This is a genomic window from Acinetobacter sp., assembly GCF_045628685.1.
Taxonomy (GTDB): Bacteria; Pseudomonadota; Gammaproteobacteria; order Pseudomonadales; family Moraxellaceae; genus Acinetobacter.
Genome location: NZ_JAZQPV010000126.1, coordinates 1 through 57671, shown reverse-complemented (window position 1 = coordinate 57671; position 57671 = coordinate 1). Strand labels below are relative to the sequence as shown.

At 40.9% G+C, this 57671-nt stretch carries 53 protein-coding genes and 5 pseudogenes (1 of these 58 running past the window's edge); 36 read left to right on the top strand and 22 right to left on the bottom strand.

From position 1 onward, the window contains the following. Positions 1-135: pseudogene (locus ACKI4H_RS16135) on the bottom strand (IS5 family transposase) (its annotated part extends 621 nt beyond the left edge of the window); the annotation flags it as partial. A 79-nt stretch (positions 136-214) separates the two neighbouring features. On the opposite strand from ACKI4H_RS16135, the pseudogene ACKI4H_RS16130 reads away from it, so the two are divergent. The 16 genes and pseudogenes from ACKI4H_RS16130 to ACKI4H_RS16055 all read left to right on the top strand — a co-directional run bounded on the left by ACKI4H_RS16130 (position 215) and on the right by ACKI4H_RS16055 (position 17046). After that, a pseudogene (locus ACKI4H_RS16130) lies at positions 215-1435 on the top strand (glycosyltransferase). Positions 1436-1466: 31 nt separating this feature from the next. Continuing rightward, positions 1467-2018, top strand: coding sequence for a phosphatase PAP2 family protein (locus tag ACKI4H_RS16125; protein ID WP_407307506.1), 552 nt, complete (start codon positions 1467-1469; stop codon positions 2016-2018). An 85-nt stretch (positions 2019-2103) separates the two neighbouring features. Further along, on the top strand, positions 2104-2304 hold the full coding sequence (gene iscX / locus ACKI4H_RS16120; protein WP_086192927.1) for a Fe-S cluster assembly protein IscX: 201 nt from the start codon (positions 2104-2106) through the stop codon (positions 2302-2304). A gap of 110 nt (positions 2305-2414) precedes the next feature. Further along, a complete protein-coding gene (gene ndk, locus ACKI4H_RS16115; protein WP_407307503.1) occupies positions 2415-2846 on the top strand; it encodes a nucleoside-diphosphate kinase in 432 nt (143 codons plus the stop codon). 123 nt (positions 2847-2969) lie between these two features. Continuing rightward, positions 2970-4205 (top strand): 23S rRNA (adenine(2503)-C(2))-methyltransferase RlmN, encoded by a 1236-nt coding sequence (gene rlmN / locus ACKI4H_RS16110; RefSeq protein WP_407307501.1) that lies wholly within the window; start codon positions 2970-2972, stop codon positions 4203-4205. Between the two features lie 16 nt (positions 4206-4221). Beyond that, on the top strand, positions 4222-5028 hold the full coding sequence (pilW, locus tag ACKI4H_RS16105) for a type IV pilus biogenesis/stability protein PilW (RefSeq protein ID WP_407307499.1): 807 nt from the start codon (positions 4222-4224) through the stop codon (positions 5026-5028). Beyond that, on the top strand, positions 5019-5807 hold the full coding sequence (locus tag ACKI4H_RS16100; RefSeq protein WP_407307497.1) for a helix-turn-helix domain-containing protein: 789 nt from the start codon (positions 5019-5021) through the stop codon (positions 5805-5807). Before pilW ends, ACKI4H_RS16100 begins: the two co-directional genes overlap by 10 nt. A 24-nt stretch (positions 5808-5831) precedes the next feature. Next, the gene (ispG, locus tag ACKI4H_RS16095; protein ID WP_407307495.1) at positions 5832-6950 is read left to right on the top strand and encodes a flavodoxin-dependent (E)-4-hydroxy-3-methylbut-2-enyl-diphosphate synthase; all 1119 of its coding nucleotides are present in this window, start codon (positions 5832-5834) and stop codon (positions 6948-6950) included. A gap of 3 nt (positions 6951-6953) precedes the next feature. After that, positions 6954-8249, top strand: coding sequence for a histidine--tRNA ligase (gene hisS, locus ACKI4H_RS16090; protein ID WP_407307493.1), 1296 nt, complete (start codon positions 6954-6956; stop codon positions 8247-8249). Between the two features lie 30 nt (positions 8250-8279). Further along, positions 8280-8981, top strand: coding sequence for a YfgM family protein (locus ACKI4H_RS16085; RefSeq protein WP_407307491.1), 702 nt, complete (start codon positions 8280-8282; stop codon positions 8979-8981). Then, entirely contained in the window at positions 8981-10129 is a 1149-nt protein-coding gene (bamB, locus tag ACKI4H_RS16080; protein ID WP_407307528.1) for an outer membrane protein assembly factor BamB, read from the top strand. The genes ACKI4H_RS16085 and bamB overlap by 1 nt, the downstream gene beginning before the upstream one ends. 3 nt (positions 10130-10132) lie before the next feature. Further along, positions 10133-11542, top strand: coding sequence for a ribosome biogenesis GTPase Der (gene der, locus ACKI4H_RS16075; RefSeq protein ID WP_131267124.1), 1410 nt, complete (start codon positions 10133-10135; stop codon positions 11540-11542). Positions 11543-11632: 90 nt separating this feature from the next. Further along, complete coding sequence (locus ACKI4H_RS16070; protein ID WP_407307489.1) at positions 11633-12283, top strand: 4'-phosphopantetheinyl transferase family protein; 651 nt, start codon at positions 11633-11635, stop codon at positions 12281-12283. A gap of 501 nt (positions 12284-12784) precedes the next feature. Further along, positions 12785-14290: a hypothetical protein gene (locus tag ACKI4H_RS16065; RefSeq protein WP_407307487.1), complete on the top strand. Its 1506-nt coding sequence runs from the start codon at positions 12785-12787 to the stop codon at positions 14288-14290. Beyond that, on the top strand, positions 14281-16341 hold the full coding sequence (locus tag ACKI4H_RS16060) for a hypothetical protein (protein WP_407307485.1): 2061 nt from the start codon (positions 14281-14283) through the stop codon (positions 16339-16341). The genes ACKI4H_RS16065 and ACKI4H_RS16060 overlap by 10 nt, the downstream gene beginning before the upstream one ends. Before the next feature lie 12 nt (positions 16342-16353). Continuing rightward, on the top strand, positions 16354-17046 hold the full coding sequence (locus ACKI4H_RS16055; RefSeq protein WP_407307483.1) for a hypothetical protein: 693 nt from the start codon (positions 16354-16356) through the stop codon (positions 17044-17046). Positions 17047-17167: 121 nt separating this feature from the next. Here ACKI4H_RS16055 and ACKI4H_RS16050 read toward each other — a convergent pair whose 3' ends face one another. Continuing rightward, positions 17168-17941, bottom strand: a complete 774-nt coding sequence (locus ACKI4H_RS16050; protein WP_407307481.1) for an SDR family oxidoreductase — start codon at positions 17939-17941, stop codon at positions 17168-17170. A 120-nt stretch (positions 17942-18061) separates the two neighbouring features. Here ACKI4H_RS16050 and mazG point away from each other — a divergent pair, with 120 nt between their 5' ends. The 9 genes from mazG (at position 18062) to yjgA (ending at position 24692) form a co-directional block, all read left to right on the top strand. After that, entirely contained in the window at positions 18062-18823 is a 762-nt protein-coding gene (gene mazG / locus ACKI4H_RS16045; protein ID WP_407307479.1) for a nucleoside triphosphate pyrophosphohydrolase, read from the top strand. A gap of 10 nt (positions 18824-18833) precedes the next feature. Next, the gene (locus ACKI4H_RS16040; RefSeq protein WP_407307477.1) at positions 18834-19241 is read left to right on the top strand and encodes a ComEA family DNA-binding protein; all 408 of its coding nucleotides are present in this window, start codon (positions 18834-18836) and stop codon (positions 19239-19241) included. A gap of 136 nt (positions 19242-19377) precedes the next feature. Next, complete coding sequence (gene pcnB, locus ACKI4H_RS16035; RefSeq protein WP_407307475.1) at positions 19378-20829, top strand: polynucleotide adenylyltransferase PcnB; 1452 nt, start codon at positions 19378-19380, stop codon at positions 20827-20829. Continuing rightward, a complete protein-coding gene (folK, locus tag ACKI4H_RS16030; protein WP_407307473.1) occupies positions 20826-21314 on the top strand; it encodes a 2-amino-4-hydroxy-6-hydroxymethyldihydropteridine diphosphokinase in 489 nt (162 codons plus the stop codon). Before pcnB ends, folK begins: the two co-directional genes overlap by 4 nt. Positions 21315-21353: 39 nt before the next feature. Continuing rightward, the gene (gene panB / locus ACKI4H_RS16025) at positions 21354-22163 is read left to right on the top strand and encodes a 3-methyl-2-oxobutanoate hydroxymethyltransferase (protein WP_407307471.1); all 810 of its coding nucleotides are present in this window, start codon (positions 21354-21356) and stop codon (positions 22161-22163) included. Between the two features lie 2 nt (positions 22164-22165). After that, complete coding sequence (panC, locus tag ACKI4H_RS16020; RefSeq protein WP_407307469.1) at positions 22166-23011, top strand: pantoate--beta-alanine ligase; 846 nt, start codon at positions 22166-22168, stop codon at positions 23009-23011. A gap of 24 nt (positions 23012-23035) precedes the next feature. Then, positions 23036-23887 (top strand): RNase adapter RapZ, encoded by an 852-nt coding sequence (gene rapZ, locus ACKI4H_RS16015; protein WP_407307467.1) that lies wholly within the window; start codon positions 23036-23038, stop codon positions 23885-23887. After that, on the top strand, positions 23884-24153 hold the full coding sequence (locus tag ACKI4H_RS16010) for an HPr family phosphocarrier protein (RefSeq protein WP_407307465.1): 270 nt from the start codon (positions 23884-23886) through the stop codon (positions 24151-24153). Before rapZ ends, ACKI4H_RS16010 begins: the two co-directional genes overlap by 4 nt. A gap of 2 nt (positions 24154-24155) precedes the next feature. Then, positions 24156-24692 (top strand): ribosome biogenesis factor YjgA, encoded by a 537-nt coding sequence (gene yjgA, locus ACKI4H_RS16005; RefSeq protein WP_407307463.1) that lies wholly within the window; start codon positions 24156-24158, stop codon positions 24690-24692. Between the two features lie 243 nt (positions 24693-24935). Here the strand turns inward: yjgA and ACKI4H_RS16000 are convergent, their stop codons facing one another. Further along, entirely contained in the window at positions 24936-26576 is a 1641-nt protein-coding gene (locus tag ACKI4H_RS16000; RefSeq protein WP_407307461.1) for an acyl-CoA synthetase, read from the bottom strand. 240 nt (positions 26577-26816) lie between these two features. Between ACKI4H_RS16000 and ACKI4H_RS15995 the strand changes: the two genes are divergently transcribed. From ACKI4H_RS15995 to infC, 4 genes are all read left to right on the top strand, one after another. Beyond that, positions 26817-28100, top strand: coding sequence for a D-arabinono-1,4-lactone oxidase (locus ACKI4H_RS15995; RefSeq protein WP_407307459.1), 1284 nt, complete (start codon positions 26817-26819; stop codon positions 28098-28100). A 12-nt stretch (positions 28101-28112) separates the two neighbouring features. Next, entirely contained in the window at positions 28113-29282 is a 1170-nt protein-coding gene (locus ACKI4H_RS15990; protein ID WP_407307457.1) for an alanine racemase, read from the top strand. A gap of 228 nt (positions 29283-29510) precedes the next feature. Next, entirely contained in the window at positions 29511-31433 is a 1923-nt protein-coding gene (gene thrS / locus ACKI4H_RS15985; RefSeq protein ID WP_407307455.1) for a threonine--tRNA ligase, read from the top strand. A 71-nt stretch (positions 31434-31504) separates the two neighbouring features. Beyond that, positions 31505-31990, top strand: coding sequence for a translation initiation factor IF-3 (infC, locus tag ACKI4H_RS15980; RefSeq protein ID WP_407307526.1), 486 nt, complete (start codon positions 31505-31507; stop codon positions 31988-31990). Positions 31991-32703: 713 nt separating this feature from the next. On the opposite strand, the gene ACKI4H_RS15975 is transcribed toward infC, so the two are convergent. Next, positions 32704-33177 (bottom strand): Hsp20 family protein, encoded by a 474-nt coding sequence (locus tag ACKI4H_RS15975; protein WP_407307453.1) that lies wholly within the window; start codon positions 33175-33177, stop codon positions 32704-32706. Between the two features lie 316 nt (positions 33178-33493). Between ACKI4H_RS15975 and ACKI4H_RS15970 the strand changes: the two genes are divergently transcribed. From ACKI4H_RS15970 to ACKI4H_RS15960, 3 genes and pseudogenes are all read left to right on the top strand, one after another. Then, entirely contained in the window at positions 33494-34117 is a 624-nt protein-coding gene (locus ACKI4H_RS15970; RefSeq protein WP_407307451.1) for a glutathione S-transferase N-terminal domain-containing protein, read from the top strand. Positions 34118-34219: 102 nt separating this feature from the next. Further along, a complete protein-coding gene (locus ACKI4H_RS15965; RefSeq protein WP_407307449.1) occupies positions 34220-34510 on the top strand; it encodes a hypothetical protein in 291 nt (96 codons plus the stop codon). Positions 34511-34525: 15 nt separating this feature from the next. Continuing rightward, positions 34526-34950 (top strand): annotated as a pseudogene (locus tag ACKI4H_RS15960) (YqaA family protein). Between the two features lie 50 nt (positions 34951-35000). Here the strand turns inward: ACKI4H_RS15960 and ACKI4H_RS15955 are convergent. Both ACKI4H_RS15955 and ACKI4H_RS15950 read right to left on the bottom strand, forming a co-directional pair. Beyond that, positions 35001-35735 carry an energy transducer TonB gene (locus ACKI4H_RS15955; RefSeq protein ID WP_407307447.1) on the bottom strand — a complete coding sequence of 245 codons (735 nt, stop codon included), beginning with the start codon at positions 35733-35735 and terminating at the stop codon, positions 35001-35003. 103 nt (positions 35736-35838) lie between these two features. Beyond that, on the bottom strand, positions 35839-37095 hold the full coding sequence (locus ACKI4H_RS15950; protein ID WP_407307524.1) for an MFS transporter: 1257 nt from the start codon (positions 37093-37095) through the stop codon (positions 35839-35841). A 240-nt stretch (positions 37096-37335) separates the two neighbouring features. Here ACKI4H_RS15950 and rpmI point away from each other — a divergent pair, with 240 nt between their 5' ends. Both rpmI and rplT read left to right on the top strand, forming a co-directional pair. Next, the gene (rpmI, locus tag ACKI4H_RS15945; protein ID WP_004278281.1) at positions 37336-37530 is read left to right on the top strand and encodes a 50S ribosomal protein L35; all 195 of its coding nucleotides are present in this window, start codon (positions 37336-37338) and stop codon (positions 37528-37530) included. An 11-nt stretch (positions 37531-37541) separates the two neighbouring features. Then, complete coding sequence (rplT, locus tag ACKI4H_RS15940) at positions 37542-37901, top strand: 50S ribosomal protein L20 (RefSeq protein WP_153370762.1); 360 nt, start codon at positions 37542-37544, stop codon at positions 37899-37901. Positions 37902-37972: 71 nt separating this feature from the next. Here rplT and ACKI4H_RS15935 read toward each other — a convergent pair whose 3' ends face one another. The 3 genes from ACKI4H_RS15935 to lgt form a co-directional block, all read right to left on the bottom strand. After that, positions 37973-38344, bottom strand: a complete 372-nt coding sequence (locus ACKI4H_RS15935) for a hypothetical protein (protein WP_407307443.1) — start codon at positions 38342-38344, stop codon at positions 37973-37975. Next, positions 38344-38730, bottom strand: coding sequence for a hypothetical protein (locus tag ACKI4H_RS15930; RefSeq protein WP_407307441.1), 387 nt, complete (start codon positions 38728-38730; stop codon positions 38344-38346). The genes ACKI4H_RS15935 and ACKI4H_RS15930 overlap by 1 nt, the downstream gene beginning before the upstream one ends. A 226-nt stretch (positions 38731-38956) precedes the next feature. Next, the gene (gene lgt / locus ACKI4H_RS15925) at positions 38957-39769 is read right to left on the bottom strand and encodes a prolipoprotein diacylglyceryl transferase (protein ID WP_407307439.1); all 813 of its coding nucleotides are present in this window, start codon (positions 39767-39769) and stop codon (positions 38957-38959) included. 93 nt (positions 39770-39862) lie between these two features. On the opposite strand from lgt, the gene ACKI4H_RS15920 reads away from it, so the two are divergent. Further along, on the top strand, positions 39863-40642 hold the full coding sequence (locus ACKI4H_RS15920; RefSeq protein ID WP_407307437.1) for an NRDE family protein: 780 nt from the start codon (positions 39863-39865) through the stop codon (positions 40640-40642). Positions 40643-40703: 61 nt separating this feature from the next. Here ACKI4H_RS15920 and ACKI4H_RS15915 read toward each other — a convergent pair whose 3' ends face one another. From ACKI4H_RS15915 to tatA, 4 genes are all read right to left on the bottom strand, one after another. Then, positions 40704-42932: a PhoX family protein gene (locus tag ACKI4H_RS15915; protein WP_407307435.1), complete on the bottom strand. Its 2229-nt coding sequence runs from the start codon at positions 42930-42932 to the stop codon at positions 40704-40706. A gap of 187 nt (positions 42933-43119) precedes the next feature. Next, the gene (gene tatC / locus ACKI4H_RS15910; protein WP_407307433.1) at positions 43120-43899 is read right to left on the bottom strand and encodes a twin-arginine translocase subunit TatC; all 780 of its coding nucleotides are present in this window, start codon (positions 43897-43899) and stop codon (positions 43120-43122) included. Continuing rightward, positions 43896-44360, bottom strand: a complete 465-nt coding sequence (gene tatB / locus ACKI4H_RS15905) for a Sec-independent protein translocase protein TatB (RefSeq protein WP_407307431.1) — start codon at positions 44358-44360, stop codon at positions 43896-43898. The genes tatC and tatB overlap by 4 nt, the downstream gene beginning before the upstream one ends. A 6-nt stretch (positions 44361-44366) precedes the next feature. Next, positions 44367-44600 (bottom strand): Sec-independent protein translocase subunit TatA, encoded by a 234-nt coding sequence (tatA, locus tag ACKI4H_RS15900; protein ID WP_407307429.1) that lies wholly within the window; start codon positions 44598-44600, stop codon positions 44367-44369. Between the two features lie 154 nt (positions 44601-44754). On the opposite strand from tatA, the gene ACKI4H_RS15895 reads away from it, so the two are divergent. Then, a complete protein-coding gene (locus ACKI4H_RS15895) occupies positions 44755-45642 on the top strand; it encodes an AEC family transporter (RefSeq protein ID WP_407307427.1) in 888 nt (295 codons plus the stop codon). Between the two features lie 212 nt (positions 45643-45854). Here the strand turns inward: ACKI4H_RS15895 and rdgB are convergent, their stop codons facing one another. From rdgB to ACKI4H_RS15850, 9 genes and pseudogenes are all read right to left on the bottom strand, one after another. Continuing rightward, the gene (gene rdgB / locus ACKI4H_RS15890) at positions 45855-46481 is read right to left on the bottom strand and encodes an RdgB/HAM1 family non-canonical purine NTP pyrophosphatase (protein WP_407307426.1); all 627 of its coding nucleotides are present in this window, start codon (positions 46479-46481) and stop codon (positions 45855-45857) included. 106 nt (positions 46482-46587) lie between these two features. Further along, the gene (locus ACKI4H_RS15885) at positions 46588-47175 is read right to left on the bottom strand and encodes a tetratricopeptide repeat protein (RefSeq protein ID WP_284066127.1); all 588 of its coding nucleotides are present in this window, start codon (positions 47173-47175) and stop codon (positions 46588-46590) included. Then, a complete protein-coding gene (metW, locus tag ACKI4H_RS15880) occupies positions 47172-47765 on the bottom strand; it encodes a methionine biosynthesis protein MetW (RefSeq protein WP_407307423.1) in 594 nt (197 codons plus the stop codon). Before metW ends, ACKI4H_RS15885 begins: the two co-directional genes overlap by 4 nt. Further along, a complete protein-coding gene (locus tag ACKI4H_RS15875; protein WP_407307421.1) occupies positions 47765-48925 on the bottom strand; it encodes a homoserine O-acetyltransferase in 1161 nt (386 codons plus the stop codon). The genes metW and ACKI4H_RS15875 overlap by 1 nt, the downstream gene beginning before the upstream one ends. Before the next feature lie 101 nt (positions 48926-49026). Further along, positions 49027-50724: a 2-isopropylmalate synthase gene (gene leuA, locus ACKI4H_RS15870; RefSeq protein ID WP_407307419.1), complete on the bottom strand. Its 1698-nt coding sequence runs from the start codon at positions 50722-50724 to the stop codon at positions 49027-49029. Positions 50725-50983: 259 nt separating this feature from the next. After that, a pseudogene (locus tag ACKI4H_RS15865) lies at positions 50984-51274 on the bottom strand (alpha-hydroxy-acid oxidizing protein); the annotation flags it as partial. Next, a pseudogene (locus tag ACKI4H_RS15860) lies at positions 51264-53340 on the bottom strand (TonB-dependent receptor domain-containing protein); the annotation flags it as partial. The pseudogenes ACKI4H_RS15865 and ACKI4H_RS15860, both read right to left, overlap by 11 nt. A 367-nt stretch (positions 53341-53707) precedes the next feature. Further along, positions 53708-54391 (bottom strand): Fe2+-dependent dioxygenase, encoded by a 684-nt coding sequence (locus ACKI4H_RS15855; RefSeq protein ID WP_407307417.1) that lies wholly within the window; start codon positions 54389-54391, stop codon positions 53708-53710. Between the two features lie 107 nt (positions 54392-54498). Next, the gene (locus tag ACKI4H_RS15850; RefSeq protein ID WP_407307415.1) at positions 54499-56769 is read right to left on the bottom strand and encodes a TonB-dependent receptor; all 2271 of its coding nucleotides are present in this window, start codon (positions 56767-56769) and stop codon (positions 54499-54501) included. Between the last annotated feature and the right edge of the window lie 902 nt (positions 56770-57671).

The window sequence follows — 57671 nt, the reverse complement described above, 5'->3', positions numbered from 1 at the left end:
ACGATACCGATATAATACTGCTTCAACAAATAGCCTGTTGTCTTTGGCAGTTACTCCAACAGTACTTGCTCGTCCGGGCAACAGATCTTTAATCTGTTCCCACTGATCACCTCTTAATGCATAGCGTTTAGTCATGAAAAAATAATGAGGGCAGGTTAGATTTTCTCAAGCTAATTGATGACAGGACCTAGATTTTCCAGAAAGTTTTCATTTTATTTTAAATAGAGAAAGCTGGATGTTATATGGGATGAAATCCAGGTTTTAAACGACTTGGTTCGTCCACACCTAAAATAGCGATTGTTACTGAGACTTGTTCTCCAGAAAGTAACGGAGTGGTGCTATCTTTATTATTACTTTGTAAAGGTGTGTAAAAACAAGGTCATGAAATTTTGTTGATTCGACCCGAACTGCAACACGCATGTAGTGAATTTTTACCAAACAAACAAGGTCTGATCAAAGCGCAATCTATTCCTAAGTATTCCAAACCTTTAATTTGGTTGGCCATAATTTTTAAAAGTATCATATGCACTGGAGGAGTTTGTATCAGACCTTGTGCATATTGTTACCGAAGAACCTTTAGGGTTGAGTGTTTTACAAGCTGCAAAAACCAAAAAAATCCCTATTTCAAGTGACTTCCATTTACCTTTTTAAGAATTTAGTTGTTTTTTCGATTTGGCTTTTTTAGTTGAGCCTATCTAGCACTATTTACGTTGGTTTCATAACAACACACAACTGACATGTATTCCCAGTAAAGATACAGAATATATTTTAAGAAAGTTTTGTGTTTTGGTGTTCATTGTCCTTTGGCTATTGGGGGCGTGGTGTAGATGTTGCATGTTTTTCTTCACCGCCTCGTTTGGATGCTTTATGCCCACCATGGAAGGTAACTCCAGAAACCAAGGTAATGTTGTATGTAAGGACGACGATCTCCTGAAAAGGAAATAGAGGTTATGATGAATGCCTATATCGCTATGAAGCGAGTAAATCAGCAAGATGTAAAGCTTGTTATTGTGGGTGAGGGACCAGATCGGAGTTGTCTAGAGAAATTATGCCAAAGTCATGAGGTTATTTTTACTGGAAATTTAACTGGTTTAAATTTTGCTTAAGCCTATGCAAGTGCGAATATTTCTGTATTCGCCCGCCAAGTTGAAACCTTTGGTAATGTGGTGCTTGAGGCTATGACAAGTGGTTTGCCAGTGAGTACGTATGATTATGCCAGTGCGCATTTACATGAAAAAATGGTGAAACGGGCTGGTTAAGTCCTTTAGGTCAAATAAACTGATTCAGTTAATTTATCAATTACCGAATAATCGACAGTTAAAATATATAAGGTGAGAGCCGTGAAAAAGTACTGGATATTGGATGGCAGCATTCGGTACAGCAGTTTGAACAGGCACTATATGGAGTTGCCAGAGAGAGGCAAATGACATCCTGAATTTTAAGCAGTAGCTTAAAGGAGAATCATCATGAAATTAAAAAAAGCAATAATAACGATGCTAGATCTCGATTTGAAAGGGTGTTTGTATTTGAATCATTTTTCCCATTCCCAAACCGTTGCCTATTTTTTTAAAATTATTAGCCGTCTAGGCAATGGTTTGTTTTGGTGCTTGATGTTGGCCAGTCTTTGGGTATTGGAAGATACCTTTTATATTGAGCAATTACTGTATATTTTGATTAGTGGCTCAGTGGGTTCTGCAATTTATAAAATTTTAAAACAAAAAACCACCCGTCCTCGGCCTTATCAGGTGCATCAAGTGGTTCTGTTACAGGAGCCACCGCTTGATCATTTTAGTTTCCCATCTGGACATACCTTACATGCTGTTATGGTAAGTACGGTGTTGGGCTATATTCAACCGATGTTACTACTTTTAATGTTGCCCTTTACGCTTCTGGTGGCCATATCACGTATGGTTTTAGGATTGCATTATCCGACCGATGTGATTGTAGGTGCGTTGATTGGTGTGTTAGTCGCCACGGGTATTATTTTTACCGCGCCATTTTTAAATATCGTGTTATAAAAATGTCTTTTAAGAATCGAAAAACTATCTCTCAATTTTAGGAATTTGTTAAAGTAGGGCATTTATTTAGCGCTTAGGAATACCCATGGGTTTACGTTGGACTGATACCATTGATCTTGCCATTGAACTTTCTGAAGCACATCCAGATGTCGATCCACAATGGATTCGTTTTACAGACTTGCATGCATGGGTGTGTGCATTGCCGGACTTTAAGGATGACCCGGAAAAATCGACTGAAGGTTTGTTGGAAGGGATTCAAATGGCTTGGATTGACGAAGTTCGTTAATCAGTAAATCGAAAAAAGAAACTTTTTACATATCAAAAGCTGATACTTGCTGATTATCTCGGTATAATGCGGCAAAATTTTCTCGTCAAATTGACAATAAGGAGCCAATCATGGCTATCGAACGTACTTTATCTATCGTTAAACCAGACGCAGTTGCTAAAAACCACATTGGTGACATCTTTGCTCGTTTTGAGAAAGCTGGTCTTAAAATTGTTGCAACTAAAATGAAACATTTGACTCAAGCTGAAGCTGAAGGCTTTTACGCTGAACATAAAGAACGTGGTTTCTTCGGTGACTTAGTTGCATTCATGACTTCTGGTCCTGTTGTCGTATCTGTTCTTGAAGGCGAAAACGCTGTTCTTGCTCACCGTGATATTTTAGGCGCAACAAATCCTAAAGAAGCTGCTCCTGGTACTATCCGTGCAGATTTCGCTGTAAGCATCGACGAAAACGCTGCTCACGGCTCTGACTCAGTTGCATCTGCTGATCGTGAAGTTAACTACTTCTTCGCTCAAACTGAGATCTGCCCACGTACTCGTTAATTCGAAGTATTCAAGCCAGATAAGTGTTATTATACTTATCTGGTTTTTTTATTCTTTGAATAATTCTTTGCTCACATATTGAGCTTCTTCTTTCATCTTTAGGCATGGTTTAGGTAATTACACATGAGTACTGAAGTCGTCGCTGTCTCTGCAATTTCAGCTGAACAGCAACCATCTCCATCCACTCCGACACAGCAAAATGCTGTGGAAAAAGTGAACTTACTCGGCATGTCACGTCCGCAACTGGAAAAATTCTTCGAAGATATTGGCGAGAAGAAGTTCCGTGCCGGTCAGGTGATGAAATGGATTCATCAGTTCTTTGTGACTGATTTTGCTGAAATGACTAATATTTCAGGCAAACTTCGTGAAAAACTAGAACAGGTTTGTGAAGTTAAAGCCCCAGAAGTGGTACACCGCAATTATTCTAAAGATGGCACCCGTAAATGGGTGTTCCGTGTTGGTGAAGGTGAAGGTTCACTGGTAGAAACCGTGCTGATTCCCGCAGAAGACAAAACTGGTTTACGCAAAACCTTGTGTATTTCTTCACAAGTGGGTTGTGCGCTGGATTGCTCATTCTGTTCAACTGGTAAACAAGGTTTTCAGCGTGATTTAAGCCCTGCAGAAATCATCGGTCAGTTGTGGATGGCAAACTATTCTTATATGGAAGAAGTGCCAGTTGCAGAACGTGAGCGTTCAGTGACCAATGTGGTGATGATGGGTATGGGTGAACCCTTATTGAACTATGATGCTGTTCTTAGTTCAATGCGCATTATGCTTGATGATTTTGCTTACGGTATGTCTAAACGCCGTGTGACTTTATCGACATCAGGGGTAGTACCGAAGATTGACCAGTTGGCCAAAGACATAGATGTGGCACTTGCTATTTCTTTACATGCGCCAAATGACGAACTGCGTAATGAATTGGTTCCAATTAATAAAAAATATCCGTTAGAGCAGTTAATTGCTGCATGTCAGCGTTATATTGCTAAAGATGGCAATGAAAGTTCACGTAAACATGTGACCATTGAATATGTCATGCTGGATGGGGTGAATGATCATCCTGAACATGCACAGCAAATGATTAAGCTGTTGAAAAACTTGCCAAGTAAAATTAATTTAATTCCATTTAATCCATTCCCGCATGCACCTTACGGCCGTTCAAGCCGTAACCGCATTATTTCTTTCCAAAAAACTTTGTCTGATGCAGGTTTTGTGTGTACGATTCGTCAGACGCGTGGTGATGATATTGATGCCGCGTGTGGACAGCTTGTGGGTCAAGTGGCCGACCGTACACGTCGTGCGGAACAGTGGAAAAAGAAAATTGCGCAAAGTAATGAAATTATGCGCTCTCAAGGATAATAAAAGGGGACGCCAATTGAGAAAGCCCGCATATAAATTAGCTTTTATTACAATGATTTGTATGTCTGCTATTTTTATCACTGCTTGTCAGACACAGACAACAATGGTGAAAAAAGATCCAGAAAAAGCAGTTAAAGTCCGCACTCAATTGGCTGCAGAATATATTAAATCCGGTGATCTGGATTCTGCAAAGCGTACTTTAGACCAAGCGCTTGAAATGAATTCCCGAGATTCCGCTGCGAATATGATGATGGGAATTTTACTGCAACAAGAGGGCAGTAAAGTCAGCATGGATAAAGCAGACACATATTTTAAGCGTGCTATTTCTGCTGACCCCAAAAATGCGCAAGCGCGTAACAACTACGGTACTTATTTGTATCAAATTGAGCGTTATAATGACGCGATTGAGCAACTCAATGTGGCAGGAACGACATTGGGTTATGATCAACGTTATAAGGCAATGGAAAATGTTGGACGCATTTATTTAAAACTAGGTGATATGGCGAATGCTGAAAAATCATTCAAACAGGCCTTGCAAGTAAATCGTGATTCCTACATTTCAATGTTAGAGTTGTCCGAAATTTTTTATTTGAAACAGCAGACCCCTGCTGCGACACAGTTGTATGAACAGTTTGTGCGTGGTGTAGGTCAAAAGAATCAAGGTGCGCGTGCGCTCTGGATTGGTATCCGAAATGCACGGGCAAATAGTGACACGATGGGAATGCAGGCACTTGTTAACCAATTGCGTGCGCTTTTTCCGGAAAGTCCAGAATACCAACGTTATTTGCAATTACAGTACAGTACTGAGGCCGTATGGAAGTAAATCCTAATTCACAGCAATCAAATGGTTCAGGCGTAGCACCCAATGCATTAGGAAATGTTCAGCGTCCAGGTGAGTACTTACGTCAAATTCGAATTGCACAAAAGCGTGAATTAAATGACGCTGCCAAAGAATTAAACATGCAAGTGAAAACTTTGACAGCTTTAGAACAAGATGACTATAAAGCTTTGCCGGAAGCGACCTTTATTAAAGGTTACTATCGTATTTATGCGAAATATTTAAAGGTCGATGCAAGCGCAATTATTCAACGTTTTGATGAGATTTATCAAAATGATACAGGATTATTGCCCAATCATGCCCTGAATAATTCTCCCATCAAAATCATGGGTAAATTGCCAGGTTCAAATCGTGATCGCAACAAGAAGTGGTTAAAACGTATTGTCATTACTTTAGTGGTGCTGTTTGCTGTAGTGGCTGCGGTGATGGCTGTGCAAAATATGTCGTCGAATAAAGAAGATAACCCAGAAATTTCTCCAACAGAGTCCGATGTGGAGGTGTTGAATTTAGATAATTCAACTGCTATATCGGGTGATCAATTGGAGCTAGAGTTTAGCCGTCCCACTTCTGTGCATATTGTGGATTCAACCGGTAAAGTTCTGGCAACAGGTCGTCAGGCATCGACAGTGAAATTAAATGGTGAAACTCCATTCCAAATTCGTCTGGATGATGCATCAGCTGTAACCTTAACCTTGAATAATGAAAATATTGCATTGTCACCTTATACAGTGAATGGCAAAGCAGATTTCCGTTTGTCACGTTAATGGGTAAAGAGAAGAGCGATATTAATGATTGAAAATCCGATTAAGCGCCGTCCCACTCGTAAAATTCGTGTTGGCTCAGTCTATGTGGGTGGTGATGCACCTATCAGCATCCAAAGTATGACTAATACTGAAACGTGTGACGTGGCTGCAACTGTTGCGCAAATTCAACGTTGTGCCGATGCGGGTGCGGACATCATGCGTGTTTCTGTACCAAGTATGGAAGCAGCTGTCGCATTTGGTGAAATTCGTAAGCAAGTGAATGTACCCTTGGTTGCCGATATTCATTTTGACTATAAAATTGCTTTGGCTGTTGCTGATGCTGGTGCCGATTGCTTGCGTATCAATCCAGGTAATATTGGTTCGGAAGCAAAAATTCGTGAAGTGGTGGCTGCGGCACGTCACAACGATATTTCCATGCGTATTGGTGTAAATGCAGGTTCACTGGAAAAAGATATTCAGAAAAAATATGGCGAGCCGACAGGTCAGGCATTACTTGAATCTGCGATGCGCCATATCGATATTTTAGACCGTCTGGATTTCCAGGAATTCAAAATTTCGGTGAAAGCATCAAATGTGTTTTTGACCATGGATGCTTACCGTTTATTGTCAGCACAAATTGATAATCCACTGCATTTAGGTGTGACTGAAGCCGGTATTTACCGTACCGGTTCGGTAAAATCAGCGATTGCTCTTGGTGGTTTATTGATGGAAGGCATTGGCGATACTATGCGTATTTCCTTGGCAGCTGAACCTGAAGAAGAAGTGAAAATTGGTTTTGATATCTTGAAATCATTAGGGCTTCGTTCTAACGGCATTAACTTTATTGCCTGCCCAAGCTGTTCACGCCAAGAATTCAACGTAATTAAAGTGATGCAATCACTTGAAGAGCGTTTAGAAGATATCCGTACCCCCATGGATGTATCCGTGATTGGGTGTAAAGTGAATGGTCCGGGCGAAGCCAAGGAAGCCGATATTGGCGTGGTAGGTGCAAGTCCACGTTCACTGGTGTATCGTAATGGCGAGAAAAGCCATTTAATCGATACCAATCAATTGGTTGATGAAATCGAAACGATGGTTCGTCAACGTGTTCTAGAGCTTGAAAAAGCTAAATCTAAAGAAATTATTCGCACAAGTTTTGAGTAGGTCATGAGTTCAATTGTCGCAATCAAAGGTTTTAATGACATTCTTCCAACGCAAACTGCTGCGTGGAGACGTCTGGAGCAACATTTAGCCTCACTTATGGATGCTTATGGCTATCAGCAAATCCGTTTGCCGATTGTTGAACAGACCAATCTGTTCAAACGTTCAATTGGTGATGCAACCGATATTGTTGAAAAAGAAATGTACACGTTCTTGGATAAGGGTAATCCACCTGAGTCTTTGACTTTGCGTCCTGAAGGAACTGCAGGCTGTGTACGTGCCATGCTTGAACATAACTTGCTTCGCGGTGCGACACCTCGTGTTTGGTATGTCGGACCTATGTTCCGGTATGAAAAACCGCAGAAAGGCCGTTACCGTCAGTTCCATCAGTTTGGTGTGGAAACATTTGGTGTAGCTACACCAGATATGGAAGCAGAATTGATTTTAATGACTGCACGTTTGTGGAAACGCATGGGTGTTGCCGACAAGGTTCAGCTTGAACTGAATACTCTGGGTGAGTCTGATGAGCGTGCTGCATATCGTGCTTCATTGGTAGGTTTCTTAGAATCGCACAAAGGCGATTTAGACGAAGATTCACAGCGTCGTTTAGAAACCAATCCGCTGCGTATTCTCGATTCTAAAGATGCACGTACGCAACAAATTCTTGAAAATGCGCCAAAACTTCACGATTTTATGGGTGAAGATACGTTGGCTCACTTTGCACAATTGCAGCAGTATTTAACTGATGCAGGTGTAGACTTTGTAATTAACCAAAAGCTGGTTCGTGGTCTGGATTACTACAACAAAACTGTCTTTGAATGGACAACGACGCACTTGGGTTCACAAGGAACGGTTTGTGCTGGTGGTCGTTACGACGGTCTTGTAGGTCAATTGAAAGGTAAGGCTGATCAGTCTGTACCTGCAGTTGGTTTTGCGATGGGTATGGAGCGTTTACTGCTTCTACTTGAACAGGTTGAAGACAATACACCTGTACGTGATTGTGAAGTATTCTTGTTATCGGATCCTGCATCACAAGGGAAAGCCTTGGTACTTGCAGAACAAATTCGTAACCAACTGGAAGCGGCAAATAGCAATCTTCGCCTGAAAGTCGGTTCACAAGGTTCGATGAAATCCCAGATGAAAAAAGCCGATCAATCAGGCGCTATTTTTGCCGTGATTGCCGGTGAACGTGAGTGGGAAGCACAGCAATTGGCGGTGAAAGAATTGGCGACTGCCGAGCAAAATGATGTTGCTGTGGCGAATATTGTGCCATTTTTCATTGAAAAATTTTCTTCAAAATAAGCTTAAAAAACATAAGGAAAAGGTAATTACATGAACGCATTGAGTGATGATGAACAACTTGATAGCTTAAAGTCCTTCACTAAAAAATATGGCTCTGCCATGATTAGTGGGATTTTAATTGCGTTGATTGCTTTTTTCGGATGGGAATATTGGCAGAAGAAAAACCTGGCTGAATCTCAGATGGAAACAGCCAAGGTTCAACAGTTGATGGATGATGCTAAAAATGCACAAGGCAATGCCAATGCATTTAATGCCTTATCTGCAACTGCGGACAAAATTGTAAAAGAAGCACCAAATTCTGCCCAAGCTATTCAAACGCAATTGCTGATGGCTAAACTGGCATATGACCAAGCAGATTATGCGCATGCAGAAAGAGCATTAAAAAAAGTTGAAAATTCTAAGCTTGATGATGCAGGTTTGGTTCAGTTGGTTAAACTGCGCCTGGCTTATGCTCAACTTGCACAAAAGAAATATGATGATGCATTAAAGACATTATCTGCAGTGACAGATCCGGCGTTTAAAGCAACCGCTGATGAAGCGCTTGGTGATGTATATCTTGCTAAGAATGATGTAGAAAATGCTAAAAAATCGTACAAAAGTGCATGGGATGCACTGGTTGAACGTCAGCAGGAACGCCAAATTTTACAAATTAAACTCGAAAGTGTTGGCGTTTTAGTTGATGATCCTGACGTGGAACGACCAATTTTAGAAACACAAGTGGATGAGTCATGATGGATAGAAAATTCAAAATACCGTTTGCGCTGACAATTTTAACATTCGCGCTTGTTGGCTGTTCAACGAATAAAATTAAAGTGGAAGAGGTCAAACCGAATCCATTGCCTAAATTGGCTCAAGCCAAAAGTCTTGTTCCGGTATTTTCTCAAAGTGTTTCATCAACATCGAAAGCGGATCCATTACGTCTGCGTTTAGATGTCGATAATGGTGTAATCTTCGCCGTAGATCCAAAAGGCGAAGTCGCAGCTTATCAAGGCAAGCAACGCATCTGGGAGAAAAAAGTTTCTAAACAAGGATTAAGCTCAGGTGTAGAAGCAGGTGAAGGTCTAGTTATTGTTGGTAACAAGAAAGGTCAACTGTTTGCTTTAGATCAGGCGACAGGTGAGCAGAAGTGGACTGCACAATTAACAGGATCCATTTTGTCGCCTTCATTGATTCAATCTGGTCGTGTGATTACTGTGAGTAATGATGGCACTGTTTATGGACATGATCTTGCCACCGGTCAGCAAGTTTGGACATATAACCTTCCTAATGTACAATTTAGCTTACGTGGAATGGCATCGCCGGTCGCACTTGATCCGCGTACGGTATTGATTGCTTCATCTAATGCCTATGTTTATGCCCTTGATATACTCAGTGGTGTACCGCGTATGCAGCGCCGTGTTGCAGTAAGTGATGGCCGTTCAGATATTCAACGCCTCAATGATATTGATGGCGATCCAGTTGTTGCAGGTCAGTTTCTTGTAACAACCAGTTTCCAAGGACAAGTCACTGTTACAGATTTGGCTTCACAACAAGTGGTGTGGAGTGAAGATGCGAGCAGTATTCAACGTCCAGAAGTAATGAATAATACCGTTTTTGTTGCACAGGCAGATGGAAAAATCACTGCTTATGCACTCACAACAGGTGAGCAATTATGGCAAAACGATAGTTTGCTCAATCGTCAGCTCAGTAATCCTGTTGTGCTCGGACAAGACCTTGTGGTTGGTGATCTAGATGGTGTATTACACCTAATCGATCCAGCTTCGGGGCAACTCATTGGTCGATCAAAAACAAGTGGTGAAGTACGTTCACTACGCGAAATTGATGGACAACTATATGTCTCCACCAGAAAGGGCGCGTTAAGCGTTTGGCAGAACCGTTAATTTATGAAACCCGTAATTGCGCTAATTGGACGTCCGAACGTCGGTAAATCAACGTTATTTAACCAGATTACCAAGAGTCGCGATGCACTCGTTGCTGACTTTGCTGGTCTTACTCGTGACCGCAAATATGGCGATGCAGTATTCCAAAATAAATCCTTCATTGTAGTCGATACAGGCGGTATCGGTGAAAGTGAAGCCGGTATTGATTCATATATGGCTGAGCAATCAAAAACAGCCATCAATGAAGCCGATATTATTGTTTTTGTTGTTGATGCGCGTGCGGGATTACTAGCGTCAGATGAGCAGATTGCACGAGAACTTCGTACCCTCGGGAAAAAAGTTTACTTGGTTGCAAACAAAGTTGATGGTGTACATGCCGAAGCTGCAGTAGTTGAGTTTTATCAACTTGGCTTTGGTGAACCCATGCATGTTGCAGCAAGCCACGGTCGTGGTGTCGCTCAAATGCTGGAAGATGTGCTTGAAGATGTTCCTGAGGATGAAGATCCTGAGTTACATGACCAGAACACCGGTTTACGCTTAGCCGTAATTGGTCGTCCGAATGTCGGCAAATCGACTTTGGTTAACCGTTTACTGGGTGAAGAGCGTGTTGTAGTTTATGACATGCCAGGTACCACGCGTGATTCTATCTATATTCCGTATGAACGGAATGAGCAGAAATATACGCTGATTGATACTGCAGGTGTACGTCGTAAAGGTAAGGTAGATGAAATGGTTGAGAAATTCTCAATCGTGAAAACTTTGCAAGCCATTAAAGACGCTCACGTTGTGGTTGTGGTATTGGATGCACGTGAAGGCGTAGTTGAACAAGATCTACACTTGATTGGCTATGCTTTAGAAGCGGGCCGAGCAATGGTGATTGCAATCAACAAATGGGACAACATGACAGAATATGACCGCAAGCAATGTAAGCTTGATGTCGATCGTCGTTTTGACTTTATCCCATGGGCTAAAGTGCATTTGATTTCAGCATTGCATGGTACAGGGGTAGGGGAGTTATATCCTTCAATTCACCGTGCGTTTGATTCTTCACATTTGAAAGTTTCGCCTGCGAAATTAACCCAAATTTTGAATGATGCGACTGAAGCACATCAACCGCCAATGATTAGTGGTAAACGTATTAAAATGCGTTATGCTCACATGGGTGGCCAGAATCCGCCAACGATTATTGTGCATGGTAACAAGGTAGATAAAACCCCTGCGGATTATCGTCGTTATTTGGAAAACGTATTCCGTCGTGTCTATAAACTTGAAGGCACACCAGTTCGCATTGACTTCAAAACATCTGAAAATCCATTTGAAGGTCGTAAAACGCAAATGGATGAACGTATTGCAGCACGTAAACGTCGTTATGTTCAGAAATTCAAAAAAGCTGAAAAGAAATTTAGAAGCTAATTAACCATCTATTGATCATAAAAGCCTGAAGTTTACTTTGGGCTTTTTTGTTTTAAGATGTCATTATATTTTGGGGATCAAGGGGTACACGTGAGCAGATTGATACGCATAGATGTCGATACAATTGAGCGTATAGCACCTCTATCTACGGAATTGGATCGCAAGACCAAAATTCAGCAGCAAAAACAGGCCATTTATCGTTATCGAAATCAATTGCTCTCCCAGCAATTAAACACCAGCATTCAGCAAGAAGATTTTGCTAGCACAGAACATGGCAAACCGTATTTGATTAAATTGCCTAAATTTTATTTTAATCATAGTCATAGTCAAAAAAATTATGCATTAGCCACCAGTATTCATATGCAAGATTTAGGGGTAGATATAGAAGATTTAGATCGAAAGGTACGCTTTGAAGCATTGGCAGCGCACGCTTTTCACCCCAATGAATTGCAATATTGGAACGAACTGGAACAGGATCGTGCTTACTGGTTTAAAGTGTGGACCACTAAAGAAGCGGTATTAAAAGCATCGGGTCTGGGGATTCATCTAAATTTAAATGAGTTAGAGACTCGAGTACATCCTGTTTATGATGGAGGATTATGTAGTCATCCTTTAATCGGAACATTTGCGTATCAAAATTTCAATTTAGCTCATGTTATGTTAACGGTCGCATGGCGTTCAGAGGCATCCTGTAAAGGTTTTACCTTTCCAGAAATTAAAATACATTTTCCATCTTCATAAAGTTTATTAAAGAACCTGTGAATCAGGTTCTCTTTTATTTCAATTTTATTTATTTTCTTTTGGCTAAAAACATCGTGCTCATCCGGTTAATAAACTGCGGACTGAGTTTATAAAATTTCTTTAGTTCCTATAGTAGTGACTTAAAAAATTATTTATAAAAAATCTCTCCTATTTTTCATGGAGCTTCAACTGCCATTTTTCTTCTTATTCTGACTTGCTTAATGGAATCTGCTTCCTCAAACTCCGATTCAGTACATTTAAAATTATTATAAAAATCATTCAAAATCTTTTAATACAAGACTTTGTATGGGGTCACTAAATAAAAAAATAATTCTCCCTAATTTGATGAAAATCAATAAAAAGTAAAAATATGTTATGGAGTTAATATTAAAATGTGTTTATTATTTGTTTGTTTTTTGTAGATTTATAAATCACGTAAAAAATAAATGAAATGTAGAAGTTGGTGTCCCAAAAAAACTTTAGTGAAGAAGGTAAAAAAAGATGAAAAAGACCGTATTGACACTTATGTGTATGTTTGCAGGACAGTTCGTCAATGCAGAAATCATTAAAGTAAATGGGGAAGGCACTGCACCTATTATCAAAAAAGATCCAAATGGTACACGTAATCAGGCATTCAATAATGCAAAAACAGATGCCGTTATTGCCCTCATTAAGCGTATTAATGGTCCTCAAGCGATGAATGAAGCGAGTCCATATTTAAATGACATCGTTAAACAAATTGACAGCAGTTATGTTGTAAACCGCGGCAGTAATACCAACGGTAACAATGAATTAATCACTCAAGTTAGTCTGGAGATGGATGACCAGGAATTTCGTTCAATTCTGAATGATTTAGGCTTGGCAAATAAAAAAAGTCGAACCAGTCCGATTATGATCGTGATGGACGAATATTTCGGTGTACCCAAAGATAACTCTAAACCGGTAAAAGAATTTACTTCTTCTTTCTCTGATCGTAGCTATAGCTATGATGAAGATACGAGCTATAAGGCCAGTGAAAGTGCCAAAGCCAGTGCTTCAGATTCCTATTCATCAAAAGGACGCTCCTCTGCTGCATCGGGCTATGCCTATGGTAATTATTATGGGGCGGGTGCGGGCATTTCTGCACGTTCAGCGAGCCACAACAATTCTGGTAAATCTGCATCTTCCAGTAGTTATAATGCCAGTGAGTCGGCTAAATATAGTCAATCTGAACGCCAGAATGATATTCAGAGCTTTGTGAAATATGTGGAATATCAAACACCCAGTACCAAAGCTGAACGTGACAATCAAACCTTAACTGCAATTGCAGATGCAGCTTCCCGTTACGATTTACGTTTACTTGATTCAGACCGCTTTAAAAGTCAGTATTTGAATGGTCGCAGTATGACTATCCAACAATTAACGAGTGATGCTGAACTTAATAAACTGGTGATTGCAGCGCGTAAAGAAAAAGCCGACTGGTTTATGGCGGGCAGCTCTTATATTTATGACCGTGGTCGTTCACCCGCAACAGGTCAATTTGTTTGTGATGGCGCGATCAGTTTTAAAATTTATTCAGTTGATGATTCGACTTTAATGGGCGGTGAAACCCGCACTGAATCATCAACGGGTGCAACCACAGATTCATGCCGAACCAATGTAGCCAAAAAACTCGGTGAATTAGCGATTAGCCAAGTCGGGCCACAGATTTTAGGTTATGCAAAAAATCGTTCAATGTACGGTAAAGAAATCACCATTTTTGTGAAGAGTGTTTCTGGCAATGTCTCTACACGTTTAGGTGATGATTTGTATGTGGCACTTGAAGAAATTGAAGGTGCGGAAAACATTGATGTGCGTACACAGGATGGCAAACTGGTCGAACTGACCATGACTTATAAGAGCAGTAAACCGATTACCGGGGAGTTGGCGAAAGCCCTGCGTAAAGTAAATCCCACTCTGTCGAGTGCTGAACGTTTACAAGCCGGAAATACCATTACCCTATGCATTGGTGGTACACAATGCAAATAAAATTCAAGGCCTTATGTTTGGCTATGCCTATGCTTTTTTCAGCATGGGCGAATGCGGATATTCAAATTTATCCATTACAAGGTGTTTTTGGCCTAGAACAAGGTTGTCGTACAGATCTGAGCAAGTACGAAGCCAATGGTTCTTCAATTGACTGTGATTTTAGTCGGGCAATTGATAATCCCACCACACGTAAACAGGCAGAGCAGATTTTTTTACAAAGTTTAAAACAAAATTTTGGGACTCAAATTGTTGATACCATTTCGCAAAAAACTAAAAATCGTACCTATATTGCATCGTTAGAAGTTTTACGTGCGAGTCAATACATTGTGAAAAAGGATTCGACCACAGAAATTTTTCTGCCTGTCACCTTAAGCTTAAAGCTGACCAATGTATTGTCGGGTGAAGTCATTTATAGCGACAGTGCCACCTTATCTCAACCGATTCAAGTACTCACTGCTGAAATTCAATCTGCGGCAACCAAAGCAGCAATTAAGCAAAAATTTCAAAGTACTTTACTGAGCCTGACTCAACAAGTTACTGAGGAATTAAAGTCGAAACTTAAAATTTCTGAAACCGAAACTCAAGTGATCGATCAATGGAAATCTTATCTGGTTTTAGATAAAGGTTTTAATCAAGGGATTGCTGCACAGGATGAGCTAAGTTCAACAGACGGTGACTTGATTCGTGTGGTTCATGCAGACAGTGATTATGCTGTGGCTTTGCCAGTGTTAATGTCCGGTAATAGTAAACGTTTTAGCAAAGTATCTACCAATACGCGTCAGGCCATGAATAAGCCCAAGGCTTTGGTGGTGGATGTGCTGACTTATCAAGGTGAGTCGAAAGATCTGATCGAGCAAATCTTTTCTGATGCGGTGGGTGAGCAAGCTTCATTTACCTTAACTCCTGTCAATCGACGCTATAGTGCAATGGCACAAAGTGTCAGTGAACAGACGGCTTTGGCGCAAAGTGAAGATATCAATCAGCGTGAATTACCGGAATTCTTTATTCGCATTAATGTTGTTCCCGTGATTGCCTATCAACAGCAGATTGGCAAAATGACCCAGCAGCAGGTTTTTCATAGCGAAGTTTTTGCTGAAATGATTGATCAATCCGGTCGTGTTATCTATTCAGCCCATGCAACAGATGATATTAAAGACGTGATTTCTGAAGGAATGGGCTTTTCTTTAGAGGCGCGCAAAGAAGTGGTATTGAAAAATGCGCTTTTAAAATTAGGCCAAAAATTTCAAAAAGGCATTCAATTCACCCGTTCTGATTTAAAAGTCTCGGGTTCAAGTGGTCAGAGTATTAGCATTGATGACGCAGGCGAGCGCTTAATGACCGGTATGAAAGTTCATGTCTATCATCAAGATAAAGCAGCAGGGCGTAATATCCTGATCCCGACATGGGAAGCCACCGTACTGGAACGTCAAGGTGCAAAAGTCAAAGCGCAATTAGATTTTCCGGTCAGCAGCAGTGACCGTTTACCAGTACGTTCGGGTGACAGTATTTTGCTGGATAGTTCGGCGCCGGTCGGTGATTCAAAACAAGCTCGGGTTTTATGTTCAGGCTTGCATACTGAACAAGTCGGTGAAATTCCTTTCTATGGTTTTGGCCCTTTGATTTATCACGCCTTTACCAGTCAGTCGAAACGGCCCTTTTATGCGACAGGTTCAGGCTTTAAAGGTCAGACCTTACTGAAAGATTCAGTGATTAGCATGACTGAAAATGCTGGATTTAAAAAGGATATGAACGTCAATTTTCATATTCCAAAAAATGAATGTTTGCAGCCGGTGTTTAAGATTGAAGTGAAACCAGACAGCATTAAATGCAATGCAGACAAAAGCAACTGCGATGCCACCTTGGTCATGGCAAGTGGTGCGCGCAGATTTAATGATAAAGCTGAAAAAATTGGTGCCTATGGGTTACAGCAAGAAATTGGGTTGAAGGGTGTCGATCACCAACATCGCCATGAAATGTACAACATCCAAATGTTTGAAGCTTTACCAAAAATTTTAAATCAAATCGTGCAAAAAGCCGATTCCACACAATAAGGGTAGTGACGTATGAAAAAAATTGCGATTGTATTGGCAGTAACCGCATCCATGGGGGCTTCAAGCGTCTATGCAGGTTTTGGATCACTTAGTAGTCTTGCTTCAAACTTAACAGAATCTGCTACGGGTGTATCTTCTTCAAATATAGATTTAGCTGGCTTTTTTACTCAAGCTAAAGCAACCAATGCAATGTTTATTCAGAGTCGTACGGCTTTAGCTTCATTGCTCGCAAGTAAAAAGGATTCAGATGAATTAAAAGTAAAACAGAAAAGTTTGAAAGCAACTTCTGATTTGAAAGAACAAGAAGCCATTCAAAAAGAAATTGTAGCGATGTCTAATGCTGTTTTAGAAGCTTCTCAAAAGGATGAAGCAGCAACTGTCGCTACGCTTTCAGCGCTGGATACAAAACAGAAGAAATTGCTTTTAGATTCTACAACGAACTTTGTGATTGCAAGTTTAACTGCCCGTGAATTGGCTGTAGGGGCTAAACAGGTTAGTACTAGTTTGATGACAAATCCCGCCAGCCTGACCAATACGGGTTTGTCGTTGGTGGATGCAAAAAATGTTGTCGGTGATATCACTGGTATTGCAAAAAATTCAAGTATGGCGCTAGTGGAATATCCTAAGCTATTTAAAAAAGCAGGTATTGAATTTAAAATGCCAGCAAGTTCAGCAGAGAAACCAAAAATTCTTAATGATATTTAAGGGTCAATTCAGACTCTAATTTTAAAATAAATTAGACATTTTGAAAGATAATTTAATCATTTTATAAGAAAAAGAGCCTTGTTATCAGGCTCTTTTTTATGGGATTGTTTTTTAATATTTTTTATTTCCTTTTGGCTAAAAACATCGTACTCATCCGGTTAATAAACTGCGGACTGAGTTTGGATAAATTGAACATGATTTTAGTTTTTAATCCCACCGGTTGGTGGGTTGGGGTAAATATACTGTTTTTAAGCTGTACCAACTGGTAGATCTGCTGAGCGACATCTTCCGCACTTAAATGCACACCCATATTTTGGATAGTACCTGCATCCATATCTTTAACCATCGCGGTTTGAACAAATAAGGGCATGACATCTAAAACCCGAATACCGTATTTTTGCCACTCTATATCTAAGCCTTCGGTAATGCCGCGTACCGCAAATTTGCTGGCTGAATAAGACACTAAATCAGGTTGGCCATAAATGGCGGAAGCCGAGGACAGATTAATCACTCGTGCAAAAGATGCTTTCTGTAAATAGGGCAAAGCGGCATGACAGCCATTTAAGACACCATTAACATTAATATCGATGGTTCGGTGATGTGCTGCGATATCGGTCTGTTCAAAAGCTCCCGAATAAAGAATCCCTGCATTGTTAACCACTACATTCACTTCCCCTGCCCATAGTTGAAATTCATCAAGGGCATGCTGCCATTGGCTATAATCAGCAACATCCAGCGAACCCGCTTTTGCTCGTGATCCTAATTGCTGGGCAAGTTTCTGGGCTTGAAGTTCGTTGATATCATATATGCCGACTTTGTAGCCGTGTTGATAAAACAGGGTAGCGATTGCAGCACCAATTCCTTGTGCTGCACCACTAATAAAGATACTGTGCATGTGTTTTTCCCTTTCAGTTTTGTTTTGGTGGCACTAAATTTTTAATAATTTGAGCTTGAGCATAACAAATATTGAACGTGAAAAATGCTATTTTTTTAAAATGACTGGAGTGATCAAACCATGGATAAATTATTGGCAGTAATGCGTGAATTACGTGAAAAATGTCCATGGGATCAGCAACAAACTCCACAAAGCCTAACCAAATACGCCATCGAAGAGGCATATGAGGTGGAAGCAGCAGTCAGGGAAGGAAATACCGACGAAATACGGGATGAACTGGGGGATTTGCTCCTGCAAGTGGTTTTTCAGTCACAGATGTATAGCGAAGTCGGGGCTTTTGATTTTAATGATGTGGTGAATGCGATTACTGAAAAGTTAATCCGTCGTCATCCACATGTATTTCAGGCCGATCAGTTTTCAAAGCTCAGTCCTGATGATGTAGCCGTACTTTGGAAACAAATTAAACAGCAAGAAAAACAAGGCAAAGCTCAATCTTATTTAAATGACATTAAACATGGACCTGCAATTCAGCAAGCGCATGAAATTCAAGAAAATGCGGCAAAAATTGGCTTTGATTTTCCGGATGTGGAAGATGCTTATGGAAAGCTGAATGAAGAGTTAGCTGAATTACAGCAAGCCATGGACAATCAAAATTCCGACGAAATAGTCGATGAATTTGGTGATTGTTTATTTTCTCTTATCAATGTTGGACGTAAACTGGGACTTTCCAGTGAAATGGCGCTTCTAAGCACCATTCATAAATTTAGAACACGTTTTGCTTTCATTGAAGATCACGCTCAGCAACAGCATAAAAAAATTGAGACTCTGTCTTTAGAAGAAATGGATCGACTGTGGGAGCAGGCAAAACAACAATTAAAATAAAAGGCCTATAATGAGAAAAATAATACAGATCCTGAATGCGATTTTTTACATAGGCGCATTAATGTCAATGCTAAGTGGAACGACTGCTTATGCTCAACAATTTGACCAGCAATACTTAAAATGGAAGGCTGAACAGGAAGCCGAAGATGCACGCTTAAAAATACCGCATGTATCTCCGCCAAAAAATTACTATTTGGCGAAACCTGCCTTACAGGCATCCACTAGAGCTAAAATAAGTTTGAACCAAGCCAATCTGGAACAACTACAAGAGCTGTCCGGAATTGGTTTAAAAAAAGCGGAAGCAATTATTGCCTATCGTCAAAAAAATGGAAAATTTAAAAACATTGAGGAATTACAGCAGGTCAAGGGGATTGGGCCGGCTTTATTTGCCAAAAATAAAGATCGATTAAGTCTGTAATTCATGGGTTAAGCAGTCAAGAAGGGCCCAACAATATATTGAGCATCGAGATAATCAAATTGCCCTTTGATTGTGTTAGATATATGATTAGCGTCATCTTAGATATTTTACGTTCAGACGTAGGAGACAGCGTCTTTTGCAAACTTTGCGCGCGTCAAAATGTGGTTTATCAACCGCTCAATTACCTTCTTCCATATTAGATGTTATCGATGCCTTAAATAAGGCAGGCTTTGAAGCTTATATCGTCGGTGGTAGTGTCCGTGACTTAATGTTGGGTCTTAATCCTAAAGATTTTGATGCCGTCACCGATGCAACACCAGCCCAAGTGAAAGAAGTTTTCGGACGGCGTTGTCGTATTATTGGACGACGTTTTGAGCTTGCTCATGTCTATTCAGGCCGAGAACTGATCGAAGTCGCGACATTCCGTGCACCCCCTAAAAAAGCAGTGACATCTGCTGCAGGCATGATTTTACGCGACAACAATTGGGGCACGATTGAGCAAGATTTTGTGCGTCGTGATTTTTCCATTAATGCGATGTATTATCAGCCGCGTAAAGGGATCGTACTCGATTTCTGTAATGCAATTGATGATATCGAAAATAAAACTTTACGTTTATTGGGCGACCCGACTTTACGTTTTGAAGAAGATCCAGTGCGTATGCTGCGGACTTTACGTTTTGCGGCAAAACTAAATTTCAATATTGCACCGGAAATTTTAGAGATTTTTACTCCGGAAATGACCCAGTTGCTGCGTGATATTTCTCCGCATCGTTTATATGACGAATCGCAGAAGTTATTTACCATGGGATATTTGAATCGCGTGCTGCCGATGCTGATTGATTTTGATATCTGGCGTCAACTGTTTGCTGATATTCCCCCACATATTTCGACATTTATAGAACGCGCAGCCATCAATACTGATCAGCGTATTCAAATGGGTAAAACCATTAACCCGGCATTTTTCTATGCAGTATTACTATGGAAACCCTTTTTAGAGCGTTGTGAATTTTATCTAGGTAAAGGGATTGTTCCTGCAGAAGCACGTGCCCAAGCGGGCTTGGATGTATTAAAACGTCAGGCCACCCGCACCATCATTCCACGTTTCGCAGAAACCTTTATTCGTGAAGTTTGGGAAATGCAAACCCGTTTGCTCAATCCAAAACCACAACAAGTCCAAGCTTTATCGACTCATGCGCGTTTCCGTGCCGGCTTCGATTTCCTGCTACTTCGTGAAAAATCTGGTGACAACACCACCCTGGGAATGGGGATGTGGTGGGATGCTTATCAGCTGATGAGCACCGATGAAAAAGAGCGTGCCATTAGTCAGTACAACCGTCAACGTGCAAAAAGTCGTCGTAAAGCGGCAACAGAAGATCTGGTTGAACCTAAATCTGTCTCTGTAGAAATTGAACCTCTGGTCAACGAGCCTGAACCACGCCGTCGTGAACGCAAGAGCAGAACCCGCTCTGACAGACCTGTTCAAACAGTTTCTGCAGGCGGTTCAGAGATTGCATATGACCATCCCATTCTAAAACGTAAACGGGTAAAACGTGATTTAAGCCAAGTAGTTTTTGGACCGACACAATGATTACAGTCACCTATATTGGCTTAGGCAGTAATTTAGGAGATTCACGTCAGATTTTGATCGAAGCTGTGCAAAAGCTGGCAACGCTTGGACACGTAAAAACCTCCAAGTTATATCAAAGCCCACCCATGGGTCCCCAAGACCAACCAAATTATTTGAATGCGGTGGTGCAGCTAGAAACTGATTTAGCACCTTTGGTTTTATTGGATGAGTTACAACGTTTTGAACACGAGTCAGGTCGGGTGCGTTTACGTCGTTGGGGCGAACGTACTTTAGATCTGGATTTACTGGTGTATGGTCAAGAACATATTCAAAATGAGCGTTTGACTGTTCCCCACGTGGGTCTGTTGGAACGTGATTTTGTCGTCATACCCTTGTTAGATTTAGATGAAAATATGCAAATTAAAGCACAACGATTAAAAGATTTACCTGTAGTTCAACATTCGACACTGTCTGTTGTGGATGATGAAACTTGGTCAAATATTTAATTTAGGCATGTGTTTGGAACGTGTTAGAGGAATATCTTGATGATTAGTCTCAGCGACTTAAGACAATTTAAAACTGAAGGACGCAAATTTTCTTGCCTGACCTGTTACGATGCCAGTATGGCCAAGGCAATGGAAATTGCAGAAGTCGACAGTATTTTAATTGGTGATTCTTTAGGGATGTCGATCCAGGGTCGTGATTCAACATTACCTGTGACTGTAGCAGATATGGCTTACCATACCGCAGCGGTTCGTCGCGGTAATCAGCATGCTTTCATTATGACTGACTTGCCGTTTATGAGTTATGCCACTTTAAATGACGCATTGATAAGCTCAAAAACAGTCATGCAAGCTGGCGCACAAATGGTCAAAATGGAAGGTGGTGCCTGGTTAAGTGAAACGGTTACTGTTTTGACCCGTAATGGTATTCCAGTATGCGTACATTTGGGGTTAACTCCACAATCTGTCCATGTATTTGGCGGTTATAAATTACAAGCCCGTACACGTGAAGCAGCAGATCAACTGATTGCTGATTGTAGAGCCGTGGTTGAAGCGGGTGCTGCATTATTATTATTGGAATGTGTACCTGCACAATTGGGTAGAGAAATCAGTGAATTGTTCCCGCATATCCCTGTAATTGGCATTGGTGCAGGCACAGAGACCGACGGGCAGGTACTGGTGGTTCAAGATATGCTTGGGCTGACCTTTGGCCGTGTGGCTAAATTTGTGCGTAATTTTATGAAAGAACAGGCAGGGGAAACTGCAATTCTGGATGCTTTTAAAGCCTACCACGCTGCAGTACAAGAAGGTTCTTTCCCTGCCAAAGAACACACTTTTCAAGTCGAGCTGTAAACATGAAAACAGAAACTACCATTCAAGGATTAAATGCTTCACTGAGTCCAGCTCGATCGGCGCGAAAAATCATTGGTTTTGTTCCAACTATGGGCAATTTACACGAAGGCCATTTAAACCTGGTACGTGAGGCGCGTAAATTATGTGATGTGGTGGTGGTCAGTATTTTTGTCAATCCCATTCAATTTGGTCCAAATGAAGATTTTGAAAATTATCCGCGTACTTTAGAGCAGGACAGCCGTTTGTTGGCAGATGTGGGATGTGACATTGTTTTTGCACCTGGTGTCGAACAGATGTATGGCGATAAACCGCGTTTAACCAATATTAGTGTCTCTGAAATCACCAATGACTTATGTGGTTTACAGCGTCCAGGTCATTTTGATGGTGTAGCGGTAGTTGTGACTAAACTGTTTAATATGGTGCAACCGAATTTTGCATTCTTTGGGCAAAAAGATTACCAGCAACTGGCGGTAATTCGCCAATTTGTCCGTGACTTGAATATTCCCTTAGAAGTGATTGGTGTGCCGATTACCCGTGCGGAAGATGGTTTGGCCCTCAGTTCACGTAATGGCTATTTAAGTGCAGATCATCGTCAGATTGCACCGACCATTTTCCAAAGTTTAAAAACTGCCGAACAGAAACTCCGAAATGGTGTTGCGCTGACGGAAGTTTTGGAAAATATTAAGCATACATTGACACAAGCAGGCTTTATTTTGGATTATGTGGAAGCACGTACGCCAGAATTACAAAAAATGGAAGTCTTTGATCAGGATGTGGTTTTATTTGTCGCTGCAAAATTAGCGACAACACGACTGATTGATAACTTGCAAGTGAAGTATGTTGCGTAAGATTTAGTTAAGGACAGCCTTGCCATGAAGCGTATTTTAATCGTTACAGGACAATCCGGGTCAGGAAAATCGTCTGCCTTACAGGTGCTTGAAGATTTGGGATATTATTGCATTGATAATTTACCGCTGGCATTGCTGCCTGAAATTGTTGCTAAACTGGACAGTGAAAATAATTTAGAACAATTGGCTTTAGGGGTGGATGTACGCAGTACCCGCGCAGATCTGCAAGAGTTTGATCATGTTTTTGAACAGCTCCAGCAACATGGTTCGGTGGATATCATTTATCTGACTACTCAAGATCAACAGTTGATTTCGCGTTTTAGTGCTTCGCGTCGTCCACATCCCTTATCCAGTCGTTTTAAAAGCTTGAATGAATGTATTCAGGAAGAAAAAACCTTATTGCTTCCGATACACTTACGCTCAACAGTTCATATTGATACCAGTGATAAAAGTGTGCATGATCTAAAACACACTTTGTTGTCTAAACTTGGACAATCCGATAAATTAATATTAATTTTACAATCTTTTGGTTATAAACACGGTATTCCACTAGATGCCGATTATGTATTTGATGTCCGTCATCTGCCTAATCCGCATTGGGATCTGGAATTGCGAAAATATTCAGGTTTAGATTTACCTGTGCAACAGTTTTTACTGCAAAGTGAACAAACCAGCGAGATGTTCGAAGACATTTATCGTTTTTTAGATAAATGGTTGCCTGCCTTTGCAGAAGGGCATCGTCACTATATGACAGTGTCGATTGGTTGTACGGGAGGGCAGCACCGTTCAGTATATATTGTGGATAGACTCAAAAAGGCTCTTGAGGCAAAATGGTCTATTCAGGTCTTACACAGGGAAATGAAGCACTGGTCATGATTGACACAACTGTTGACGTAATTAACAAACTAGGTTTACATGCGCGTGCATCTGGAAAGCTAATTGAAGTGACCACCAAATTTCGTTCATCGATTCAAATTGGTAAAGGTGACAAATTAGTCGATGCAAAAAATATTATGTCCTTGCTGATGCTCGGTGCAGGCAAAGGCACAACTTTACGTTTAGTGCTTGAAGGTGTAGATGAAGAACAAGCTTTATCTGACATTCAGGTATTATTTGCAGCAAAATTTTACGAGGCAGATTAATCGTGGCACGTCGACCGCAACAGCGTTTTACTGAAGATGACTTTGAAACTTTAGAAGGGCGTGCAAGTAAAACCGAACAAAAAAAAGCAGTTCAGCGTATGGCTGCTTTAGGTGAACAACTCTCTGAACTGAATGTTAAGCAAATTCAGAAACTCCCTGTGGAAGAGCGTTTAATTGATGCGTTGCTAGAAGTACGTAATATTACGTCACATGAGGCACGCCGTCGCCAGTTTCTACGTATTGGTAAACTATTGCGTAATGAAGATGAGGCAATGATTTTGTCTTATTTAACGCCGCAACAAGGTGCGAAAAAAACTGCCCAATTGCAGCGTTGGGTTGACCGAATGATTGCACAGGGTGATCCGGCAATTAAAGAATTCATGAAAGCGCATAATGCGGCTGAACATCACCCAATTCGTCAGCATATCTTGCGTATTCAGCGTGATATCACAAAACAATTGCCTGAAGAACAAGTTGCTGCCTCTAAGTTGAAATTATTTAATTATATTCAGCAAGTGGCATTGATTTCAGATAATTAATTTTTTTGTTTCGTGATAAAAATAAAAAAAGGCGACCAAGTAGGTCGCTTTTTTCTTACCTTTTTAAAGATGAAAAGTAATGCTCCGCAAGGGGAGGGATTGATCTGTTGAAATTTTGATCTTTCAAACAGCTCATTAAGAAATGATCTCTTTTTTCGATGTATAAACTTCTCCCTAAACCTCTCCTAATAGGAGAGGGAGTTTTTGCAAGATGGAGAATTGTTCAGCAAGCATAGAAAGAAATTAATTAAACTCAGCTGTGGCACGTTCTTTTGCCCAATCACGCAAGATGAATTTTTGCAGTTTGCCGGTCGAAGTTTTTGGAATCTCGGTAATCACGACATCTTTAGGCACTTTAAAGCGGGCCAGATGCTCGCGGCAAAATTCAATAATCTCTTCTTCGGTGGCTTGGGAACCTTCTTTAAGTTCAATAAAGGCACATGGCACTTCCTGCCAACGTGGATCAGGCTTTGCAACTACTGCTGCAGTCAGCACAGCCGGATGCTGATAAAGCACTTCTTCCACTTCCAGTGAGGAAATATTTTCACCACCAGAAATGATCACGTCTTTGGAACGGTCGGTGATTTTGGCATAGCCGTCCGGCTGGCATACGGCCAGATCTCCAGTATGGAACCAGCCTCCCGCAAAGGCTTCCGCAGTTGCCTCGGGATTTTTCAGATAACCTTTCATCACGATATTGCCACGGAACATGATTTCGCCCATGGTCTGGCCATCGTGTGGAACTTCCTGCATGGTATCGGGATCAAGCACTTTCATGCCATCTTGTAATGGATATGGTACGCCTTGACGGGAGTGCAACTGCGCCTGTTCCTGAATGGATAAATCACTCCAGCCCGCTTGAGATGCGCAGAGTGCAGAAGGACCATAGGTTTCTGTCAAGCCGTAAACATGCGTCACGTTAATACCGATATTTCGCATGCCTTCAATGATTGCTGCAGGAGGTGCAGCACCAGCAACCATGACCTCGACACGGTGCTCAAGCTTGGTCTTTTTCTCTTCAGGCATGTTGATCAACATCGACAGGACAATCGGTGCACCACAGAAGTAATCGACTTTATGTTCAGTGATCAGTTTAAAGATCAGTTCAGCATCGACTTTACGCAAGCAGACGTTGGTTCCGCCGTTGGCCGCTATGGTCCAGGCAAAGCACCAGCCATTACAGTGGAACAGAGGCAGTGTCCATAAATAGGTAGCGCGTGGTGTCATGCCGCAAGCAATGATATTGCTGGCTGCATTAATGTAGGCACCGCGGTGATGATAGACCACACCTTTCGGATTTCCGGTAGTGCCGGAGGTATAACTCAAGCTGATCGCATCCCATTCATCTTGAGGTAAATGCCATTCAAAGTTTACATCGCCTTGGGCAATCCAGTCTTCATATTCGATTTGACCAATACGCTTGTCTTCACCTTCAAACTCTTCATCAGCCACATCAATCACATAAATGTCCTGTGACACCAGGGCGAGGGCTTCTGTCGCAAGTGCAGTAAATTCGGGGTCGACCAGTAATACTTTGCTTTCAGCATGTTCCAGCATAAAGGCAAGGGTTTTGGCGTCCAGACGTGTATTTAAGGTATTGAGGACTGCGCCCGCCATCGGTACAGCAAAATGTGCTTCAATCATGGCAGGGACGTTAGGCAGCAGGACCGACACGGTATCATTTTTACCGATGCCTAATTTTTGGAGCTGGTTGGCAAACTGACGGCAACGGTTATATTTCTCACGCCATGTGATCCGACGCTTTCCGTGGATAATCGCATTTTGATTTGGATAAATATAAGCTGCACGATCAAGATAGCGTAAAGGTGATAAGGCTACAAAATTCGCGGGGGTACGCGGTAATTCATCATATGCGCTAACCATGGTAAAACTCCGTTATATATTTATTTTCATATCCTGCTGAAAAGATATGTATTTCTTATAAATCTTGCATTTATGCTTTAGTCGAGTACGTTTTTTATAATTTTAAGTATTTGAATATTAATAAAAATATTTAACCCTGTTTAAATGTCTTGAACCCATGGGTTCCCATGTTTGATTTTTTAGGTATTTTACTCTAGTTGAGCAATTAAAATAATATGAGCCAAGGACGAATAAAGAATAATGAAAATACAACAGGCGGATAAAGGATGGCAGAACTGGTCGGGAAGCCAGCAGGCCCATCCTGAAATTTTTCAACCTCGCCATATGCATGAATTACATGATTTGGTGAAGTCACATGCCCAGATTCGTGTGCTAGGTGCAGGGCATTCATTTAGTGGATTGACCAAAACCAATGATGTGCTGCTTAATCTTGATCAGTTCAAAGGTGTCATTTCCTCTGATGAAGCTAAAAAGCAATGCACCGTGCAGGCCGGTACGCGTTTGTATGACTTGGGGAAATATCTGGCTCCGATCAATCAGGCTTTAATCAATCAGGGAGATATTGACCAGCAAAGTCTGGCTGGGGCGATTTCTACCGGAACGCATGGCACCGGAATCGATTTACCTTGCCTATCTGCTTTTGTGGAAGGCTTTGAATTACTCACCGCAGATGGGGAGCTGTTACAGTGTGATCGTCAGCAGAATGCCGAGATATTTCAGGCCGGACGTGTGGCATTGGGCAGCTTGGGTACATTGACCAAAATCACCCTGCAAAATCGGCTACGCTATAAATTAAAAGAACAGATTCGGCTATGTTCATTAAAAGAAATATTTGCAAATATAGATCAATGGAAGTATCAGCACCGCCATATTGAGTTTTGGGCTTTTTTGCACACTGAGACAGTCATGCTGAAAACCCTGAATGAAACTGATGATGCAGTTCAGCCAAGACGAGAGAGCTGGCCATCCGAAGATGCCTTGTTAACCCTATGCTCTGAACTGACGCGACTCTTCCCGAAGACCAATCCCTATCTGCAAAAAATGCTCGGCGTGTTTGTCAAACCGACCTGCTATGTGGATTGGTCAAACCTTCTTTTTCCAACCCCACGCAATACCAGATTTAATGAAATGGAATATCAGATTCCGGTCGATTCAGGCTTGCAATGTCTGGACGAGGTACTTGATGTTTTACGCAAACATCAAGTACCGATGTTCTTTCCGATCGAGTTCCGTTATGTCAAAGGGGACGATATCTGGTTAAGTCCATTTCATGAACGCGATTCGGTTTCGATTTCGATTCACCAGTTTTATAAACAGGATTATCACCTTATCTTTGATCTGGTTGAGCCGATTTTACAGAAATATCAGGGCAGGCCGCACTGGGGGAAATTGCATTCCATGACTGCTAACTCGCTACGTGATCTCTATCCGAAATGGGAGGATTTTATGAAATTACGTCAGCAACTGGATCCGCAGCAAAAATGGCTGAATCTGTATTTAAAACAATTGTTTTTGGCTGAATAGCAGGAGCGAGTAATGCATTCGAATTATTTTCAGCAACTGACTCAAGGCTTACAGCAGCAGGGGACTGGCACACCACAATTGATTCTGGATCTGGATCAATATCAAAAGAATCTGGAGGCTGTACAGTCAAAATTACCTGCGCAGTTAAAACCACGTCTGGTGGTGAAATCCTTGGCCAGTATACCGTTGCTTCAACTGGCCTGTGAAAAGCTGACTACCCGGCGATTTATGGTATTTCATTTACCCCATCTTTTAGAAATTATCAGCGCATTTGAACAGGTAGATCTCTTGCTGGGTAAACCGATGCCAATCCACGCGGTACAGCACTTTTATCAAAATTTCCCTGATCAGAAGGCACTGAATGATCAAAGCAATATTCAATGGCTGATCGATGATATAGAACGCCTGCAGCAATATCTGCAACTCGCTCAAAACCTGAACATCTGCCTGAACGTAAATATTGAAATTGATGTAGGACTACACCGCGGAGGCATCAGCAGTCAGGAACAGCTTATAGAGTTGCTCAAACTCATTCAGCAATATCCAGATGCTCTCAGACTTTCGGGGCTGATGGGCTATGATGCGCATGTAGCAAAACTGCCTAAAATTCTGAAAAGTCCCGAAAAAAGTTATCAGGAATCGCAGCAAACTTATCAGCAATATAAAAATATTATTCAGCAGCAATTCCCCGATTTATGGCATGCCGACTTATGTTTTAATGGCGGCGGCAGTCCGACCTTTATGCAGCATTGCCAGCAAAGTGTCTGTAATGATCTGGCTTTTGGTTCCATGCTGCTCAAGCCGAGTGATTTTGATCTGGATAATTTGTCCGCTTTAAGCTGTGCTGTATGGATTGCTGTACCCATTTTAAAAGTATTGCCGTATAGCCAGATTCCAGGTCTGGAAATGCTGAATCATCTGCCACATCGATATAAAGCGGTATTTATATACGGGGGGTATTGGCAGGCAGATTATATCTATCCTGAAAAAAGTCGGCCGCATATGTTGTATGGCCGCAGTAGTAATCAGGAAATGTTGCAGGTGCCTGCACAGTGCGAAATTCATGTAGATGATTATGTGTTTTTAAGACCGACACAAACTGAAGCCGTAATTCCGCAGTTTGCCCGGCTCTATGTCTATAGCGAGAGAAAATTTATTGAGTGGGATACTTTTCGGGAATAATAAAATTCTAAATTAAAAAAATGAGCTTAAGTTTTTTAAAATCAGATAGGGTTTTGGTTGTAAATCTTATTTTTATTGGGGAAAAGGTTTAATCATGCGGCCAAGCCGTGTAAAATTCGAATCGATTTTTATTTATCCACCGTTTTTATCTTTTGAGGTTCTCCCTCGATCATAATCTCGCGGTGATATGCCCCATGGTACGGGGCATCACTCCTTAAGGATTTTCTTATGCCAATTATCACATTACCCAATGGCGATCAAAAACAATTTGATCACGCCGTATCTGTGATGGACGTTGCTTTAAGCATCGGCCCCGGTCTTGCAAAAAATACAGTTGCAGGTCGTGTAAACGATCGTCTTGTTGACGCATCCGACTTGATTACTGAAGATGCAACCTTACAAATTATCACGCCAAAAGACGAAGCAGGCGTGGAAATTATCCGTCACTCTTGCGCGCATTTGGTTGGTCATGCTGTTAAGCAATTGTTCCCAGAAGCGAAAATGGTAATTGGTCCAGTCATTGAAGAGGGTTTCTACTATGACATCTGGATGCCGCGTCCGTTTACCTTAGATGACATGGCAGCGATTGAAGAGCGTATGAAAAAGCTCATCGATCAAGACTATGATGTCATCAAAAAAATGACACCACGTGACGAAGTGATTGCAGAATTCACTAAACGTGGCGAAGAATACAAATTACGCTTGATCGAAGACATGCCTGAAGAAACTCAAATGGGCTTGTACTACCATCAAGACTACCTGGATATGTGCCGTGGTCCGCACGTTCCAAATACTAAATTCTTAAAATCGTTCAAACTGACTAAAATCTCTGGTGCTTACTGGCGCGGTGATGCGAAGAATGAACAGCTACAACGGATCTACGGTACAGCATGGGCGGACAAGAAACAGCTTGCAGCGTATGTGAAACGGATTGAAGAAGCAGAAAAACGCGATCACCGTAAAATTGGTAAAGCGCTTGATTTGTTCCATATGCAAGAAGAAGCACCGGGTATGGTGTTCTGGCATCCGAATGGCTGGACTATTTATCAAGTGCTTGAACAATACATGCGTAAAGTTCAGCAAGACAATGGCTACGAAGAAATCCGTACCCCGCAAGTGGTGGATTTTACACTTTGGGAAAAATCAGGACATGCTGCAAACTATGCAGACAACATGTTCACCACGCATTCTGAGAACCGCAACTATGCGGTAAAACCAATGAACTGTCCTTGTCACGTACAAGTGTTCAATCAGGGCTTGAAGTCGTACCGTGATCTTCCAGTACGTCTTGCAGAATTTGGTTCATGTCACCGTAACGAACCATCGGGTTCACTGCACGGCATTATGCGTGTACGTGGATTTACCCAAGATGATGCACATATTTTCTGTACCAAAGAACAGATTGGTCAGGAAGTTGCAGACTTTATCAAATTGACACTAGATGTATACAAAGATTTTGGCTTCGAAGAAGTACAAATGAAATTGTCGACTCGTCCTGAAAAACGTGTGGGTGAAGATGCACTTTGGGATATGGCGGAAAAATCTTTGGCAGATGCTTTAGATGCTGCTGGTCTTGAATGGGATTTACAACCCGGCGAAGGTGCATTCTACGGGCCGAAAATTGAATTCTCGTTGAAAGACTGCTTAGGTCGTATCTGGCAATGTGGTACTATTCAGTGTGACTTCAATTTACCAGGGCGTCTAGACGCATCTTATGTAACAGAAGATAATGATCGTGATCAGCCTGTAATGCTGCACCGTGCGATTCTTGGTAGTTTTGAACGATTTATTGGTATACTTATTGAGCACTATGCTGGTTTCATGCCACCATGGTTATCACCAGTTCAAGCGTGTGTTATGAATATTACCGATTCACAAGCTGAGGCGTGTGAGTCAGTCGTCGCTAAACTTAAAGAAAGTGGAATTCGTACCATTTCAGACTTGAGAAATGAGAAAATCGGCTTTAAGATTCGTGAACGTACTTTAGAGCGTATTCCTTACTTGCTGGTTCTTGGAGACCGTGAAGTAGAGGAAGGTACTGTGAATGTCCGTACTCGCTCAGGAAAAAATTTAGGTACTATGTCAATTGATGCCTTCGTTGACCTAGTGAAAGCAGCCGTAGCCGAACGTGGCCGGTATATTGTGGAGTAAGAAAGATTAAACAGCCTGACCGTAACCAACAACAAGGTGCTAAAAGCAACCGTCCTGCATTAAATGATGAGATTCGTGCAAAAGAAGTACGTCTCGTTGCTGCAGATGGTGAACAAAAAGGCATCGTTTCACTTGCTGAAGCGTTGCGTGCTGCAGAAGAAGTTGAGCTTGATCTTGTTGAGATCGTTGCTAATGCAGAGCCACCTGTTTGTAAAATCATGGACTTTAACAAACATTTATTTGATCTGAAGCAAAAGCAAAAAGATGCGAAGAAAAAACAGCATCAAGTTCAGGTTAAAGAAATTAAGTTACGTCCTGGTACAGACATTGGTGATTACAACATCAAGTTACGTGCAATTCTTCGTTTCCTAGAGGAAGGTAACAAGGTAAAAATTACCTTGCGCTTCCGTGGTCGTGAAATGGCTCACCAACAATTAGGTCTTGCTCAATTACAAAAAGTTGAAGCAGATGTAATTGAATACGGTACAGTCGAACAAGCACCAAAAATGGAAGGTCGTCAAATGGGCATGCTCATTGGACCGAAACGTAAAAAATAAGCACACGTTGTCCATTGATAAAAAAAGCCCTGCGAAAGCAGGGCTTTTTTTTGTGTCTAAAGTTTTGTTTTTAAATTCCAATATTGAGTTAGAGGATTAGTAATTTGTATAGATTGCTGTGCAGAAAATATAGCTAAATTAATCACCGTAAATTTATGTCTTATCGTGTTGAATATATTCTTTTGAATAAAAACAAATTCAACCGTGCCGTAACGCTCATTAAACTATTGTTCAGATTTAGGGGTGGTGAAGTGTTTGAGTTTGCGTCTAATGTAGGTATAAGGGAGGCATATTTCTGATTAAACTGGCTATTGAAATATCTTCACGCTTGATTGACCATAAGATGGGGATACCAAGCACACTGTAGTAAATTTTAAATTCGGTAATATGAAGTCGTATATTCCATGAAGCGAGTGAAATTAGCAGAAAAACCAGCATATATAACAAAGAACTAGGGCTTTCTTTCGCAAGGGTGGTTAAAATATCAAAGAAAGGTATTTCATTATCTTTGCCCATTTTCCAAAAAATCGCTAAGACACCTATTGGACATATTAGAGTCACAACTGAAAAATATCGGAAAATAATAATTGGAATTGAAACGCTATACCCTTGAGATGACATTGTTTGTAAATTTTTTATGTATTATTCAATTTAATCTATAGATTTTTAGAAAAAAAGAAAGACCCAAATGGGTCTTTCTTTGGTTTTTAGATTTATTCGGAATTGACCGTTTTTTCAGCGGATTGCTGATTTTCAGTCATTATCTTTTTGCTAATCGGAATCTGGCGTGGCATTGCTTCTTCAGGAACAGAACGCTGCAAATCTATTTGCAATAAACCATTTTCATAATTTGCTTGTTGTACCTCAATATGTTCATCTAAGCGTAACGAAAGTTTAAATGAGCGACTGGCAATTCCTTTATGTAAAAATTCAACAGTACTATCTGACTTTTCTTCAACAGCTTTACCACTAATCGTGAGTAACTGATTTTCAAGATTAATCTCAAGCTGATCTTCATTAAAGCCAGCTGTAGCAACGACAATTCGATAGTTGTTTTCACCTGTTTTTTCAATGTTATAGTTCGGATAATTGGGTGTATCACTTTGCATTGCGTAATCAAATAGATCATTGAGACGGTCAAAACCAATGCTACGACGGAACAGCGGAGTAAGACTGAAATTGCTCATTGATATAACCTCTTGAGTTCAAAAAAATTTATAAACAAGATTGCAATTCTGTTATGCATTACATCAACAGTAAGTAAAACAGTATCTGAAAAGGTCATTATCGTGTGTTATATATTGTACTGTTTTGAGTGCTTTCAAGAATTCAAATTCCAAATTCTTTATTTTAAAAAATTAATAAAAACAATTATTTATGTTTTTATATTTTGTGTTTTAAACTTCAGTAAAGATTAATGATTTATCAATATAAAACATGATATAAGTATGTACACAGTTCAATAATGTCGTGTAGAACGAGAACGGCAAAAAGGTAGAGAACATGATTGATCTATATTATTGGGGAACGCCCAATGGTCATAAAATTACAATTGCTTTAGAAGAAATGGGCTTGGATTATCAAATTTTTCCCATCAATATTATGGAAAATGATCAGTTTCAACCTGACTTTTTACGTATTTCTCCAAATAATAAAATTCCGGCCATTGTCGATCAGGATGGACCGCGTGGTGAAGCTATTTCAGTATTTGAATCTGGTGCAATTTTACAATATTTGGGACGTAAAACCGGCCTGTATTATCCAGAGGAAGAACAGCAACGCGTTGAAGTTGAACAATGGCTGATGTGGCAAATGGGTGGTTTGGGCCCGATGCTTGGGCAGAATCATCATTTTGGCAAATTTGCACCTGAAAAAATTCCCTATGCAATTGATCGTTATGTAGCTGAGACCAAACGTTTGTATGGTGTGTTGAACAAGCAGTTGATTGGTCAAAAGTATGTGGCGGGTGAATATTCAATTGCCGATATGGCAATTCTGCCATGGATCTTGCGTTATGAATGGCAGCAAATTCAACTCGAAGATTATCCATATGTAAAAGAATATATTGAGCGTTTAACAGCACGCCCGGCAGTACAACGTGCTTTGGCTATAAAAGTGAATGCCTGAAGGCGAATTTGATCCATGTTTTTTATGCTAAGATTGCGGAATAACACCGCTTAAATCTCGCAAAAATAAACCACCCGTTGCGGTGGTTTTTTATTGGACCTCATGGCTATGAATGACTTTTTCTTAAATTTGACCCGTATTATTGAAACAAATAAGAAAATTTATTGGGCAATTATCTTTGGTATCGCAGTGTGCTTATTGTTCTTTATTGCTGAAGTCGTGCATATGCAGTCAGTGGCAGAGGCGCTAAAAGCCAATGATCCAGCCATCTCTAAAGAAATTTTTCGCGTGATTGCGCATCGGTATGACTTGGCACGATGGTCAGTGATGGCCTTATTTATTGTTTGGTCAGTTTATGAATATCAATCTACCAAGAAAAAACTCGGTCTTTAAACTGTTGTTCGCCTAATGCTGTCATACGCTTTACTGTTTATTTCTGCTTTTGGCGCAGCGACTTTATTGCCATTATAGTCTGAAGCAATTTTATTAGCTTTGTTGGCCAAAGGCAGTCATTCAGTTGTTGGGCTGCTGTTTGTTGCAAGCTTGGGAAATATTTTGGGTTTCTATGTAAACTGTTGGCTAGGTTTTCAAATTGGACATTATAAAGATAAAAAATGGTTTCTGTCTATGAGCAGAAAATGTTGAAAGCACAGGAAAGCTATCAAAATTATGGCTACTGGTCATTGCTATTGAGTTGGGTTCCGGTTATTGGGGATCCGATAACCCTGATTGCCGGCTTGCTCAAAGAAAACTTTTGGCGTTTTTTATGTATAGTGAGTGTCGCGAAAGTTGGGCGTTATTTATTTATCTATGCCGCTTTTTCCATGTTTTAAAAAAGAGATGCATGACACATCTCTTTTTATTGCCTGGACTCGTATTTAAATTACCGACATTGATTTAAATCAAACTTGATCTCATCTTTAAGGGACGATTTTTTATAAACCCAGTATTTACGCGGTACATCTACTTCTGCATTTGAGACTGCACGTACAATTTGCTGGTCTAAAGCGTAGATGCCTGAGCCTTTTTTCACTTTTACTTTTTTCACATCACCGTGATTATTGACTTTAAAGCTGAATTTTACCGCACGATTATGTCCATTGAGTTGTTCAGAGTCGATATCTAAACTCGGTTGAGCACGATAGGAAAAGGGTGCTTTCTTGTTGTGCTGCTGAGTCTGCCAGTTCTCAGAATTAAAGGTGTATTGGCAAATTTCTGCATCGTCTTCTTGGCTTAGTTTAAGGCTAAAGGTTTGATAGCCAATTTGTGGAAGGGCAGTATCCTTTTCAAAATGAGGTTTTACATGCGCATCACGAATGGCTTTAATTAACAGCTCATCTAAATGGGTTAAGCCGGTACTTTCTTGTACGCTGGCTTTGCTGATACTGCCTGTTTCATCGGCATAGATCCGGATAATCGCACTACGATTTTGATCTTTTAAATCTTCATTTTTATAAGAAGGACGTGGAAATTTGGTCCACTGAATGCGCGTGGTTAAATGCGCCGGAAGGGCTGCGCTTTTCTGAACCGAGAGTTGTTGGGGTATTTGGGGTGTAGCGCTGTAAGTAGCACTTAAGGGTAAGCTTATAAGTAGAGAAAAACACAGAATTTGCTTCATAGATATTTATTTCTTTAATCAAGCCAGAGGTTGTAGCGCTAACGGAGCATTTTAAGTGCGAAGTATTTCCTGAATTAGAAATACTCGCAAGTCTAAAAGTGAATTAATGGATTTGATCTTCACCTTTTGTGATATCTACACCAAATAAATCACGGGTTTTTGCCCAGCTTATTGTAACCACCACCATGGTCATACAGCCACCAAAGACCGTTGCCATAATGGTGCCCATATATTTTGCTGCTAAGCCAGATTCAAATGCCCCCAGTTCATTGCTGCTAGAGACAAACATGCCGTTTACTGCCGCAACACGTCCACGCATATTTTCCGGCGGGTAAATCTGTAAAATCGTTTGACGAACCACGACTGAAATACTGTCGCAGGCCCCGGTCATGGCTAAAGCAAACAGGGATAGCCACATATTGTTGGAAAAGGCAAACAGCAGCGTAAATACCCCAAATCCCGCCACGGCAAGCAGCATATTGCGCCAGGCATTTTGAGTGGGTGGAAACTTGGTGAGGGCAATCATGGTTAATAGTGCACCAATAGAAGGTGCGGCACGTAAATAACCTAAGCCTTCCGGGCCTACTTTTAAAATATCTTCTGCAAAAATCGGCAATAGGGCAATCACGCCTCCAAAGAGAACAGAGACTAGATCTAGAGAAATTGCCCACAAAACAATCTTGGTTTTCCAGATAAAGCGGAAACCATCGCCCAAACTTTCGATTAAATTATTCGTTTCAATTTTTGGAAAAATGCGCTTTTGGAGCAGGTTAATTAAAATAAAACAGATTGCCAATAGCACTGAAACAGCAAGCAGACTGGTTTCGCGACCTAAAAACGCCAACATGAAACCGCCGAGCATGGGGCCAATAATCACACCACTTTGCCAACCAATGGTGGTCCAGGCTGCACCATTTGCATATAAGTTACGTGGAATCAGAAAGGGTTTAAGGGAGGTAGCAGACGGATTGTAAAACCCGCGAATCGTGCCCAAGCCAAAAATAACCGCATAAATTCCCCACGACAGGGTATTTATCCCAATTTCACCTAAACCATAACGATGAAACAACCACCATAAAACCAAAGGTAAGGGCACTGCAAAAAACAAACACACTTTCATGATGGTCTGTTTGTTGAAGCGGTCAGCAAAATAGCCACCCCATAAAGACAAGGTGATAAACGGAATTGCTTCAGCCAAACCGATTAAACCTAATGTCAGGGGATCTTTGGTGATTTGATAAAGTGAATACGCAACAATAATTTCTTGAATTAAAATGGCGATAGTCAGGCAGAACTGGTTTATCGTGACGATAGAAAAATCGCGATAGCGTAGCGCTGCAAAAGCATCCGGTGCGGGAATCATATTGGTCCAGTGTTCTTATGTCGTGATAATTATAATGTTGACCGGTTGATTTATTAATAAAAACATCCCGCATTAAATAGAGGAAATAAGACTAAGAGAAACGGATGATTGGTCGGGTATTTTGAGGGTATTTGCTTTTGTTTTAAGCAAAGATGCTTTAGAATACTCGCTCCCTTACCTGCAGGTCGTTTTTGCAATGGTGCAGACGTTCCGAACAGGTGTTCAAAAGAGGTTGTTATGCCTAAGATGAAAACTCGCCGTGGTGCAGCTAAACGCTTTAAAGCGACTGCTAACGGTTTTAAGCGTAAACAAGCGTTCAAACGCCACATTTTGACCAAAAAATCTGCTAAGCGTATTCGTCAATTACGCGGCTGTGTAATGGTTCACGTGAGTGACGTTGCTTCAGTTCGCCGTATGTGCCCGTACATCTAAGGAGATTATAAATGGCTCGTGTAAAACGTGGTGTACAGGCTCATCGCCGTCACAAAAAAATTCTTGCTCGTGCTAAAGGTTACTACGGCGCTCGTTCACGCGTATATCGCGTAGCGTTCCAAGCAGTAATTAAAGCAGGTCAATATGCTTACCGCGACCGTCGTCAGAAGAAACGTCAATTCCGCGCTTTGTGGATTGCACGTATCAATGCTGGTGCGCGTCTTAATGGTTTATCGTACAGCCGTATGATTTCTGGCTTGAAAAAAGCTCAAGTAATCATCGACCGTCGTGTACTTGCAGACATCGCTATGCATGACGCTGTTGCGTTTGCTGCTATCGCTCAAAAAGCGAAAGACGCATTAGCTGCATAAGTCTTTATGACTTAAAAAAAGACCGCTTTTAGCGGTCTTTTTTTATTATATATTTTGTAAAAATCAATCTTCTAATCTTTATCCAGCCTAGGCTTTGGAAACGTCGATAAGATAAATAAACCAATTACAGCAAAGCCAATGACTTGCATGGCGAGAATGATTTTATGCTGTGGAGGTAAGGCTGAAATTAAATTGATGAATGCCATAAGCGGCATCAGCACAATTAAAATAGAAAAGCCTTTTTTATATGGATTATCTGCCGCAATTTTTAAGCTTAAAGCTCTTAAGCAATGTATGCCCATGCCAATCGCCAAGCTGATGCAGCTAAACAAGGGTAAAAGCTGTTGCACTGTGGAAGACAGATAAATCATTAGACAGGTTAAAATACAGATGATCAGCTTGAGTTGACGGCTACATTGATCTGAATACCAAAATTCCAGCATTATTTTTTCTCGTCTGTAACATCATTTTTATTGAGTAAAGACAAAGGTGAAAACAAGCAGATGGCTAAAGCCATAAAGCCGATGCCTTGTGCACCCGGGATTAAAATTTCACCCTCCTTCATCTGCATAAAAATAAGAGTCAGTAATAGTGCAATCGGAATCCAGATGAACAGACGATATAACAATCCAGTCGGATTTTTTGAAGCAAAATGAATTTTGCAATAACGGCAAATCAGAAAAATAACACCCGTGCCCAAGAACATCAGGATTGCATCAGGTTTGAGCGGTTCCATCCAGTAAAGTACGCCGGTAACAATAGCAATAACCGCAAAGATCATGAATTTACGTAGGAGGGAGACTTTAGGATCAAACCAAAATTCGAGCATATTCTTCTGACAGATAAACGGGGGCTGAGTGCACTTTAGCATATGAGCTAAAGGGAAGCACAGATTCCGCTTACCTGTAGATTGTATTAATATTTCTTTATTAAAAACTCAGAACGGGCTAGACAGATGAAAAAAGGAGACATTTTTGTCTCCTCTCATCCTAGCCTTCTCTTGCAGTTAAATTTAAAGCAGTGCTTAAATCTAAGTTCAGGGAGAAGGAATTTTTTTAGCTATTTTTCTGTGGACCCCAATCGTAAATTTTCTTTTGGTAGGCATACCACATCATCCAAAGACCAATCAAAATCATAGGCACAGTCAGGAATTGACCTTTACTCATCCAGCCAATAAATAGCTGTCCATTGTCCGGTTCGCGGAAGAATTCCACCACAAAGCGTGCAATACCGTAGCCAATGAGGAACAAGGCTGAAACGGCCATACGTGGGCGAGGTTTTGAACTGAACCACCACAATACAATAAACAGAATCAACCCTTCAGCCAAGGCTTGATAAAGCTGTGAGGGATGACGCACCAATTGCAGCGGATCGGTGGGGAAAATCATGCCCCACGCAAAGTTAGGATCAGTGACTTGACGACCATACAATTCACCCCCAATAAAGTTGCCGATACGACCGAACATCAAACCCGTTGGTACGCAAGGGGCAATAAAGTCGAGCGTTTGGAACCAGGTTTTCTGGTATTTCCTGCACCAGAACAGCATGGCAATCATTACGCCCAAGAAACCGCCATGGAAGCTCATACCACCGGTCCAGATCTGGAATAGCCAGAGTGGATTGGCAAGGAATTGCTCAAAGCCATAAAATAATACGTAGCCAAGACGACCACCGACCACCACACCTAAAGCCCCATAGAAAATCAGGTCAGACACCATATCGGGTGTCCAGCCATCCCGGTGTTTGGTTCGATAAGTGGCAAGTCCCCAGGCAAATAAAAATGCCAGTAAATACATCAATCCATACCAGTGGACTTGTAGCGGTCCCAGTGATATGGCAACTGGGTCAATATTGGGATAGGTCAGCATTCCTGTTCCTTGTGATTCTGTTTTGCACAGATTTTAGCTGAATGTGATGAAAAATGTTGTACATTCAATGTGTAAAGATAAAGAGCATAGATTATGTGTATTGTCGCTTTAGCTTGGCAAGTCTTGGAAGATACGCCTTTATGTCTGATTTCAAATCGAGATGAGTTCTATCAACGCCCTACGGCTGGGTTAAAACCTTGGGAAAATAGTCCGATTATTGCAGGACAGGATTTGCAGTCTGGGGGTACATGGATGGGCATAACTGCATCAGGACGATGGGCAGTGGTGACCAACTTTCGGGATGCGACAGATAAAAAAACTTATCCGACATCACGTGGTCATCTGATTCAAGCTTTTTTAGAGTCAGATTTAACGCCGATCCGCTTTGCTCACGCACTGGAGAAACGCCAGTGTGATTATGCCGGGTTTAATTTATTGCTTGGCGATTCAGATCAGGCGGTCTATATGAGCAACCGCGGTGAAGCGCCACAGGTTTTAGCCAAAGGCGTTTATGTGATATCCAATGGTTTGATGACCGAACATTGGGAGAAGACCAAACATTTGCGTAAACGTTTTACCCAGGAGTTGTTGCCGATGTTGCAGCAGCACACGATGACTGAAGCAGACCTTGAATTTACGGTATGGGATATTTTAGAAGATGAACGCAAAATCATTCCTGAATTGCTTCCACAAACTGGGATAAATATAGAGATGGAAGAATTGCTCTCTTCGACTTTTATTCAAAGTCCCTTATATGGCACACGCTGTTCGAATTTTTTACGAATGAAAAATCGGACCTGGCTGTGGCAGGAAAAATCCCAGCAAGGAGCCACTCAAGATGAAATTATTCAGATTAATTTACCTTTAACCTGATAAAAAAGATGCCAACATGATGTCGGCATCTTTTATCTTATTTTACTTTTTCAATTAACGATTAAACTTTTGTGGGTTGGGTCTGTTCCAAAGATTCAGCGGCAATTTCCTTACCATCGGTACGGGTAATCACGACAGTTGCTGAACGTGGGCGTGTTCCGACCCCTTTACTTGAATTCAGGTTACTTGGGTGATTTGATGGCCAGGTTCCACCTGGATGTTGCACGTTAACAAAAATGGCTTTGTAGTCAGGTGTCATGGTTACACCAGTAATTTCACAACCGCTTGGACCAGTCAAGAAGCGTCGAAGTTTACTGTCATTCAAAACCGCACCTGCAGGCGTTTGCTGGGTTGCCATGCCAGAAAGCGCTGTAGTCACCTGGCCATCACCCGTTTGGCCCGGTAATGCCGCAAGCATCATACAGTTGGTTTCATCGGTATAGGCCCCATCATCGGTTTGTACCCAAAGCACACCGCGTGGATCGAACCACATGCCATCTGGACTGGAGAAGTCATTGGCATCGGTCAGGCCAGATAGATTCACATTCGTTAATGAATCAGTCTCAGCACCAAACAGGAAAATATCCCAGACGAAGCTGGTCGCAGTGGTTTGGTCATTATGTTCACGTAGGCGAATAATATGCCCGTTGATATTACCTTTTAAGCTGGTTGAGCCGCTATCGTTATCAAAGTAGTTACGCGGATTGGCAGCATCTGTGCCATAGGCTTTACCACGGTTCGAGTTGTTGGTTAAGGTGATATAGACTTCACCATTTTTCGGGTTGACTGCACACCATTCTGGACGGTCCATTTTGGTTGCGCCCAAAGCATCTGCAGCTAAACGTGCATTGACTAAAACATCGCCCTGATCAGCAAATTTGTAGCTCGTATAATTCGCAATACGTGCATCGCCAATATTTAGCTCAACCCATTCGCCAGTGGCTTTTTGTGTGTTTTCATTAAAGTCAAATTTTGCAACATAGAGCTTACCGCTATTTAAATATTTATCTCCAGCTGTGTAGCCTCCATTGATATCTTTGGCATCCCATTTGGCATTCGATACATATTTATAGATGTACTCGCCGGTTGAGTCATCACCCATATAAAAGGCGAGTTGCTGCCCTTCGATGGCACGGCTGGCACGACAGTCTTCATGTGCAAAACGACCAAGTGCAGTACGTTTTACCGGGAGCTGGCGACCGTCAAAGGGATCGATCTCAACAATCCAGCCAAAACTGTTGGCGGAGTTACGGAAATCTTCCGACGCTGTTGCAGCAGTGATGGATGAATTCCAGCGCTCATACATGTCTTGAGTGAGCAAGCTGGCCTGTGGGGTATTCCATTTATACTGAGAAGACTGACCTTTTTTAATTTTATAGCGGTTCAGCGCATATTCAGTTTGAGGATCACGCTCATCATTTGCATTACGGGCCAGATAACCATCAAAGTTTTCTTCAGTGGTTAGATAAGTGCCCCAAGGCGTATAACCGTTACCGCAGTTATTATGTGTACCAAAAGTAAATAAACCTTCAGGACTGATTTTGCTTTTAACCAATGCATGGCCTTTGACCGGGCCTGAAAATTCAATTTTCGATGCTGCAGTAATACGGCGGTTAAAGATTGAATTTTTATCAATTTTAACTTCTTGAGTACTCGGATCTTTCGTCACATGCAGAATGGAAACACCATGTGAATTGATTTCGCGAATCACTTCATCTTCTGAACGAATAGCATCTTTAATCGTGTTAATAGTTGGATGTAAGTAACCTTGATTGATGTATTCATGATTAAGCACCAACAAACCTTCATTGGATGCTTTCACATCATAATTGCCTTTGGATTTATTCATTCCAAAAAAAGTCATGCCATCATGATTATCACCTGAACGCATGCTAAATGTTGGACCAGGGGGAATGTTGTTGTCATCCCATTCCGGCATACCTTCAGCAAGCGGGTCACCCAAAGCAAATAACACACGCGCTTGGTAACCTTCTGGAACCGTAAAGGCATTTAAGGTGTTTTTATCTATGGTCTTAAAAGTTAATGAAGTTGGTGTTTTTGCTTCTTCAACCGGTGTAGTGGGAGTACTGCCGTTATTTGAACTATTATTATCGTTATCATTACAGCCGGTTAAAGTGGCTGCTAAAGTTAGAGCAACGGCACCGCCTGCAGATTTTGTAATCAGGTTACGACGGGTAATCTTTTTATTAAATAAGTCTTTAAATTCAGAATTTCCTGACCCATTGCTGTCGTAAACATTATCTTCATGATGAGGCATAAAGTCTGTCATGATATTTTTCCAAGTGTATGGTTGTTATAAAGTTGTACTAAACTTAGATGAAAAATATGACAGCGCGCTGACGTTTGAATGACAGTCTGGTGAAGAAAATAAGTCAGATTGATGAAAACGTTTGAATGAAAACAGTTTGATAAAAAAAGCAGACCGAAGTCTGCCTAAAAATTTTTGCTTGAGGTCTTTAAACTGCTCGGCGTTTTTCAATCAGTTTGCCAAAGAACAGCCCTATTTCAAATAACAGCCACGTGGGGATGGCCAGCATGATCATGGAAATTGCATCCGGTGGGGTTACGAACATCGCGACAAAGAAACAGCCCACCACGATAAAACGCCGTTTTTCGACGAGCTGTTGGGTAGAAACCAGTCTAATTAAAATCAGGATGAGGGTAATGATCGGGATTTCAAAGGTAAAGCCAAATACCAAAAACAGTTTTAAGCAGAAAGCCAGGTAGCTGTTAATGTCGGTCATTGGTGCGACCGTTTCTGGTGAAACACTGATGAAAAAATGCAGAATAGAAGGTAGGGCAACGAAATAGGCGAAAGCAATCCCTGAATAAAACAAGCTGATGCTACCCAGTAGTAATGGCATGGCTAAGGTCTTTTCTTTTTCATACAGCGCAGGTTTCACAAAGTGCCAAAGTTGATAAATGATGAAAGGTATGGCCAATATTAAGGCAACGAAGAAATTCAACTTAAATGGTGCCATAAATGTCGCCGTGACATCGGTGGCAATCATGGATGAGCTAACAGGGAGTTGCGCACGTAATGGCTCAGACAGGATTTGATAAGTTTGATTGGCAAAAGGCAACAAGCAAAAAAACAGTGCCAACAGTAAGCCCACAATTTTAAACAGATGCTGACGCAAGACCATGAGATGTCGGGTAATCGGCATTTCTTCAAGATTAGAAGATTGTTGATCTGTCAGGGAAATTGGCAACTGGTTTTCTATAGGTGTATTCATATTGCCACCTTTAATTCGTTTAACTCGGAAATTGCATACATGTGGTTTAAAGGCTGCTCTGTGGGCGGAGTAATGCTACAAGTACTTTGTATGCTCAAAATGCACAAAGGTTGATGGTGATTGATAAAATTATAAAAAGTGGAAAAATTCTTATTAGTGGGCACTGCATTTTGTAATTGTTTTTCTGGTGCAGGTTGTGATTGTTGTTTTAGTTCATGCATTTGAGTGTGAATCTTTTGTTCGAGCTCTTGAATCCGCTGCATTTCATTTTGCATCTGTTCACGTAATTCAGACAAACGTAGTTCTCGGTCAATATTATTTTGTACATTGCTGATCATACGTTTGATTTTCGCGTACCATTTTCCGGTAAAGCGTGCAGCTTCGGGAAGCTTATCCGGTCCAAGCACCAATAAACTAATAATGCCAAAAGCCAGCAGTTCAGTCATACCAATATTGAGCATAAGGTTTTAGCCTGAGTGGGTTTTTACCGGAGAATTAACATCAGCATGACTGGTTTGATGTTCAATGGTTTTAAGTTCATTTAATGATGAAGGGGTGGCTTCATCTTCTTTCATCGACTTTTTGAAATCTTTAACTGCACCGCCGACATCTTTCCCTAAGTTTTTAAGTTTGGATGTACCAAACAATAAAATCACCACAATTGCAAAAATCACAACGTGCCAAATCGATAATCCTGCCATGTTCTTTACTCATAATTTGTTTAACACCATCTGAACAGTTTGTGATGACAGCAATGTGACTGAAAAATTTCAGTTTAAAGACAAAAGGCATTTAATCTGCTGTTGTGTTTGATTCGGTGCTAGCATATTTCTATTGATCAGTCAGGATGATATTGTGGCTTTGCTTTTACCAGTTTTCGGCTTTTTATGTGGATGGGGACTTGCTGCAACGCAATTTTCTGCAGCTTTAAAATCACTATTCGCGAGTCTGTTAGCCCGGTTACTTATTCCAGCGATCATTGTATATAACATGGTGTTTTACCAAGAGGGCAGTTTGTGGCTCATTGGGTTTAGTTTTATCAGTTCGGTAGTGTTCTTTTGTATTTTTTATTATTTCAAAAAAGATAAATTACGTGCACTGTGCTTAAGTTATTTAAATGGGGCTTGGTTGGGTTTTCCATTCGCCTTGGCTTTATTTGGTCCACAAGCCAGTAGTACGATTGTAGCTTTATATATTGGCGGCTCTTTGTTTGGCAATGTTTGTGCGGTCATGGCCGTCAGTCAAAGCAAGCAAGATCCAAAATTTATTATTAAAAATGTCCTGCTTTCTCCTCCTGTTCTTGCATTGAGCCTGGCTGCGGTTTTGTCGATCTGGGATTTTACAGTCTATGCATCACATCCATGGGTGCAGGGATTGTATCAGGCCAATAAGGTCTTGGTGACCTTTACCGGAATGTGCATTCTTGGCATGTGGCTAAGTAAAATTCATATTGGGTTAAATGACTTAAGACAAAGTTTGTTGTTAATCAGTAGTCGAATGTTTTTAGCTGTTTTTGTGTGTTTGGCAGCTTATTATCTTTTACCGATTCCGCATCAGCGACTGACCTATGCGGTGATGTTTATGTTCTTTGCTCTACCACCTGCAGCCAATATTGTAGCGCTGGAAACTTATTATCAAGGAACAGGACACTCAGCGAAATATATTGCATCTGGGACGATTGCCAGTACAATTTTGATTACGGTTTATGGGGTGGTGTTGCACATTTTAATGCCGGATTTATAATTATAATTTTCTTATGAAGCTCTCATCTGCAGGAAAGAGAGAGCCTCTCTATGGGAGATGAGCATCCTTAGAATATATGCCGAGTGCGCAAGGATGAGGGGGTAATAAATAAAACTCCTTTTAACCTGCTTTTTACAAAAGGAGGAATAGGCCTCCCCTTAACTCCCTCTTGTCAGGAGGGAGGATTCCTTTGTGAGCTTGATATTAATGACTTATTTTTCCAAACTTGCCTTAAATAATTGCATCGCCTGACCGCGGTGACTGATTTTATTTTTCTCTGCTTTAGAAAGTTCTGCACTGGAAATGCCGAGTTCAGGTAACCAGAACAATGGGTCATAACCAAAACCATTTTCACCACGTGCTGCTTCCAAGACTTCTCCTTTCCAGATACCTTGGAAAATTTGTGGAAGCGGATCTTCTGCATGTTGTACCAATGCAAGTACACAGACAAACATCCCTTCAATCACTTCGCCGTCTTTACGTAGCGGTTTTAAGTCCGCTAACAGTTTTTCATTATTAGCAGCATCATCCCCATGCTCACCTGCATAACGTGCTGAGTAAATACCCGGTGCACCGCCTAAAATTGGTACACAAATTCCGGAATCATCGGCAATCGCTGGTTTGCCTGAAATTTTAGCTGCATGACGGGCTTTAATAATCGCATTTTCGACAAAGCTTAAGCCATCTTCAATTGCATCTTCAATGTCTAGTTTGCCCTGAGCAACCACTTCGACAGGTAGGTTTAGTTCTGCAAACAATTTTTCAAATTCTGCAATTTTGCCTTTGTTGTTGCTTGCAAGTATCAGTGTGCCTTGGGATAACCAATCTGTAGAAGCCATGATTTCGATCTTTATTTGAAAATAATTGTGTGTATTTTAGCAAACTTATCTCGATAATTTAGCCAATAAAAAAGCACCCGAAGGTGCTTTTAAGAATCAGGCAAAATTACTGAGCTTGGATCCATTTGTCGGCACGGTCACGTGCCATACGAATTTGCTCTTGAGTTAAGTTGGCAGCCAAAGCTGTTTTCTTGCCTTCAGACAATGAAATCACTTTATTGTCGAGCATGCCATCACGGGTAGAAAGTTCATACCACTGATATGCGCCAACGTAATTTTTCTTTTGCTCTTCCATCATCGCAAGATTAAAGCTAGCACGGTTGTCACCATGACTTGCAGCTTTTTCAAAGTATTTACGCGCCGAAGCTTCGTCTTTTTTGGTGCCCATACCATCAGCTAGCATACGACCGACATTCAACTGGGCAGCAGTCAGACCTTGGTCCGCAGCGGCTTTGTACCAAGCAAAAGCTTGCTGTATATCTTTTTGAATATCTTTGCCGAGTTGATATTTGGTCGCCAAATAAAACTGTGCAGCAGCTTGACCTGATTTTGCTGACTTAATCAGGCTATTAATATCCATGACAGAATATTGTGCAGCTTGACTGGAAATAGACGGTGCTGGTGCAACATAATCCGCATGGGCTTGAATGCTAAAAAAACCAACCAATAGTGTGCTTAATAATATTTTTTTCATAATGCGCTCACTCGATAAATAGCGACTTCACCAAACAGATTCGGGACATGTTTACTGAGTAAACTACCTTGTTGATCCCCATTCACGGCGAGTCGATTAATAATCCGGATATCATTTTCAGCACAAAGTGCTTCAAAATCACGGAAAGTACATAAGTGGATATTAGGTGTGTTATACCACATATACGGTAAAGCATTTGAAACAGGCATCATTCCTTTTAAGGCCAAGAAAGAACGCGTTTTCCAATGCGCAAAGTTTGGAAAGGTAATAATCGCTTGTTTCCCTACACGCACCATATCACGCAATAATACGTCTGGTGCATCTACTGCTTGCAAAGCCTGTGCCATCACAACATAGTCAAATGACTGGTCTGCAAAGCGGCTTAAACCGAGGTTTAAGTCTTGCTGGATGATATTTAACCCGCGACTGATCGCAATTGCAATCTTTTCCTGATCAATTTCTAATCCATAGGCACGAATATTGTGCTTTTTGCCCATATGAGCCAGCAGTTCACCATCACCACAGCCTAAATCGAGTACGCTTGAATCGGGTTTAATCCATGTTTCTGCCAATTGATGGTCGATACGCATTACACAGTCTCCTTAGGTGTTGCTGCAAGGTGTTCTGCGCCACCTAAAAATGCACGTAATGATTTAACGTAAAGCGGAATAGGGAACAGGAACGAGTCATGGCCTTGTTCTGCATCAATATCGACATAGCTGACAGGTTTATGATTGGTGATCAGCGCATCCACAATTTCTTGTGAACGCTTCGGCGTAAAACGCCAATCTGTAGTGAATGAAACCACCAGAAAACGGCATTGGGTATTCGCCATCGCCTTGGTTAAAGACAATTCATATTCACGTGCAGGATCAAAATAATCCAGTGCTTTGGTCATAATCAGGTAAGTATTGGCATCAAAATTACGGCTGAATTGCTCACCTTGATAACGCAAATAACTTTCGACTTGGAATTCGACGTCAAAACCATACATAAACTTGCCCGACTTTAAGTCGCGGCCAAATTTCTGCTTCATGGCTTCTTCCGATAAATAGGTAATATGACCGACCATGCGCGCCAAAATGAGGCCACGTTTTGGATAGCTGTCATTTTCTAAATAACGGCCGTTATGGAAATCGGGGTCCGATAAAATCGACTGACGCGCCACCTCGTTAAAGGCAATATTCTGTGCTGACAGTTTGGGTGCACTGGCAATAATCACGCAATTTTTTAGACGGTCAGGATAATCCACCGACCATTGCAAGGCTTGCATACCGCCGAGTGAACCGCCAATCACCGAATACCAGACTTCAATACCTAAACGGTCAGACAGCATGGCTTGGGTTTTCACCCAGTCCCGAACAGTAACCAAAGGGAAATCTGGACCATATGGACGATTGTCATTTTCAGGGTTTGGCGAGATTGGACCGGTTGATCCACTGCAACCCCCAATGTTGTTGAGTGCAACAACAAAGAATTTAGAGGTATCAATGGCTTTGCCTGGGCCAATACAGGCCTCCCACCAACCTGGTTTTTTATCATCTTCATGATGATAGCCTGCGGCATGATGATGCCCAGACAACGCATGGCAAATCAGAATCGCATTGGATTTATCGGCATTAAGCGTACCGTAGGTTTCAATCATGATTTCGAAACGTGGGAGAATACGGCCACATTCAAGCTCTAACGGCTCTTCGAATGAAAACTTTTGTGGGGTAACGAGACCCACTGAGTCAGTTGGAAAAGACACAGGAATAATTCGCCTTAAATCTTTAGGATGTATAAACAAAAGGATACCACTTGAGGGTATCCTTCTAAAGTCATTTTAGTGCTAAATATTATTGCTAATACCTATACGGCAGCCGCAATCACCTGTTCTGTACTTAATACACCTTGCTCGATCATGCGGTTGGTGCAGGCAATAATCGCTTCGATTGAGGCAGTCACAATATTGTCGTGAATACCTGCGCCAAATGCAGATTTACCTGTACCTTTCACTTGAAGTTCAATTAAAGCCAAGGCTTTGGCATGCGCACCCGAGCTAATGCTACGTTCTTCATAGTTCAACACATCAATTGGCAATTGCAAAGCATTCAAGATGGCAGAAATAGGACCGTTACCTTCTCCACGCAAGTGCTGCTTTTCACCGTTCACTTCGATATCCAACTCAATCACCTGATTGCCATTGTCATCAAACAAGCGGTAGTTTTTCGCAGAGTAATGTGCATCTTTGATTGCAACATAATTCTGCTTGAACAAAGCCCAGATATCTTGTGCTGAAACTTCTTTAGCCTGTTCATCCGTCACTTGCTGAACCGCTTGCGAGAATTCAATTTGTAAACGACGCGGCAACACCACATTGTAATTTGATTCTAACAAGTAAGAAATACCGCCTTTACCTGACTGTGAATTGACGCGAATCACCGCATCATAGTCACGACCTAAATCTTTAGGGTCGATTGGCAAGTACGGCATATCCCACATTTCTTGGTTTTTCTGGAACTCGAAACCTTTCTTGATTGCATCTTGATGCGAACCAGAGAACGCAGTAAACACCAAGTCGCCAGCATACGGATGACGCGGGTGAACAGGCAAACCAGTACATTCTTCAACAGTCGCAATAATTTCATTAATATTGGAGAAGTCCAAGTTTGGGGCAACACCCTGGGTGTACATGTTCAAGGCAATCGCTGCAACGTCGACGTTACCGGTACGTTCGCCATTACCAAATACACAACCTTCGACACGGTCAGCACCAGCCATGATTGCCAATTCAGAAGCGGCAATACCACAGCCACGATCGTTATGACAGTGCACAGAAATGATCACACCATCACGACGTTGAATGTTGCGGTGCATCCATTCAATTTGGTCGGCATACACATGTGGGCCTGAAACTTCAACCGTTGCAGGCAAGTTTAAAATCACTTTATTGGTCGGCGATGCTTCCCAAATTTCAGTTACAGCATCACAAACGTCTTTTGCAACTTCCAATTCAGTGGCAGTAAAACATTCTGGGCTGTATTGGAATACCCACTCAGTTTCAGGATATTGCGCTGCATATTCTTTCACTTTGGTCGCAGCATTCACCGCTAACTGTTTTGCACCGGCAACATCGACATTCAAGACTTTTTGACGGAAAGTCGGTGAGTTTGAATTGTAGATATGCACGATCGCACGTTTTGCACCAACCAATGATTCAAAAGTACGTTGGATCAAATGATCACGCGCCTGAACCAAAACCTCGATATAAACGTCATCTGGAATATGATTTTCTTCAATCAATTTACGAGTGAAATCAAAGTCAATTTGCGATGCAGACGGGAAACCAATTTCAATATGTTTAAAGCCAATTTTCACCAACATTTGGAACATTTTAAATTTCTGTTCCATATCCATCGGTTCGAAAATAGCTTGGTTACCGTCACGAAGGTCTGTGCTCATCCAAATAGGCGCTTGATTGATTTCATTATTTGGCCATTGACGGTCTGGCAAGTCGACACGTTGATACATGCGACGATATTTTTTACTTGGATCAGCCAACATCATGAGGTAACTCCTTGTGTAGCATGCATTGCTTTTCATCGTGGATAACGGCAATGTACTACGAATATAGATTGTGTCTATTCTAACAATCTACAAGCATTGCTTGGGATAATATGAGTCAACAGTCGTAAAATATTGATGAATTATTACGACTTGGCTTTATCGCAGCACTTGCAAATCTATAACTAAATATTAATCCATTTATTCCGAAAATAATTTTCTATTTTTGCGTTTACAATAACTTTGTAGAAAATATTTTCCTTTAATTTGGGTGTTTATGAAAAATATAGTCGGAAGTAATCTCGTTTAATTTCGCAGTTCCCGCTAAAGCCATGGTTATCTCAAATTCTTCCTTCAAGATTTTAATCACATGGGCAACGCCTAAAGCACCCGCAACCGCTAAACCATGAATATAAGGTCGACCAATACAAATAGCCGTTGCACCTAAAGCAATGGCTTTGAAAATGTCAGTTCCACGTCGAATTCCACCATCAGCAATTAAAGGAAAATCCGGAGGCACAACGGCTTTAATCTGCTGTAGAGCTGTAAGTGGCCATGGCATCAAATACCACATGGCCCGGAATGCTAGGCATATTCGCCGCTGCCGTGCTGTCGGTAATCACACGCTTTTGCGCATCGACATAACGTGTGCCTAAACCCAGTTTAAAGCCTGCAACATCATAAGTAGACCATAAACTTGCAGTCCACTCTGGTGACCAGCGTTCAGCTAAGGTTGTTGCAGTTGCCGTGTGTTGATGCAGCTGTTTCACTTTCATATGCGCGACACCTGCTGAAATATTCCAGACATGGGTAATTTGTCCTACCGCACTCAGCTCTACACCATCAACGCGTTTTTTACCTTCTTGTACCGATAGCTGAGTAATGGGATCAATCGTAAACTGGTTTTCGTTTTCAGTACGGTAAGCTGCAGCATTCAACGCGAATTTGCCTTCAAGCAAGTCCCATTTCGTACCAATTTCATAATGATGGGTTTCTTGAGGATCAGCTGCCGAGCTGTTTGCACCTGTTTCAGACAAAGTGAAATTTGCACTTTCGGGAGGCGTTAGTGATTTTGCATAAGAGGCATAGACACTGCTAAATGCTGTTGGCTTAAATAAACTACCCAGTTTCCAGCTGACCAAAGTATCGTGCGCACCAAAATTGGCAGGCACCAAGCTACTGCTGCCCGATGGTAGAGTCAAAGCATCATATTCAGTGTCATAATAATCGACACGTACACCACCATTGAGTTGGAAACGATCACCGAATTTAAGCGTGTCAAATAAATAAGCTGCTACTGTATCTGTTTCACCATTGGTGTAGCCACCCGTATACACCAAGCTTGGGAGCACTTGATTCCGATCAGGGTTATATAAGCTGGCTGCAGTCGGAGTAACAGTGGTTTGCCCAGGCATTTGCGTTGCCATGGTTTTGTTATATTGCTATTCTTTTAAAAACTTTAGACCTGCCACCACATCATGTTCAATGGCTCCGGTTTTTAGATTTAAATTTATAGTCGTCTGGTTAGCGAGAATTTTATTTTTCTGATCTACTCCTTGGCGAGAGCGGCTTACTGTCCAGTTATTCGGATTGGTCGAACCGTTGGTACTCAGGCTATTAATCCCGGTTAATACACGTTGCATATTGGTTTTGCCCAAACGGATAATATTGGTCAGTTTTACATTTCCCCCAAGTCACTTTCGATCTTTGCCGTAAACATATCGGCATCAACATCTTCATGATCATCCACATGACCATAATAATTTTCACGATTTACTTTAGGCGCTGAACTTAAAGCAGAATCTGCATTGTAAAAACCCTTCATCCCTACAGTCGGAATACCGCCATCTGGAATATTACGTTGACGAATATGTTGTGAATAAAGATGTAGACGTGTATCGGTATCTAAGCCAAAGGCAATTGAAGGAGCAATGGCCCAACTATTATTTTCAATATAGTCCCGACCTTCAACTCCACCGTCTTGTCCCATCGCATTTAAGCGAAAAGCGGTACCACTATTAATCACTTGGTTAATATCGGCAGTCAGACGTGCATGCTCAGCGGTATTATAAGTTGCAGAGACTTCACGGCTATTTTCAGTCTGAGGCGGTTCGGCATCAGGTTAATATAACCTGATGCCGAACCGCCTCCTGCTTCTGCACCAGAAGGGCCTTTGACGGCTTCAATCTGTTCCAGATTAAATACATCCCGAGTAACAGCGCCCAGATCACGAATACCATCAACATAAGTGGATGTTTGAGTGGAAAACCCACGCATTTGAAAAGCATCTCCTGCACTGGTATTGCCATTTTCACCGAGTTGCAGGGTAATTCCCGGCGTGTTTCTTAAGGCTTCAACCAGGGATATTGCACCTTGTTCTTTTAATAATTCTTTTTTAATCATTGAAACTGTTTGAGGAATATCGACCAGAGGCTGAGTATATTTAGGCGAACTGAGCTTATCCACTTTATATTTATTTTCTGCATCTGATTTTACTGTAATAGTTGGAAGCTGAGTGACATCTTGTGTGTTCGCTGCATGAGCCATCAGGGGGAGAGATGCCGCTAAAGCAACCAGTTGAGCATTTCGATTATGTTTACGGCTTTTAATCTGTGCCATTGTAGGTCATCCCTGGTATCAGTATCGTATATGACACAATTCCATTACTGCCTTGCAACTTTTAAAGTCGGCAAAATAGCAGCAAAAGTGGAAACATTGTTATGCCTTGTAATGATTAATGCGAATTCTAATGATAATTATTATTGATAGTGAAAATTGCTTAATTATGATGAGGTTGGATGGAAATATGACTTAATTTAGACTTATTTATTAGCTAAGATATTAATTTTTAAATAGAAATAAGATACTAGCAAAGTTGAATTTGACTCAAAAATAAAATTATTAAAAATCCAATACTTATAATTTAAAGGTGAGGCTGTCTGATATTAAGTTGCAGCAGCCTTTTTCTTTTTTGCATTATTCAAGCTTAAAGTTCAGCCCATTTACGCATTAAATTATGATAAAGATTGGTCAGTTTGATCACTTCGTCATGTTGATCACCCAGCTGTATGCGTAAGTTTTGAATAGATTGATCTAAATTAAACAACATATAACGATTGGCTTCATCACGAATCATGCTTTGTAGCCAAAAAAATGAGGCAATACGGCAGCCTGAGGTGACAGCTGTCACTTCATGCAAACTGGTCGATGGGTAGAGAATCATGTCGCCGGCCGGCAGTTTGACTTCATGGTAGCCATACGTGTCTTCGATGACTAAATCGCCCCCTTCATATTCTTCTGGCTCGCTTAAAAAAACGGTACAGGACAAATCAGTTCTTAAGCGCTCATTGGTTCCTCGGATTCGACGAATTGAATTGTCGACATGAAAACCAAAAGCTTCATTGTTTTCATAACGGTTAAACAGCGGAGGAATGATGTCTAAAGGAATGGCGGCAGACAAAAATAAAGCATGCTGTCCTAATGACTCTAAAATAATCGTACTTAAATGATGAGTCAGTGGAAGATCTTCAGGCAGTTGTTGGTTTTGTTTGACTGTGGCCGAAAGTGTACCCGCAGTGACTTTACCATTGACCCATTCAATTTTACTCATTTCTTCACGGAAATATTGAACTTGTTCTTTGGTCAGTACGTTAGGAATATGATGGATCACGGCAATACACCTTTGCAAGAATGAATTCTTTTAGCTATAAAAATAGCCTCATTATTATGAGGCTATTTTAGATTAAAACCATAATTAATTTATGGTTTTAATTGAACTTAATATTTGAAGTTTAGCGATAATACGGCGCTACGACCTTCTGCTTCAGTTGCATAATGAGATGCATAAGCTTTCGTGAAGTAACGTTCGTCAGACAGGTTGTTGACGTTCAGTTGCAAGTCAACATTTTTGTTGACGTTATAACGCGCCATGGCATCGTAGCGTACATAACCTGGAACATACTTGGTATTTGCTACATCACCATAGACTTTATCCATAGCAGTTGCACCCGCACCTAATGTTAGCTGTGGCATCACTTGGTAAGTAGTCCAAAGTGTTGCGCTGTTCTTAGGTACATTAGGCATTTGATTGCCATTATTAGCATTACCAGGCGTACAAACAGTATTTGGTGCACGACCAGTACAGGTACTACCATTGTCAGTCGCTTCGCTATCTAAATAAGTGTATCCAGCAGCAATATCCCATTTATCAGTAATTTTACCATTTATACCAAGTTCGATCCCATCAACTTTACTTTCACCAATATTGCCATAAGTAGTAGGGGTCAATTGAACACGCGCATTTTGTTTTTCAGTACGGAAAATAGCAGCTGTTAAATTCAAACGTTCATTTAACAAATCCCATTTTGTACCAATTTCAAAAGTACGACTTTCTTCTGGATCTAAGTTACTATAATTTGCGCCAATAGCTTCAGAACCATCACCTGAATCTACACCTACTGGGTTTGCAGCAGTTGCAAAACTTGCATAAACGCTACCATTCGGTAGAGGTTTAAATGTTAGGCCTGCTTGATAAGTAAAGAAGTCAGTGTCGCTATCAACTTTAGTTTCAGCTGTGGTTGCTGTTGCATAAGTAACTTGTTCAGTATCGAATTTATCCCAACGTGCACCAAGATTTAAGAACCATTGTGGATTGAATTCAATGTTGTCGAGTAAGTAAACAGAATTTGTTTCTGATGTTACTGTACTTGTTTGGGGATTTGCTGTGGTTAAACCTAACCAAGGATCTTTTGGATTAGGATGATAAGCACTGGTACACCAATAGTTTGAGGTTGCACTTGTAAATGTAGTACATGCTTTATTCGTACTAAGATTAGCTGGAAGAGTTGACGTTGCTGCTTGACCTAAGTCTGTAAGTAAGTAATTTCCTTTCTCAGATTCTTGTTTTGAATATTCGGCACCTACATTAAAGCTATGTTTTAAAGCACCCGTATTAAATTTACCGGTTAATGCAAGTTGATCACTAAATGTATCTGTATCAGTAATACGTGTATTGGCACGGCGAACAACTTGATCGTTAGCAATATTTAATTTTGAATCATCTGGTTGTGTCCAAACATAATCATTCTTAGAGTTGCCATACACAGCAGTATTGCTAATGGTTAAATTGTCAGTTAAATCATGTTCTAACTTAAATGTACCAATTTGATTTTCTTGTTTCTGGAAATCACGATCCAGCCAACCATAGTAAATACCTTGTTTAGCATTTAATGGTTTACCAGTAGCAGTATTGTCTGCAGAATTCCAATATGGAACACCTGAATCCGGCTTGTCATCAGATTTTAAATAGTAATAACTTAATGTTGCACGGGTAGCTGTGTCTAAACCAAAAGTAATACTTGGGGCGATACCTGCACGTTTGTATTCAGCACCATCGGCTTGACCCGCTTTTTCGTTGTGATGACCTAAAACTGCAACACGAGCTGCAATACCATTACCAAAATCCTTGTTACCATCTAAGGTAATACGCTGGTAATTGTCTGTACCTGCACCAACAGAACCTTCTAAAAAGTCACCTTGTTTAGCAACTTTAGAAATCATGTTGATGCTACCGCCAGTTGTACCCGCACCACCCATTGCAGATGCAGAACCTTTAGTGACTTCAACCTGTTCTACGGCAAACATTTCACGGTTTTGCGAAGTTGCGCTACGCACCCCATCCACATACATCGAACTTTCAGAGTTATAACCACGAATAAATGGACGGTCGCCATTTGGGTTGCCGCCTTCACCCGCACCTAAAGTAATACCAGGCACAGTACGCAAAGCATTGCTTAAAGTTGTCACTTGAGTATCTGCAATCAGCTGTTTAGAAATCACAGAGACTGATTTAGGGGTATCGAGCAGTGGAGCAACAAACTTGGAATTCGCAGATTTATCTACTTTAAGTGTTTGTTCTGTTTCTGCTTGAGTGCGAATAGTATCAAGTTGGGTCACTTGATCTTGTGCAATTGCATTACCCGCCATGACTGAAAGTGATGACACAATCGCAGAAGATACGATTTTTTTGCGTGTTTTAATGAAGGCCATTTCTAACTCAAAAAGTGTACTGGGAAAAGGTATGAGAATAATAATGATTCTTATTTTTTATAACTATTAAGTTGAATTGGAGTTTGCGATCATTATCGTATTTATCATTCTATGAATGAATAATAAAATGCGATAAATTTTTAGTAATGATATGATTTTAAATGAATATCTATAAAACCTCTTGATTCTTTATTTATGATTGTGAATTTTAATCATACTGATATTTAGCATTTTTTAAGCAATTTGTGATATCGAACAGTTAATTTAATGTTAAATCATGTTTATTCGATTCCATCGCTTACATTCATTTGAAATAGCTCGATTTAAAGCCACAGCATAAGCTGGTTACAATTATCTGAAATTATAAATTTATGCCAAAACAAGAAAGCAATTTTAATTCCAGATGTTCAGCCTCATTTTTAAAATCTCTGTCTGGACTTTATAATTTCATACAAATAATCTGCAACGTTTAATGGATCTTTTCACTCGATGGGAGAGGTATACCTAAATTATTCTAAATGTTTTGTGATGAAATAGATTTCTTGTAATAAAATTACACCAAGATCATCCGTTTTTGTTTTGGATGATGAATGTAGTGAAGAGAAGTTGGAATGATGGCATTGGTGAGTTATATATTTTTCCAAGTCATTAAAAACTGATGTGTAGTGATTGGAATTGTTACATGTTGATGCAGGTTTTTTATCGGTCAATATAAGCCATGATCCAACACTATTTTAATATGCATGAATTAAATCAGCAAAGAACTCAAACTTAAGAAAATTTACGCTTTTAGCTAAAATGCATATGAATTGAGCGTCTTTGGCAGATAAAGTATTAGGAAATTGAAATAAAAACGGATTTTTATCCAAAGAAAGCTTAAAATTTAATGGTTAAATCATCCT

What these genes read in the sequence shown, in the direction of transcription:
- ACKI4H_RS16125 (WP_407307506.1), top strand. Translation starts at nt 1,467, where the DNA reads ATGAAATTAAAAAAAGCAATAATAACGATGCTAGATCTCGATTTGAAA.
- iscX (WP_086192927.1), top strand. Translation starts at nt 2,104, where the DNA reads ATGGGTTTACGTTGGACTGATACCATTGATCTTGCCATTGAACTTTCT.
- ndk (WP_407307503.1), top strand. Translation starts at nt 2,415, where the DNA reads ATGGCTATCGAACGTACTTTATCTATCGTTAAACCAGACGCAGTTGCT.
- rlmN (WP_407307501.1), top strand. Translation starts at nt 2,970, where the DNA reads ATGAGTACTGAAGTCGTCGCTGTCTCTGCAATTTCAGCTGAACAGCAA.
- ACKI4H_RS16100 (WP_407307497.1), top strand. Translation starts at nt 5,019, where the DNA reads ATGGAAGTAAATCCTAATTCACAGCAATCAAATGGTTCAGGCGTAGCA.
- ispG (WP_407307495.1), top strand. Translation starts at nt 5,832, where the DNA reads ATGATTGAAAATCCGATTAAGCGCCGTCCCACTCGTAAAATTCGTGTT.
- hisS (WP_407307493.1), top strand. Translation starts at nt 6,954, where the DNA reads ATGAGTTCAATTGTCGCAATCAAAGGTTTTAATGACATTCTTCCAACG.
- ACKI4H_RS16085 (WP_407307491.1), top strand. Translation starts at nt 8,280, where the DNA reads ATGAACGCATTGAGTGATGATGAACAACTTGATAGCTTAAAGTCCTTC.
- bamB (WP_407307528.1), top strand. Translation starts at nt 8,981, where the DNA reads ATGGATAGAAAATTCAAAATACCGTTTGCGCTGACAATTTTAACATTC.
- der (WP_131267124.1), top strand. Translation starts at nt 10,133, where the DNA reads ATGAAACCCGTAATTGCGCTAATTGGACGTCCGAACGTCGGTAAATCA.
- ACKI4H_RS16065 (WP_407307487.1), top strand. Translation starts at nt 12,785, where the DNA reads ATGAAAAAGACCGTATTGACACTTATGTGTATGTTTGCAGGACAGTTC.
- ACKI4H_RS16060 (WP_407307485.1), top strand. Translation starts at nt 14,281, where the DNA reads ATGCAAATAAAATTCAAGGCCTTATGTTTGGCTATGCCTATGCTTTTT.
- ACKI4H_RS16055 (WP_407307483.1), top strand. Translation starts at nt 16,354, where the DNA reads ATGAAAAAAATTGCGATTGTATTGGCAGTAACCGCATCCATGGGGGCT.
- ACKI4H_RS16050 (WP_407307481.1), bottom strand. Translation starts at nt 17,941, where the DNA reads ATGCACAGTATCTTTATTAGTGGTGCAGCACAAGGAATTGGTGCTGCA.
- mazG (WP_407307479.1), top strand. Translation starts at nt 18,062, where the DNA reads ATGGATAAATTATTGGCAGTAATGCGTGAATTACGTGAAAAATGTCCA.
- ACKI4H_RS16040 (WP_407307477.1), top strand. Translation starts at nt 18,834, where the DNA reads ATGAGAAAAATAATACAGATCCTGAATGCGATTTTTTACATAGGCGCA.
- folK (WP_407307473.1), top strand. Translation starts at nt 20,826, where the DNA reads ATGATTACAGTCACCTATATTGGCTTAGGCAGTAATTTAGGAGATTCA.
- panB (WP_407307471.1), top strand. Translation starts at nt 21,354, where the DNA reads ATGATTAGTCTCAGCGACTTAAGACAATTTAAAACTGAAGGACGCAAA.
- panC (WP_407307469.1), top strand. Translation starts at nt 22,166, where the DNA reads ATGAAAACAGAAACTACCATTCAAGGATTAAATGCTTCACTGAGTCCA.
- rapZ (WP_407307467.1), top strand. Translation starts at nt 23,036, where the DNA reads ATGAAGCGTATTTTAATCGTTACAGGACAATCCGGGTCAGGAAAATCG.
- ACKI4H_RS16010 (WP_407307465.1), top strand. Translation starts at nt 23,884, where the DNA reads ATGATTGACACAACTGTTGACGTAATTAACAAACTAGGTTTACATGCG.
- ACKI4H_RS16000 (WP_407307461.1), bottom strand. Translation starts at nt 26,576, where the DNA reads ATGGTTAGCGCATATGATGAATTACCGCGTACCCCCGCGAATTTTGTA.
- ACKI4H_RS15995 (WP_407307459.1), top strand. Translation starts at nt 26,817, where the DNA reads ATGAAAATACAACAGGCGGATAAAGGATGGCAGAACTGGTCGGGAAGC.
- ACKI4H_RS15990 (WP_407307457.1), top strand. Translation starts at nt 28,113, where the DNA reads ATGCATTCGAATTATTTTCAGCAACTGACTCAAGGCTTACAGCAGCAG.
- thrS (WP_407307455.1), top strand. Translation starts at nt 29,511, where the DNA reads ATGCCAATTATCACATTACCCAATGGCGATCAAAAACAATTTGATCAC.
- ACKI4H_RS15975 (WP_407307453.1), bottom strand. Translation starts at nt 33,177, where the DNA reads ATGAGCAATTTCAGTCTTACTCCGCTGTTCCGTCGTAGCATTGGTTTT.
- ACKI4H_RS15970 (WP_407307451.1), top strand. Translation starts at nt 33,494, where the DNA reads ATGATTGATCTATATTATTGGGGAACGCCCAATGGTCATAAAATTACA.
- ACKI4H_RS15965 (WP_407307449.1), top strand. Translation starts at nt 34,220, where the DNA reads ATGGCTATGAATGACTTTTTCTTAAATTTGACCCGTATTATTGAAACA.
- ACKI4H_RS15955 (WP_407307447.1), bottom strand. Translation starts at nt 35,735, where the DNA reads ATGAAGCAAATTCTGTGTTTTTCTCTACTTATAAGCTTACCCTTAAGT.
- rpmI (WP_004278281.1), top strand. Translation starts at nt 37,336, where the DNA reads ATGCCTAAGATGAAAACTCGCCGTGGTGCAGCTAAACGCTTTAAAGCG.
- rplT (WP_153370762.1), top strand. Translation starts at nt 37,542, where the DNA reads ATGGCTCGTGTAAAACGTGGTGTACAGGCTCATCGCCGTCACAAAAAA.
- ACKI4H_RS15935 (WP_407307443.1), bottom strand. Translation starts at nt 38,344, where the DNA reads ATGCTGGAATTTTGGTATTCAGATCAATGTAGCCGTCAACTCAAGCTG.
- ACKI4H_RS15930 (WP_407307441.1), bottom strand. Translation starts at nt 38,730, where the DNA reads ATGCTCGAATTTTGGTTTGATCCTAAAGTCTCCCTCCTACGTAAATTC.
- lgt (WP_407307439.1), bottom strand. Translation starts at nt 39,769, where the DNA reads ATGCTGACCTATCCCAATATTGACCCAGTTGCCATATCACTGGGACCG.
- ACKI4H_RS15920 (WP_407307437.1), top strand. Translation starts at nt 39,863, where the DNA reads ATGTGTATTGTCGCTTTAGCTTGGCAAGTCTTGGAAGATACGCCTTTA.
- ACKI4H_RS15915 (WP_407307435.1), bottom strand. Translation starts at nt 42,932, where the DNA reads ATGACAGACTTTATGCCTCATCATGAAGATAATGTTTACGACAGCAAT.
- tatC (WP_407307433.1), bottom strand. Translation starts at nt 43,899, where the DNA reads ATGAATACACCTATAGAAAACCAGTTGCCAATTTCCCTGACAGATCAA.
- tatB (WP_407307431.1), bottom strand. Translation starts at nt 44,360, where the DNA reads ATGCTCAATATTGGTATGACTGAACTGCTGGCTTTTGGCATTATTAGT.
- tatA (WP_407307429.1), bottom strand. Translation starts at nt 44,600, where the DNA reads ATGGCAGGATTATCGATTTGGCACGTTGTGATTTTTGCAATTGTGGTG.
- rdgB (WP_407307426.1), bottom strand. Translation starts at nt 46,481, where the DNA reads ATGGCTTCTACAGATTGGTTATCCCAAGGCACACTGATACTTGCAAGC.
- ACKI4H_RS15885 (WP_284066127.1), bottom strand. Translation starts at nt 47,175, where the DNA reads ATGAAAAAAATATTATTAAGCACACTATTGGTTGGTTTTTTTAGCATT.
- metW (WP_407307423.1), bottom strand. Translation starts at nt 47,765, where the DNA reads ATGCGTATCGACCATCAATTGGCAGAAACATGGATTAAACCCGATTCA.
- leuA (WP_407307419.1), bottom strand. Translation starts at nt 50,724, where the DNA reads ATGATGTTGGCTGATCCAAGTAAAAAATATCGTCGCATGTATCAACGT.
- ACKI4H_RS15850 (WP_407307415.1), bottom strand. Translation starts at nt 56,769, where the DNA reads ATGGCCTTCATTAAAACACGCAAAAAAATCGTATCTTCTGCGATTGTG.